Genomic DNA, 57,671 nt, shown 5'->3' on the forward strand with positions numbered 1-57,671 from the left:
ATAGGAAGACTTTTTAGTTTTATAAGAAAATCAATGCCGTTTAGTTCACCACTAAAAATTCTTTCAAGGTGTCTTCATATATTTTCTCGTACATCGGTACAATATTGTGCAAATCAAATTTCTGAGATTGTACTTTTGCGTTGGCTTTAAACTGATTTAAGGTATCGATATCTGATAATATTTTTATAGCATTTTTAGACATATCCTTAATTGCATTAACCTCACTCAAATAGCCTGAAAAACCATCTTCGTTAACCTCTGGCAATCCACCTGTATTCGTAGATATTACCGGTACGCTACTTGCCATTGCCTCAAGTGCAACTAAACCAAAACTTTCGGTTTGCGATGGTAACAAAAATAAATCGCTGAAACACAAAATACGATCGATTTCATTACTGTTTCCAACAAAAATAACACGATCACTTATCCCTAATTCTTCAACTAAATTCTCTGCAGCTTCTTTTTCCGGACCTTCACCAACCATCATTAACTTTGCAGGTAATTCTTTTTGAATATTATAGAAAATCTTAATCACATCAGGAATTCGTTTGACTTCCCTAAAGTTACTAATGTGGGTTATAATGCGTTCATCATCATCTGCCATCATGACGCGTTGACAATCCGTAAAACTATGTGTATGCTTTTCTAGATCTATAAAATTAGGCACCACATGAATCTCTCGTTTTATGTCAAACAAGCGCATGGTATCTTTCTTCAAACTTTCTGAAACAGATGTTACTGCGTTAGATTTATTGATACTAAACGTTACAGCTGGTTTATAAAATGGATGACTACCAACTAAGGTAATATCAGTACCGTGCAACGTAGTTACAATAGGTACAAAAATGCCTTCATCTTTTAACATTTGTTGGGCCATATAAGCCGCATACGCATGAGGAATGGCATAATGTACGTGTAATAATTCAATACCATGCAACTTTACCATATCTACTAATTTACTCGACAAAGCAAGCTCGTAAGGCTGATAAAGAAAAAGAGGATATTCTGGAACGTGAACCTCGTGAAAATGAACATTATTACTCAACAATTCTAAACGTACAGGTTGACTATACGTTATAAAGTGAATCTCGTGACCACGTTTTGAAAGCTCTAAGCCTAATTCTGTAGCTACAACGCCACTTCCTCCAAATGTTGGGTAACAAACTATTCCAATTTTCATGTAAACCTTTTAATTTTTAAAGTTAATGGTTTTTCTATTATTGGCTATTAACTTTAAGTACATATTAACTTGTATCTCGGTGATGCTAATTCATAACAACAACCTAAATACGATATTCAAAATAGTCTAGCATTTGCAGTAGTCCTTACAACGCCAATCGTATTTAACTTAGAAAAAATACTAATCGATTATAGCTTCGTAGATTAAACGCTGAATATCTGTTCTAATATTTTCTCTTAATAATAGATTTTTTCCAGCTTCTGGATACGTTCTATTGGCTAAAAACACATAAACTATTTCTTCTTCAGGATCAGCCCAAGCATAGGTCCCAGTAAAACCTGAATGTCCAAAACTTGTCATAGATAAACAACCACAAGTTGGACCTTCTTCTCCTAATTGTGGTTTATCAAACCCTACACCTCTCCTATTATTATTTCCACAGTAATAACAGTAATTAAACTTATCTATGGTTTCACTTTTTAGATAACGTTTACCTCCATAAAAACCCTTTTGCAAATACATCTGCATTATTTTAGCAACATCATTTGCATTACTAAAAATACCTGCATGTCCACCTATTCCATCTTGCATTGCGGCTCCCATATCATGTACATAACCGTGCACTTCTTTAAAGCGATAATAATCGTCAATTTCTGTTGGAACTATATTTTTTAAGCTGAATTTGGTTCGTGGGTTATACGTTGTATAATTCGCACCTAAAGATTTATAAAAACGATCTTCCGTAATTTCGCTTAATGGTTTATCATAAAAATCTTCGAGATAATCTTTAAGAATATAATACGGTAAATCGCTATAACGATATCTTAAGCTAGATAATAAATCACTATCACGTATTACTTTTTGAATAGAGTCTTTGTAATCATCTCGCATAAAAAGCGTATTGGTAACTTCTACCGTAAAACCTGCAGTACGTTCTTTTCTGTAATATTTTGGATCTGGCCGTTTAGTTACCGAATCTAAAGTTGCATAGTAAAACGGAATCCATGGCTTAAGTTGCGCATAGTGAGATAACATTTTTTTCAGGGTCACATTTCTCTTATTCGAGTTTTTGTATTCTGGAATTAAATCTCCTAATTTATCATCTAAGGATATTGAACCCTGTTCCTCTAACTCCATTAAAACAGGTAATGTCGCTAATATTTTTGTCAAGGATGCGACATCGTAAAGATCTTCAAATTTTACCTCGTCTTTCTTCTCATAGGTATGATATCCGAAATTCTTATTGTAAATCACTTTACCTTTTCGGGCGACTATAAGTTGAATTCCTGGTGTCATTTTACCATCAATAGCACGATGAGCAACTGAATCTATTCGGCTTAGTAATTTAGAATCCATGCCTACACGCTCTGGTAAACCGTAACTCAAACTCAATAGTGAATTATAAATTTCACCTGTACCTACCGGAAAAAATGGCCCTGTACTTACTGGTAATTTACCCTTTGCTTCTAACGCTCCAAAAAGAAGTTGAGCCGATTTTTCTTGAGCTATTTTACTATTCTGATAACTCATTACAATACCTTCAATATTTTCTACCGTTAGCAAATCATTCAACGCATATGGTCTAGCAAACACATCTAGAACAACAGTATTGGTTCTTGCGATTTCATACAACCAAGCCAATTCCTTTTGCGAAAATTCAAAACTCTTCCAAGGGTTGGCATTCGATTTATGAAAACCAACTACAACGGTATTATAATTTTGAAGTTTCGAAATTATTTCATCAAGTTTATCTGCTTTAATCTCGTGGACCTTGGTGTATTTTTTTAACTCATCTAAAAACACAGAACCATCATCATCACCTAATGATACATAAGCAATTTTCTTAGTTTCTAAATCTCTAAATGGTAACAACTCATTCGTGTTTTTTACAACTGTAATAGCATTTTCCATGAGTTCCTCATAGAGTAGATCGTCTTTTAGTCTGTTCAAATCTTTTTCTAAATCATAAATTCCAATAGGAGAATAATTATTTAAACCAACCTTATATTTGGCCATCAATATTTTCTTAACCGAATGCGCTAGTCGTTCTTCTGTTATAGTGCCATTAGTAAATGCTTCAACAAATTTAGCTATACCTTTTTCTGGATCTTCGGACATTAGCATGACGTCATTTCCGGCTAAAAATGCCATCAAATCAATCTCACCACCTTGTATTAAACTTTTACGTTTGAACCATCTACATCATTTTCAACATAATCAGCTGCACCTTTCATCGTTAAGGCATCGGTAAAAATCAATCCATTAAATCCTAAACTATCTTTTAAAATATCAGTAACGATATGTTTTGATAATGACGATGGAAAATCTCTTCGCGATTCTAAGCTTGGTACATTTAAATGTGCTACCATAACACTAGATAGTCCCTCTTTTATAAGCTTTCTATAAGGGTATAGTTCAATAGAGTCAATCCGTTTTGCACTAAAATTAATAGTAGGTAATTTTAAATGTGAATCGTCTTCGGTATCTCCATGACCAGGAAAATGTTTAGCGTTTGCTAATGTTCCAGCGCTTTGCATGCCTTTCATAAATGCTAATCCTTTTTCGGTAACATTATCTCTATCCTCACCAAAAGAACGGTTACCAATGATTGGATTTTTAGGATTGGTATTAATATCTACAGCAGGCGCAAAATTAAAATGTACACCTAATCGCTTACAGTGTTCACCAATTTGTCGTCCGGCTTGTTCTACCAACTTATTATCTGTAATTGCGCCAAGGGTCATATTCCATGGAAACGCGTATGTAGAATCCAAACGCATGCTCAAACCCCATTCTGCATCCATTCCTATTAACAATGGAATTTTAGAACCAGCTTGTAATTCATTATTTAATTTGGCTTGACGAACGGGTCCTCCGTTAGAATAAATTAGACCACCAATATGCTGACCCGTAATTAGTTTAGCAATACTATTTTCATGTGCTTTCCCTTTATCAGAAAACACCTGAACCATAAATAGTTGCCCAATTTTTTCTTCAACAGACATAGAATTGTATAAACTATCTACCCATTTCTGTTGTTGAATGGGATCTTTGGATTGCAGTGGATTTTTAGAAAGGTCTTGCCCAAAATTAAATTGGAAACAAGTACATATAAGAATAAGGGCAAAGTAGCGCATTAGCAATCTTTTATCGTTTACAGTTGAATTGATTAAATTATAACGAATATTATGCCAAATTAGCATATTTAAGAATAAGTAAAAAGACTTTATGATAGTTTTATAAACTGCTCAATCAAGATTAAATTTTAAAGTTTAAGATAACAGATCAATATGTCTATCATGATAACCTAACAAATACAACACACCATCTAATCCTATACTAGAAATAGAACTCTGTGCATTGTCCTTTACTGTCGGTTTTGCATGAAACGCAATTCCTAAACCAGCGAGATTAAGCATTTGTAGATCATTGGCACCATCACCAACAGCAATGGTTTGACTGATATCAATTCCCATTTCATCAGCTAATTGTTGAAGATATTCTGCTTTTTTATTACCATCAACTATATCACCAAGATAACCGCCTGTTAAAACACCATCTTTAATTTCAAGTTGATTTGCAAATACATAATCGATATCCAGTTTTTTCTGAAGATAATGTCCAAAATAGGTGAATCCACCAGAAAGAATAGCCGTTTTAAATCCGTAATAATGTAATGTATCTATTAAGCGTTTTGCACCTTTGGTTATTGGTAACCGTTCTGCAACTTCTTGTAAAACAGATTCGCTTAAGCCTTCTAAAAGTTTCATGCGTTGTTTAAAACTTTCATTAAAATCTATTTCACCTTGCATGGCAGATTCTGTTATTGCTTTTACTTGCTCTCCAACTCCTGCTAATTCTGCAAGCTCATCGATAACTTCGGTTTGGATTAACGTTGAATCCATATCAAAACAAACCAAACGTCTGTTACGTCTAAAAATATTATCCTCTTGAAACGCAATATCAGCATCTAACTCTCTTGAAATTTCCATAAATTTACGTGTAAAATCAGACTTATCACCTATTTTTCCTCTAATAGATAATTGGATAGACGCTCTTGGATATTCTTCTTTTTTAACCAATGATAATCGTCCTGTTAATCGCTTAATAGAATCGATGTTTAGGTTCTTTTCAGAAATAATCTTAGTAACCTCAGATATTTGTTCTGCAGCTAATTTTTCTCCTAAAATAGTAATGATGTAACGATCTTTACCTTGCTGGTTCACCCAATTTTCATAATCTTCAAGTGAAATTGGTGTGAATTTAGCTTTAATTCCAAGTTCATACGCCTTAAACAATAAATCTTTAAGAACTGCTGACGATTTTTTACCTTTTTAATTTCAAACATAATCCCCAACGATAGTGTATCATGAATATTAGCTTGTCCTATGTCTAAAATTTTAGCATCATATTCTGCTAAAACACTAGTTAAGCTTGAAGTTAAACCCGGTCTATCTTGTCCTGAAATATTTAATAAGAAAATGTCTGTAGCCACTGTAAAGGGGTTGTTTTTAAGTTGTTTGTCGCCGTAAAAATGACCAATCTATTTGAACTATGAAAGTTTTTTGCGTGAAGTGTTATTTAATAAATCGGTTATGCCAACTTTCACTTGCTGGAACTTCCCAATTTTCATTGAATTCTGCAATATTGGTGACTAGATTATTAAAAACGATAGTGTTTTTAGACACTGCTTTCTGCTGTGCCATTTTTTTAAAATCAATTAATGATTTATAGGCAATAAACTCACCTTGCTTATAAGACACATTCATTTTATCCATTAAATCAACATCATATTGTTGCTCTAATTGTTGAATAAAAGTAACAGATGAATCAATAGAGCAACCTGTTGCACTATTCAAACTTTGATCCATTGCAATCACTATAAAGCGTTTGTAAACCAGTTTATAACCTGCTTTTAGATCTTTCCCGTGAGCCGTCCAAGCTTCTATAAACGTATCTAATTGTGTTTTAAGTTGTTCTAACTCTTCATCTGAAAATGAACGATTGGATTGATAAATCCAAACTCTAGATTCTTCTGGTAAGGTATTAAAATCGACTAACATAAATTCATCATTTTTCTGATTGTAAAAATACGGTTTTACATCCAATCTCTGTCTTGAGATTCTACCTTATATAATAAGAAATCATAAATAATTAGGGCTTCTGACTTTGATATATAGGGAATCGTTACAGATTTTGAAGCCGTAGAAATAACAAGTGAAGCAATATCTCTAGGTCTTTGAAAAATTGTCTGTTTCAGCTTTACTCCCTGTATTTTATGAATCTCTAAAATATTCGTTGTGGTATCAATCACACCACTACCAATAGTTACAAAATTCTCTGAAATTTTATAATAAGCTTTTTTATAAGCAAAATAGATGTACAAGGCCGCAACAGGAATAAAAACGGCGTTAATCCACAACATTTCTATTCCGAATATTGCCAACGACAAACCATTAATAACACTACCAAAAACTAGCATTTCTAAAGTAGTAATCCGCATAAAATACGGTCTTGGTTTCGCTATTTCACCTTGATCTTCACTATAATTGGAGATGAGTTTATTTACTAAATAATTAAGCTGCTCTTTTTCTAAGGCAACAATATTGAAGTTTTTCTGCTGCTTTACATTAACCATAGCTTGTTTAACTGACAAGGAATGTAATCCAAAATACTGTTTAACTCTATTCGTTGTAATGACTAAATTTTGAATGCGGCTTGGCGTTAAACTCAATGACACTTTATTAAAAAGTCCTTTATTAATTTCTATTGTTTTTTGATGTTCAACAACTTCGAGATTAAAATTGATAATAAATGTTTTAACTATTGAAAACAAAAATGAAATCAACACGACCCCAATTACAATAATAACATTAGTGATTATTAAATTAAGTATTGTGGCTTCATCCAATTCTACTAAACCGTCAACATGCTTCTCTAAATCTAATTCTTTTAAAAAATCTTTCAATTCACTGTATAAGCCATAAGAAAAAGTAATTATCAGTAGAAAACTCTTAAAATGATTTTGAGATAAGCCTTCTAAAAACAATCGTTTTGGTGTTACCTTAAAAAACACTTCAGGTTCTTCAATAGATTCTACTTGCTCTAGTTCTCCACTTATACTAGTAGTTTTATTAAATAGTTTTTTCTTTAATAATAAAGCTGTTCGCTTATCTAAAGCGCTAATTTCAATTTCAGATTTTTTATCTCCCGCAGTTTCAATTTTTACGGAAACCACATTTATAATTTGCTGCAGAAAATTTTGTTTAATATAAACGTTCTGAATCTTTGATTTTGGAATGATGATATTATCCTTATTGATGATTCCTGTTGCTAAATGAAAATCGTCTTTGCTGAGATGAAACTTGAAATTGAAATATTTTAGAATCGCTATAATTAAAATAAGGACTAACATCGCTATCAATCCTAAATATATCATTGTTGGCGTCACACCTCCAAATGATTTTTTTCTTATAACTTGAATACCAAAAGCTATAAAAAACACAACAAATTTTTTGAAAAATTTAAGCAGATTAAATGCAAAAATGACAATTATCCCTTTAGCTGATTGCCTTATAGGTTGCGAAAAATCAGTTATTTCCATTAACCTTGGCGCTAATAAAATCGTTGATACCTTTTGCTTCTAACTGCTGAAGTCCTTTAATACTTAGATCACTTCCGGCTTCTCCTGCAGTAAATATTTTGAGTGTAGACAATCCTAAGTGTCTTGCCAACCAACTTCTAGATTCTTCAACATGCTGTATTCTAGAAATAGGCACGGTGATTATAGAATGAATAATTAAACCTTTGGCATAAATAACATCGTAACCTCGAACAGCATATTTACGCTTTTTAAATGCTAAAATAGAAATGATAAAATTTGCAATGCAAATCACTATAACTCCAATAAACACTAACCAAAAATTATCTTGAAAACCGTCTTCTTTAATGAGGTATTTTAAACCAAACACAGCACCTAAAATAAGACTATAAAAAGCGAGTCTATTAAGTGTGATAATTTTTAAATATGATTTTGAAATGGGCTTTAAGACAACGTCTTCAATATTAGGTAAGTCTTCTGTTTGTATTTGAGGATTTGTGAAGTTCATTGTATAAACATATTATTAACCTTTATTTTTAGTGATTTTATACCTAAATGCATAACTCATAACCAATCCAAAAAAGAAAGCATTAAATAGAAACTTTGGCAAAGAAAATGGTTCGTCGGTAAAATAGTCATAACCCGCCATTAATGAAGCATAAAATAAACCAATGGCAACACCTAAAATAACCCGCTTTTTTATTGGTAATTTTTCAATATTGTTTCCCACAACCTTATCGTATTATGCATTAGCAATCAACTCAGCAATATCCAAAACCTTAATTTCAGATTCTTTTTCTTTAAACTTTACACCGTCTGTCATCATGGTATTACAATACGGACAACCGGTAGCAATAATTTCTGGTTGCGTTTCTATGGCATCTTCGGTTCTAAGTACATTAATTTCCTTATTTCCGGGCTCTGCATCTTTAAACATTTGTGCTCCACCAGCGCCACAACATAAAGCTGTTCCTTTATGGCGTTTCATTTCTACCAAAGTAGCATTGGTTTTTTTAAGAACATCTCTTGGTGCATCGTAAACACCATTTCCTCTTCCTAAATAACAAGGATCGTGAAAGGTAATTCGTTTGCCTTTATACGTATTTCCTTCTACGGTTAGACGACCAGAGCTCATCAGTTCTTTTATATATTGTGTATGATGGATAACGTCATAGTTTCCACCTAAACCAGGATACTCATTTTTAATACAATTAAAAGAGTGTGGATCGCATGTTACAATACGTTTTACTTCATAAACGTTGAGCACTTCAATATTCATAACGGCTTGCATCTGAAATAAAAATTCATTGCCGGCGCGTTTTGCCACATCTCCGGTATTACTTTCTTCGGTTCCTAAAACGGCAAAATTGACATTAGCTTTGTTTAGAATCTTTACAAAAGCTTTAGTGATTTTCTTTGCTCTATCATCATAACTACCAGCAGAACCTACCCAAAATAAAATTTCTGGTTGTTTGCCTTCTGCCATCATTTCTGCCATGGTTGGCACTATTAGTTGCTCGCTCATCATTTTAGTTTGTTTTCTTATGAGTTACTATTAAACCAAATCCTAAACCTATTAGAATTCCTGTAATAAAACCGCCTGCAAATCCTCCAAAATCATAATTCCAAACTAAGTATAAAGAAATTAAGGCAAGAATAGAAATAATTATTCCTATCTGTAATCTAACTTGTGGTTTTACACTTAAAATATAACTCATTTAATTAAGTTTTAAAAGTTCCGTAATTGTGTTCCAAATAGGTTTCGACTGCACTCAACAAGACAAGTGTGCTAACTTCCAACTTCTGTCTTCCAGCTTCCGTCTCTCTTACTTTTCGTCTTTCCAATTTAAACGATCCATTTGGTTATAAGGCCAAGGTGCTCCATTATTTTCTATATTGGTCATCATATTATTTAGTTCCATTGGCGCTGCACTTTGCTCCATAACTAAATAACGACGCATTTCAATAATAATTGATAATGGATCTATACTCACAGGACAAGCTTCTACACAAGCATTACATGTGGTACAAGCCCAAAGTTCTTCGTTTGTAATATAATCTCCTAAAAGTTGTTTGCCATCATCTTTGAATTCACCGTTGTTGGCATCAATGTTTTTCCCGACTTCTTCTAATCGATCTCTAGTGTCCATCATAATCTTACGAGGCGATAATTTTTTACCTGTAAGATTGGCAGGGCATTCACTTGTACAACGGCCACATTCAGTACACGTGTAGGCATTGAGCAATTGAACTTGACTTAAATCCATAATATCACTAGCTCCAAATTTTGCTGGTACGTCGTCTTCCGAAGTTTCTGCAGGTGCTGCATAAGGATCTGCATCCGGATCCATCATTAATTTTACTTCAGCCGTAACAGCATCAAGATTATTGAATTTCCCTTTTGGCTCTACATTTCCTAAATATACATTTGGAAATGCTAAAAGAATATGTAAATGTTTTGAGAAGTATAAGTAATTCAAGAAAATTAAAATACCTACAATGTGCAACCACCAAGCTGTTTTCTCAATAACACTTAGTGTTCCTCCCGATACTCCCTCAAACCAAGGGGCAATAAATTGTGAGATAACATTACCAGATCCTGTATTTTGAAATATAGTATCAGTAGCATTCATTAGTAAGAATAAACACATTAACACAACTTCAAAATAAAGAATAATATTACCATCACTCTTAGGCCAACCCTTCATTTCTGAACTTAAGAAACGCTTAATTTTAATTACATTTCTTCGTAGCCAAAACACGGATACTGAAACCAGAACTAAAACAGATAATATCTCGAATGAACCAATTAGAAATCCATATAACCATTCTGGTAAAACTTGTTGACCAATACGATGTGTCCCAAAAACACCATCGATTATAATTTCTAAAACTTCAATATTTATAATAATAAATCCAACATAAACAATGACATGAAGAAACCCAGAGACAGGTCGTTTCACCATTTTACTCTGACCTAAAGCAATATATGCTACATTTTTCCAACGTTGAGATTTATTATCACTAGCATCTACATCTTGACCTAATTTTATATTTCGAATTATTTTTTTGATATTTCTAACAAAATAACCAATACCTAATATTAGGATAACTGCAAAAATGATATTCGGTAAATATTCCATGATTGATGGGTCTAGTTATTATTTAACTCCTCTTGCGTTGGTTCCTCGTACGGAATCTCTCTTTTGGATAAAATACGTCTGTATCTTGCTGGATGAAGCTTAATATCTAAGAGTAATAATTGCAATTCTTTTGATGCATTTTCTAAGTTATCATATAGTGCATCGTCCTTTAATAGTTTTCCTATTGAACCTTCTCCTGCGGCAAGACCTGTAGCTAATTGATTTAGCTTTAAGACCATTTCATCAAGATTCTTAACGGTATTAGAAAGATTTGCATCATTAAGATCTTTTATTAAAATGGCTAATTCTGCACTTGTTTTATCAAAGTTCTCTAAAACGGAAGCGATTTTTTCATCGTTATCGCTAATAAGTGAATTTGCTTTAAAAGCGACATTCTTAAATGATTTTAATGTAGCGTTTAGTTCAGCAATCGTTTGTTTTAAACCATCGTCGGACTCATCAATGACTAAGGCATTTAAATTGGTAAGTAAGGTATCTGAAGAACGAAGTGTTGTGCCTAAATCTTCACTAATACCTGAGAAGTTCTTTTCCAAGGACGAAATCATTCCTGGCTTGACTTCTGATTTAATAAAATCCCCTGATTTTGCTGTAACTCCATCATTTGCTTCAACAATTGATAAGGCATTTCCACCCATTAAACCATCTTGGTATAAGCGAACAATACTGTTTTTAGAAAATTTTAATTCTGGCGTTACGGTGAATGAAATTCGTGTTTTACCAGAATCGAAATCGTATTTAATCTCTTCTATCTTTCCTATTTTATTACCTTTAATTGTTACGGGAGAGGACATGCTTAATGCATTATAATCGAATTCCGTATAATAAGTGTTTGAATTATCAAAAAGGTCTTCACCTTTAAGATATGTAAATAGGTATATGCAAAAAGCGATACCAGCTAACACTAATATTGCTGTTTTTACTTCTCTTGAAACTTTCAATGGGCGTTTTCTTTAGTTTGCTAACAAAATTAGGAATAAATATATTAATAATGTTTCTAATTAGAATCAGATTTTAACGCATCTGCGACATCAATTTTTTTATCATCTTTATAAGCTACAATAAAAGCACCTGAATAACCCGCTAATTTAGCTTCGTTTTGAAGTTGTTTCACTTTATTGTAATCGGAAGTTTTTCCACTGAAGTATTTATAAATCTGACCTGTTTTTTCACGCGAAATATCAGCAAGACCTTTAAAATTATAGGATTTAGCTTCCAAATCTCTAGAGCTTGCCGCAATCTGAACTTTAAAGATTACGCCTTCAATAACTCTAGGAGTTTCTTCTACTTCTTTCATAGTTTCTGCTTCTACATGTAGAATATGACTCCCAACGTTTTGATCTAGTTCTTTTTTGTAATCAGTTATCGCTGCTTTTATGGCACTTGCCATTTTTGATTGTCCGGCTTTAGTATTAAGGTAATTACCTTCACTATTATTGGTTAAAAATCCAACTTCTACCAAAACACTTGGCATATATGTATTTCTAATAACCAGCAAGCTTGCTTGCTTTAACCCTCTACTTTTACGCTTGGCATTATTTACAAAGTTATCTTCAATTTTTCGAGCTAATACAATACTTTGCTCAATATAGACTTCTTGCTCTATACCAATAGCTATTGTAGATTCTGGGGAGCTTGGATCAAACCCTGCATAATTTTCTTCATAATTTTCTTCTTTAAAAATAACTTCGTTTTCACGTTTGGCTACTTCAAAATTACGTCCTGTATTTTTCTCACCTAAAACAAATGTTTCCGTCCCACTGGCTTGTGAACTGTGTGCATTACAATGAATGGATACAAATAAGTCTGCATCTGCCCTATTTGCAATATTGGCACGTTCGTGCAAAGCGATAAAAACGTCAGTTTTACGTGTGTAGATAACTTTGATATCTGGATTTTTTTCAAGCTCCTTACCGACTTCTAGTGTAATTTTAAGCGCAATATTTTTTTCGCTATGTCCATTACCAACGTTACCAGAATCTCCACCTCCATGTCCTGCATCTAAGACCACCACAAACTTTTCTTCTTGTGCATGTAAAGTCGTATAAGATGTTAAAGTACTTATAAATAAAAGGATCGAAAATACTATTGTAGGTTTTAGTGTCGTTTGCATATTTGATTTAACGGTTTATAATCTCGGTTTATTACATTGTGTCAATTAGTGAAACAGTATTTTTTAATTTCTAATTTTAATAAATTAATCACAAAAAAATAGCTGTACTTTTGGCGTTTCAAAAACCGAGCCATACTTTTACAAAAATACATTTAAAAGCGTTGCATACAAAAAGCTTATACATACTTTTTCTCTTGAGTTTTACAGTGTTTATCAACACTTTTAGCTTCGCTCAAGAATTACCTAAAAAGACCGGAACTATTCCGATAGAGCAACGCAAGGATTCTGCCACTGTTGTAATTGATTCAATTATTAAACCTCCAGTAAACATAAAGGAGGTTGATTCCACAAAAAAAGATTCTGTAAAACAAAAAGGATTATTAGAAGGTACCGTAAAATACAAAGCTTCGGATTATGTGTCTTTGAGTCAGAAAAAGAAAAAAATCTACTTATATAACGAAGCTGAAGTACTCTACCAAGACATGGAAATTAAGGCTGGAGTTATTGTTATTGACTACAGTAAAAACCTAGTCTACGCAGGTCGTTTAAAAGATTCTACAGGCTACTCACAACGTCCTGTTTTTAAACAAGGAGAAAATATTATTGAGCCCGATTCTATTGTTTTTAATACCGAAACTAAAAAAGCATTAGTTTTTAATTCTAGAACTGAGCAACAAGGTTTTAAGGTGTATTCCCCATTAACTAAAAAAGAAAACGATTCGGTTTATTTTATGCAAAACGGTCGCTTTACTACGGCTGAAAACGAAGAAGATCCGGAATACCAATTTGTAACTACCAAAATGAAAATGGTACCTAACAAAAAGGTTATTGTTGGACCAACCTATATGGAGATATATGGTATTCCGACACCAATTGCGTTGCCTTTTGCGTTTTTTCCTATGACAAAGAAGCAAACCTCTGGTCTTATTTTCCCAACTTTCGGAGAAGATAGTAACAAGGGGTATAATTTACAAAATGGTGGATACTATTTTGCCATTAGTGATTACTTAGATTTAGCTCTTCTTGGTGATTACTATACAAATGGTAGTTATGGTTTTCGCGTAGAAAACAATTATGCCTTACGTTATAAATATAGAGGTAATTTGAGTTTTAGATATGAAAACTTACTAAATGAAGAGCGTGGGTTTCCTGACTTTACTCAAAGTACAGTATATAATCTTAGATGGTCGCATAGCCAAGATAGTAAGGCGAATCCCAATTCTCGTTTTTCAGCCTCAGTTAACTTAGGAAGTAGCTCTTATTATCAAGAATCTATTAACCAATTGAACCAAGCTAATTTTTTAAATAACACTTTAGCATCATCTGTTTCGTATTCAAAAACATTTTCGGGTGAACCGCAAGTCAATTTAAGTTTAACGGCAACTCATAATCAAAATACGAATACTGGTGATATTAATTTAACCTTACCAACGATGCAAGCTTCTATGGGTAGAATTTATCCATTTGCACCAAAAACAGGAACTAAAAAAGGAGCTATTCATAATATTAACTTCCAGTTCACTTCTAGAGGAGAATATAATATTCAAACAAATGACTCTGTCTTTGGTAAAAGTGAAATGTTTGATGATGCCATAACCGGAATGAAACATAGCATACCAATAACCACTAACTTTAAAGTCTTCGATTATTTTAGTGTGAGTGCCAATGCTAATTTTGAAGAAACTTGGACGTTAAAAACAATTAAACGTTTTTACGATTCGGCAAATGAAGATATTGTAACTATAAATCAAAACGGTTTTGACCGATTTTTAACCTATAACGTCGGAGCAAGCGTCGGTACAACTATATATGGTATGTACGATTTAGAAAATGAAGATAAAACTGCCAAGGTAAAAGCTATAAGACATGTTATAAGACCGTCGTTGAGTTACTCAATTAATCCTGCATTTGATCAGTATTATGAAACTTACGAAGTTGTTGATGCAGATGGTACCACTTCTGATCAGGTTGAATATACACGCTTTGAAAACTCTTTATTCGGTAGTCCTGGTAATCGTTATTCTAGTAGTGTTGGTATGTCTATAGGTAATAATATTGAAGCAAAAATTCGTTCTAAGGATTCTACGAAAACGGAACCTGAGAAAATATTTTTATTAAATAACCTGAATTTTTCTACCGCCTATGATATTGCCGCAGATTCTTTAAATTGGAGTCCTGTGCGTATGAGTGGTGGAACTCAAATTTTGAACAAAAAGATGAGTATTAACTTCGGAATGACACTAAATCCATATGCTTTAGATAGCAATAATAGTGTTGTTAACACCTTTAATATAAATAATGGAGGAAGTCTTTTTAGGTTAACATCTGCCAACGTTAATATGAGCTACACCTTGTCTAACGATAGTTTCTCTGGCGGTGAATCTGAAGAAAAACGAGCATCAGCACAAGAATCTGCACGATCTGGAGGACGGACAGACGACTTATTTGGCAGGTCTGAGGATTTTGCTGATAAACGACTCTCAGATCAAGATAAAAATAAGAAGGATGAGGAGGAAAATAACGAGTTCTACAACTACAAAATGCCTTGGAGTTTAAGATTAGCATATTCTGCTAACTATACAAATACAAGACGAGAAGACAAAATATCCTCGCATTCATTAATGTTCTCTGGAGATGTAGATATATCGCCTAAATGGAGTCTTGGAGCATCTTCTGGGTACGATTTCCTTAATCAAGGATTCACCTACACACAATTACGTTTTGAACGCGACTTATTAAGTTGGCGTATGAATTTCTCGTGGATACCTTTTAGCGACCGAACCTCTTGGAATTTCTTTATTGGTATAAAATCTAACTTACTTAAAGATTTAAAATACGATAAACGAAAACAACCAGATCAGCAAGTTGGTAATTAAAAACGGCTTGCAAGCCTGAAGTTTTATCTCATAAATAGAACCTATAACACTTATAATTTTTTTTCATCTTAGTGAGTTTAATATGCCTCTAAGACTGGTGTATTGAACTTGTCGAAGTGAAATTGTATTACTAAATTTGTTACAATACTAAACATTAATAAAAATCCCACTTTGGGGAACCGTTATGAAAAAAATAATAAATACAACAAAAGCACCAGCACCAATAGGTCCATACAATCAAGCCGTTTTATCAGGAAATACGTTATACACGTCAGGGCAAATAGCTCTACATCCTGAAACCATGGAGTTAGTTATAGACGATATTAAAACCGAAACCAAACAAGTGATGGAGAACATGAAAGCGGTTTTAGAAGCTGCTGACATGACGTTTGAAAACGTTATTAAGTCTTCTATATTTATTAGTGACATGAATAACTTTAAGCAAATTAACGAGGTTTATGGTAAGTATTTTAACGAAGCTACTGCGCCCGCTAGAGAAACCGTTGAAGTAGCTAATTTACCTAAGTTTGTAAATGTGGAAATTAGTATGATAGCTATAAAATAATACTGTTGTTTCTTAATTATTAAAAGAGATTATTTTTGTTCGTATAAGTTAACTGTACTCCATATCAATTTAATATTTAAATTATTAACAATTAAACGTTTAACGATAATATTTCGTTAACTTTAATCACATAATTAGCTATTAAATTTTTATCAAAATGATTGAAATCATAACTGATAAGAAAGAATGGAGTGCGCAGCTTGCTATGGTTGAACATGCAGACTTCTACCATACGTATGATTATCACCATCTTTCTAAAAAAGAGGAAGAGTCACCTGTACTTATTAAATATACAGATGGACTAACAGCATTGGTCTTACCTCTTCTTATACGAAATATTGATAATTCCCTATATAAAGATGCTACGTCTGTTTATGGGTATGTGGGTATTTTAAAAATACATATTGAAGCAAAATTCAACAAAGCAGATTTTCATAAAGAGCTAAACGACTACTTTTTCAAAAATAATATTATAGCCGTATTTTCAAGACTCCATCCTTATTTAGAAGAGTCTGAATCAATTCTTGATGGTTTAGGTAAAATTACACCTCTTGGCAAAGTGGTTAATATCGACTTAACAGAACCCATTGACCTCCAAAGAGCAAAATATAATAGAAGGCTAAAAACGTATTTAAACAAATCGCGCAGATCTTGCTCTGTATTTGAAGGTAATATTGAAGAACATCTAGAAACCTTCATGCAGCTCTATGTAAACACCATGGAACGCATTGATGCTGATGAAAGTTACTTCTTTAATACCGATTACTATTACAAACTTTTAACGAGTAAAGACATTAATTCTAAATTAATGCTTTGTAGACATAACAAAACACAAAAAATTATTGCAGGTGCCATATTTTTAAAAACAGGTCGTATTGTACAATATCACTTATCGGGAGTTAATGAAGATTATTTTGAGCTTCAACCCATTAAATTAATTATTGATGAAATGCGCATTCAAGCAACCAATAAAGGCTACAAGTATTTTAATTTAGGTGGCGGAAAAGGAAGTAAAGAAGATTCACTTTTTAATTTCAAAAAACGGTTTTCAAAAAACTTTAAGGAATTTAAAATATGGCAGTATATTGTTGATAAAAGTGCTTATAAAACTCTAGCAGAAAACCATCTCGGAACTCAGATCGAAAGCGAAGAAATTCATCGTGGTTATTTTCCAGCATACCGATCACCATTACAAATCATTTCTTCTTTTTTATTTGTGATTGAAGCAATCTGTCTTCAAATCTAACAGGTAGTTTATATTTTTTACTATTCATATTGAACTTCTCCTTCTTCATTTAAAATAGGTTTAAACCACTTTATATAATAAAACACATGCTTTCTTATTGCATACATTAAATAGATACCTAAAGTGAGAATTGAAGTGTATATCAGTATAAATACTAAAACAAACTTATAATCATCATTTATAAGAACCGAACCCAATTCATTAAACGAACGAAAGATGGTAACAACAAACCATAGTATTCCTAATAAAAAGAAGCGACCATCAAATTTCCAAATATTTATGGTGATATAAATTGAAAGTAAAAGCGAAATGAAAGTCACAATATTAAACTGAATTAACAAATCAAAGATTACGATTAATTCAAAAAGCAAATAGAAAGCCCAAATTATAGACAGCAGTAAATGACTCTTTTTAAATTTTTTCCATAGTATATAAGACGGTCTAGTCGCTAAAAAACGTCTAAGATTTTCATCATCCATTCTATCTTTATAGTTGTTATAGATTACAGTTTTTGAATCCCCTTGACTTATTTTATTAACTATTTCTCTTTTTATATCTTTTTCTGTCATAAGTAGATTTTAGCTAGTTTTATTTAATTTTAAGCGTATTCTTCAATAATACTATAACAAATTTAACTTTTATCGTCATTTTCATTCTATAAAGAAGCCCTATTTTTACATTCAAATCCTATCATAAAATTGAAACTCAAAACATCAGAACTTAAAGATTTCTTAGACGAAAAAGTGATGCTTTACAATCATCCGAAGTTTATTGAGAGTGACCCAATTCAAATTCCACACAAATTCTCAAAAAAAGAAGATATTGAAATTGCTGCCTTTTTATCAGCAACCATTGCTTGGGGAAATAGAAAGAGCATCATTAAAAACGCAAATAAGATGGTGGAGTTGCTAGACCACTCCCCTTTTGAGTTTATTACACAACATGAAGACACCGATTTAGAGCGCTTAGAGCCTTTTGTACATCGCACTTTTAATGGTAATGATTTTATGCAGTTTGTAAAAAGCTTGAAATACATTTACGAAAAACACAACGGTTTAGAAGCTGTGTTTTCTATGCATGCTGAAAAAGATTCACTTCAAAACAGTATTCATCACTTCAAAAAAGTGTTTTTCGAAATTCCACATTTAGAGCGTACACAGAAACATGTTAGCGATCCTCTTAAAAATTCAGCAGCAAAACGTATCAACATGTTTTTACGTTGGATGGTCAGAAATGACAATAACGGAGTAGATTTTGGGATTTGGCAATCTCTGTCACCTTCACAATTAAGCTGTCCGTTAGATGTCCATTCTGGTAATGTCGCTCGAAAATTAGGCTTGTTAACACGAAAACAAAATGATGGTAAAGCCTTAGCCGAATTAGATAAAGCGTTGCGAAAATTAGATGTTAGCGATCCCGTAAAATATGATTTCGCTTTATTTGGACTCGGAGTTTTTGAAGGATTTTAGCGTTTTGTTCAAATATTACACAAAAGCTAATTATTGTTTTATGAGTACATACAGTTTTAGTATACAGTTAGTTTCTCTAATTCTTCTGCTATAAACAATTGTTAATAAAACATTGTAAGACAAACGCAATTACAAACTTCCTTTTTCAAAGAACTTGTATTTTTGGGTATCACTAAATATCCCCAAAAGATGCATATAGAACACGATATAAAATTAGGCTTTAAAGATGTTATGATTCGCCCAAAACGCTCTACTCTAAAAAGCAGATCTGAAGTCACGCTAGAACGTACTTTCACTTTTCTTAATAGTACATCAACTTGGACTGGCGTGCCTATAATGGCTGCCAATATGGATACTGTTGGTACTTTTGAAATGGCTCTAGCCTTAATGGAACAAAAATTATTTACGGCAATACATAAGCATTATTCCGCAAAACAATGGGATACGTTTTTAAATACAGCTCCAAAAGACATTGTTAATTATATAGCTATTAGTACAGGGATAGGAACGGAGGATGCTGAAAACCTAAAAACAGTCTTTAAAAGTCATCCGGAATTGAAATTTATATGCATTGATGTTGCTAATGGTTATTCAGAACATTTTGTGAACTTTTTACAACAGACACGAGAACAATATCCAGATAAAGTAATTATTGCAGGTAATGTCGTTACAGGAGAAATGGTAGAACAATTATTACTCTCTGGTGCAGACATTGTAAAAGTTGGTATTGGTCCAGGTAGTGTATGCACAACACGTGTTAAAACCGGAGTTGGTTACCCTCAATTATCCGCCATAATAGAATGTGCAGATGCGGCTCATGGCATAGGAGGACAAATCATTAGCGATGGTGGCTGCGCAACACCAGGTGATGTTGCCAAAGCCTTTGGTGCAGGAGCAGATTTTGTAATGCTTGGTGGTATGCTTGCTGGCCATACAGAAAGTGGTGGTGAACTTATAACTCGAAATGGAGAACAGTTTAAACAATTTTACGGCATGAGTTCTGCGACTGCTATGGATAAATATGTTGGTGGAGTTGCAGAATATAGAGCTAGTGAAGGCAAAACCGTAGAAGTTCCATACAAAGGTGATGTTAAAAATACTTTGCAAGATATTTTAGGAGGTATACGAAGCACTTGTACTTATGTTGGAGCGCGGCGTTTAAAAGAATTAACAAAACGCACAACGTTTATAAGAGTTGCTGAGCAAGAAAATCAGGTTTATAACGGTTAAAGTGTTTTGACTCCGCGTTGATATTTGTTAAATATGCGTTTAGGAATAGGCACGCTTAGAGCGTTCTAAATTCAGGTTTCATTTTAGTATCTTTAAGTTTTTGAAATAAATTCAATCCATATGAAAAACCATCTCATCATTCTTTTGTGTCTTAGTTTTACTTTTTGCTTTTCTCAAAATTTAAAAATCCCAACAGATACCACATATGTAACCAATCACTCTGTTACAATTAAAGGCAAGCAGATCAATTATAAAGCTGAAACAGGATTTCAACCTGTTTGGGATACCGAAGGCCAAATGATTGCGTCTCTTTATTACACCTATTACAAAAGAACTAACGACGCTAAAGACAAGAATAGACCAATTGTGTATTCATTTAATGGTGGGCCAGGTTCTGCTTCTCTATGGATGCATATTGCATATACAGGACCAAAAGTTCTTAATATTGATGATGAAGGCTACCCTACACAACCCTACGGCGTAAAAGATAACCCTAATTCTATTTTAGACGTTGCCGATATTGTATTTATAAACCCTGTGAATACAGGTTATTCTAGAAAAGTAGCCGATAAAGAAGGTAAAATGCCAGACGATAAATTATTTTTCGGAGTGAATGCAGATATTGAATATCTGGCGAGTTGGATGAATACTTTTACCACAAGACATAACAAATGGCAATCCCCTAAATATATTATAGGAGAAAGTTATGGTGGTACGCGTGTGATGGGGTTATCTTTAGAGTTACAGAATAAACAATGGATGTATTTAAATGGTGTCATCCTAGTATCTCCAGCCGATTATAAAGTTTTGAGAGTTGGCGGACCATTAGCTTCTAGCTTAAATTTACCGTATTACACAGCTGCAGCTTGGTATCATAAAATGCTCAGTCCGGCACTTCAAAATAAAGATTTATTAGACATATTACCAGAAGTTGAACATTTTGCAATTAACGATTTAATGCCTGCACTCGCAAAAGGAAGTTCTATTTCGGATGATGAAAAGCAAGCCATAGCAAAACAGATGGGTTATTATTCTGGGTTGTCTGAAAACGTAATTACACAACAAAATTTAGATGTACCAAATCGTTTTTTCTGGAAAGAATTACTTCGCGATAAAACAGGAGAAACTATAGGTCGATTAGATTCGAGATATATTGGAATAGACAAAGTCGAAACTGGGACAAGTCCGGATTATAGTGCAGAACTCACTTCTTGGCTACATTCCTTTACACCTGCAATTAATTATTATATTCAGAATGAACTAGGTTTTAAAACAGACGTTAAATATAATGTGTTTGGTAATACAGGGCGTTGGGACAATTCTAATGATAATACGAGAGATGATTTACGTCAGGCAATGGCACAAAATCCCTACTTAAAAGTATTGACACAATCTGGATACTACGATGGTGCAACCACTTATTTTTCCGCGAAGTATTCGCAATGGCAAGTGGATCCTAGTGGAAAAATGAAAGATCGTTTTTCCTTTAAAGGCTATAGAAGTGGACACATGATGTATTTGAGAAATGAAGATTTAATTAAAGCTAATGACGATTTACGTGAGTTTATTGAAAATTCGCTTGCTAAAGGAAAATCTGCAAAATATTAATGCACTTATATCTGTTATTACAACCATAAACTTAAAACCCACGTATCTATATTACAACACTTAATTTATAAAAATGAAAGCCCCCAAATTCCCTACAAATGAAGCAGAACGTATTAAGGCTGTAAAGTCTTACAGCATCATAGATACACTACCAGAAAGCGATTACGATAACCTAACAGAATTAGCTGCTACAATCTGTGACGTACCAATTGCTTTAATAACAATGCTTGATAAAGAACGAAATTTTTTTAAATCTCATTACGGAATTTCACTTAGTGAATCTCCTAGAGATCTTTCATTTTGTGGACATGCCATTTTAGAAAATGATATCTTTATTATAAATGATGCCAGAGAAGATATACGTTTTATAGACAACCCTTTGCTCGAAGAACAAAATGTTGTTTTTTATGCTGGTGTTCCATTATTAGACCCTTCAGGATATAAATTAGGCACGATCTGTATTTTTGATCACGAACCTAGAGAATTAAATAGGTCTCAAATAAAAGCTCTAAAAACTTTAGGACAACAAGTTGTTAACTTATTAGAATTAAGGAAAAAGAACAGCTATTTAAATCTAATAAAAGGAGAGTTAGAAGAACGTAACACACAACTAAAATCTTTTGCCAGCCTAGTTTCACACGATTTAAAATCTCCTTTATCAAATATTATAGCTTTAACGGATTTATTAAAAGAAGACAACCAAGGTAATTTGTCTGATGATTCTCTTCAATACATTTATTATATTGAAGATTCTACAACAGTTCTTAAAGATTATATTGATGGTATTTTGATGTATTATAGTGCCGATGAACTTTTAACATCTGCAAAAGAAGACATAAAACTAAGTGATATAGCAGACGATATTAAGCACATCCTTATTTCCAATAATGAGCAACTTTTGTTTAATGATGCTGTAATCAAAAACGTCAATAAATCAGCATTATCTCAAATTCTAATAAATCTGGTTGATAATGCCCTCAAGTATAATGACAAAGAAGACCGTATAGTAGAAATTAAATATGAACTGCTTCCTACACATCATAAATTTAGTGTTATAGATAACGGCATAGGCATTGCTTTAAATCAACAAGAACAGATTTTTGAAATTTTTAAAACTATAAAGAATGATTTTTCAAAGTCTAATACAGGTATTGGGTTGAGCACTGTAAAAAATTTAGTTGAGAAACTTAATGGTCAAATTTCTGTAGTTTCAGAAATAGGAAAAGGAAGCACCTTTAGTTTTACCATAGAATAATAATTTCGCATAAAAAAAAGCTGATAAACATATCGTCTATCAGCTTTATATCTTTTTATTGAAATATATCTACCCTTTTAACCAAGCTGCTCTTACGGCTTTTTGTGCTTCTGTTGCGTTTTCATCTTCTACAATAGATTCACCTGCTGCGTAAGCTTTAGTTAATGGTGTCTTTATCATTACGGGCTTTCCATCACGTTCTAAATCCATCGTAATCTCATCTCCTTCTTTCCATTCAAACATACCTCTAATGACATCATTTGCATTTATTAATGTCAATTCTTTTCCGTTAACTTTCTTAATAATATCACCCGCAACAATACCTTGTGCTTTCCAAAAAGAATTATTTAAAGCCATAGGTGAAAAGAAAATTACTCCTATTTCTTGGTCACCATCAAAAATAATATTCTGCCCACCAGCAAAAATATAATTCGTTTCCACTTGTGTTTCACCAATAGTTAAACCAACTAATCCTAAATAATTATTATAGTTAATTGGTAAATCACCTTCAACATGAGTTTTTAAGAATTCTCCAACACTTGGGTAGGTCATCGCTGTAATTTCAGCAATTAAATTATCATCTACAAAAGGCTTATCCTTTCCGTACTTTGCAGATAATTCTTTCATTAAAGATAGCATACTTCTGTTACCATCACTTTCATTTCGCATCAAGATATCAATACACATTCCTATTAACGCACCTTTCATATACACGTTATAATATTGCGATGCATAAGGTTCGTCTAAAACATTTTCACTCATAATAGTAAAACTCATTGCATCATCTAAATGCTGTGTAGATGTCACTATTTTAGACATCATGGTATTGTAAAACGTGGTTTCATCTCTCAACCCTTCATACACTTGAAAATGTTGCGCAAAATACTCTGTTACACCTTCGTACATCCATAAATGTTTAGAGAATGTAGGTTTGTTATAATCAAAATAATGCACATCTTCAGAATGCACAGACAATGGAGTTACAATATGAAAAAACTCATGTGCAATAACGTCTACCAATGCGTCTTTAAGACTTTCTGGACTTTCATTTTCGGCAAATACCGCTACAGTTGACGTATGGTGTTCTAAAGCACCAAATCCTTTAGGATCATTCTCACCTCCTCTAGATAAGTACAAATAGATATCGTAACGTGGTGTACTATTTACATCACCTAAATATCTTTTTTGTGCCTCCATCATTTTAAAAATAGTTTCCTTTAAACTCTCGGCTGTATGTTTTTGGCTAGGAGAATAAAGGCTTAAAACAATTTTTATATCACCAACCATAAATTCTTCAACATCCAACTTTCCATACATCATTGGATTATCTGTAATATCGAAATAACGCTGACCAAAATAACTAGTTGTCATGGATTTACCATCCTCACTAACCTTAGTCCCTTTATCTTCTAATGCCGAAGTTCTTACAAAATCTACAGGAGCAGTAACATCTACTGCATACTGAGCGTTCTTTAACGAGTCAAAATATCCAATAAAACCATGTAGGTTCAATACAAAATTATCGACTTCAATATTTGTTCCGGCTGGTGAAAATGGCTCTTCGCCGCCAATACCTCCAACGGTTTCAACATCAAAAGTATCATTAACATAATACTGAAGTTTATCTAATTTTGTCGCATCAGTGATAGTCCAGGTATTGTCATCAACTTTCGTAGTGGCAAGATCGTTTCCATTATAATCGATAGCCTTAAAATCGTCAATATATTTTCCAAAATCACTAACTGAATAATTTCCTTGCACAACTCTAGGCAATCTATAAGTAACAGTTTCAGTCGTAAAACGGCCAGGATTAATAGTTACTGGTACTCTATCATTATTAACTGCTGTTAAATCTAATGCTGTTTCAATTGGATTGCTTACTGCTAAATCATCAACTGTTGGCTTTGCAGATCCACAACCGACTAAAACGATACTTATGCCAAGAATGGCAAAATAATTCTTCATGTTATAATTATATTTTTTTTAATAGACGCACAAATCTACAATCTGTTACTATTAAAAACCTAAAGGTTTTGTTAAATTCGCAGTATGTCACAACCGCTAGTTAGTATCGTCGTTCCGTTTAAAAACACACAAGTATTTATTGATGAATGCATTGCGTCAATTTTAAGTCAAACCTACACTAATTGGGAAGCTGTTTTTATTGATGATTATTCTGATGATAATTCATACAAAATTGTTAAAAGTCATGCACAAACCGATTCTAGAATAAAACTTCATAAAAACGACGGCAATGGCATTATAGACGCATTACAAACGGCCTATAAGCAAAGTAGCGGAACTTATATCACCAGAATGGATAGTGATGATATTATGACAGCTATCCGACTTGAAACCATGGTTAACAGTCTTGAAAAACATGGCAGAAAACATTTAGCTGTCGGACAAGTAAACTATTTTAGAGCTGATGGCCTTAGTGATGGTTTTACGCGTTATGAGCACTGGCTAAATTCCTTAACTGCTGAGGGCACAAACTATTCTGATATATATAAAGAATGTGTTATTCCATCTCCATGTTGGATGTCACATCGCGATGATTTTGACGCTTGTGATGGTTTTAATTCTAATATTTATCCTGAGGATTACGAATTAGCATTCCGGTTTTATAAAGCTGGTTATAATTGTATTCCTTGCGATAAAGTGCTGCTTCATTGGAGAGATTACAGTACAAGAACCTCTAGAACGCACGAGCATTATGCCGAAAATTCTTTTCTAGATCTTAAGGTCCATTATTTTTTAGAGTTGAATTATAATGCGACTAGGCCATTAGCAATTTGGGGCGCAGGTAAAAAAGGCAAAACATTAGCCAAAATATTATTACAACAAAACATTCCGTTTTATTGGATTTGCGATAACCCAAAGAAAATAGGAAAACACATTTACGATCAAGAACTTTTTAATTTCGATTATCTAACGGAACTTAAGCAACCTCAAAGTATTGTAACAGTTGCCAATTCTGAAGCTCAAAAGGAGATTAAAAGCTATTTTGAAACCAAAAACATGCAACCGATGATCGATTATTTCTTTTTCTGTTAAAATTCTCAAAAGCGAAACGAGGTAATCAGTAAGCATTCTATATATTTGAAGCGTAAAAAAAGTGACATAACAACTAAATATCACATTGAGCGCAGTCGAAATGCGTTGAACTAAATTCTCATTAGGTTTATGACTGCGCTCAAACTGACAGAATAGTACCATTGTAAATTAGCAAACATAACTAACAACAAATGCAATTCAAAAATCCCGAATTACTTTACGCCTTATTTTTGCTGGTAGTTCCTATTCTTATACATTTATTTCAATTGCGACGTTTTCAGAAAGTTGAATTCACCAACGTTAAGTTTTTAAAATCTGTAAAACTTCAAACGCGTAAAAGTTCTCAGCTAAAAAAATGGATTACACTACTAACACGCATGCTGCTTTTAGCCTGTGTGATTATTGCATTTGCACAACCTTTTATTCCGAATACTGAAGATTTTAACGACACTCAAGAAACCGTTATTTATTTAGACAATTCTTTTAGCATGCAAGCTAATGGTAGTAATGGTACCTTATTAAATGAAACGATTCAAGATATCATCAACACCTTACCCGAAGATGAATCTATAAGTTTATTCACTAACGATGCGACGTATAGGAACACCACGGTAAAAGCATTAAAAAATGATTTAATACAATTATCACATTCACCAACGCAGCTCAACTATGATGCTATTTATTTAAAGGGAAAACAATTGTTTTCTAATCAATCTGCTGCAACACGAAATTTAGTTTTAGTATCCGATTTTCAACAAACTGAAAACCCTCTGAATTTTAAAAATGATAGTACCATTCAACTGAAATTGGTTCAGCCAAAATCTACTCTAGTCACAAACATTAGTATCGACAGTATTTATGTTACCAACGCTACTGCGGAGACATTAGATTTAAATGTAAAATTATCTAGCGCCACTGCATCAATTGAGAATGTTTCTGTGTCCTTATTTAATGATGATGTCTTACTTACTAAAAGTGCTGTAGATATTGAAAACGAAGCTGAAACAACATTTACCATAGCCTACAATAAAATAATAAACGGAAAATTGGTGATTGATGATGCAGGCTTACAATATGATAATTCTTTTTATTTCAATATAAACTCCAAACCTAAAATTAAGGTTTTAACGATTAATGAAAATGCTGATGATTCTTTCTTAAATCGGATTTACACAGAAGATGAGTTCGACTATAAAAGCTTCAAAATAAATGCGCTTAATTTTAATTTAATTCCAGAACAGAATCTCATTGTTTTAAATGAACTGAATACGATTTCAAATGCCTTAAAGTCAGCTTTAATCGCTTTTAAAAATGATGGAGGCAAACTAGTAATTATTCCTTCAAACGACATAGACTTAGAATCTTATAATCAAATATTTAGCGACTTAAACATTAATTCTTTTGGTAATCAGAATCCAAATAAAAACAAATCACGAGCATTAATTATGACCATCCCCTTTTAGCGAATGCTTTCTATTCTAAAGTCACTAACTTTCAATATCCTAAAGTCGAAAAGTCGTATAATTTTTCTTCAAATTCAAATGCCGTTTTATCTTATGAAGATGGCTCTCCATTTTTAGTAGGAAACACAAATGCATATGCGTTTTCTTCAGCATTAAACTCAGAAAACTCAAACTTCAAAAATTCACAATTAATAATTCCTGTGTTATATAATATGGGATTACAGAGTTTAAAACTGTCAAAATTATATTATACCATTGGGCAACCCAATACGATTGCTATTCAAACATCCATTGGGCAAGATGATATTTTAACTTTAGATTCAGACGACACTTCAGTTATTCCGCTTCAAAAAACATATAGCAAATCTGTCGTTTTAGAAACTGAAGATTTTCCAAATACAGCTGGAATTCTGAATGTAAAGAACAAGGAGACTATTCTTCAAAATTTAAGCTTCAATTACAATAGAGTTGAAAGCAACTTAAGTTACTACAATTTAAGTACTTTAAATAATGCTACGGTAGATAATAGCTTAGAAACGACCATTAATACTATAAAAAGTAGCACAAATGTTAATGCGCTATGGAAATGGTTTGTTATTTTTGCACTAGCATTTTTAATAATAGAAATGTTACTTCTAAAATATCTTAAATGAACGCACTCATAAAATCTGCAACCATCGTTGATTCTAAAAGTGATTTTCACAATGAAACGGTTGATATTTTAATTGAAAAAGGTCGTATTTCCAAGATCGCTAAAGGCATTACCAATCCTAAAAATTACAAAGAAATAAATCTAGACAACTTGCACGTGTCGCAAGGCTGGTTCGATAGCAGTGTATCTTTTGGTGAACCAGGTTACGAAGAACGCGAAACGATATCTAATGGTTTAAAAACAGCAGCCAATTCTGGTTTTACAGCAGTGGCATTGAATGCCAATTCTTTTCCTGTAATTGACAGCTATGCGGATATAACATTTGTAAAATCGAAAGCCCAAAATAATGCGGTAAGCCTCTACCCTATTGGTGCTTTAACGCAATTAAGTAAAGGTGAAGATTTAGCAGAATTATTTGATATGACGAATGCTGGAGCCGTTGCTTTTTATGATTATCAAAACCCTATTTCGAATCCTAATCTTATGAAAATTGCGTTACAATACGCAAGTAATTTCGATGGTTTGGTTTGCTCTTTTCCACAAGAATCTAGAATTTCTGGACTCGGAGTCGTTAACGAACATATTAACAGTACCAAATTAGGATTAAAAGGAAATCCGGCTTTAGCGGAAGAATTACAAGTGGCTAGAGATTTATTTTTATTAGAATATACCGAAGGTAAACTTCATATTCCAACCATTTCTACTGCAAAATCCGTTGAACTGATTAGAGCCGCAAAAGCTAAGAAGCTCGATGTAACATGTAGTGTTGCCATTCATAATTTAATCTTTACCGATGACGTTTTAGAGGACTTTGACACCAATTACAAAGTGCTTCCTCCATTAAGAACCCAACCCGATTGTGATGCTTTAATTGAAGGATTAAAAGATGGCACTATTGATATGGTGACTACAGATCATAATCCTATTGACATTGAACATAAGAAAATTGAATTCGATTATGCGAAATACGGAACTATCGGATTAGAATCTGCTTTTGGTGCGTTGCAAACATTATTTACAACTAAGAAAACCATAAGCCTTTTAACACAAGGAAAATCTAGATTTAGAATTTCAGATACCAGCATTAATGAAGGTGAAATTGCTGATTTAACAATGTTTAATCCTGACACTACTTACGAGTTTAGCATTAATAATATTACATCGCGCTCTAAGAATAGTGCGTTTTTGGGAACAGCACTAAAAGGTAAAACTTATGGCATCATCGCTAACGATATAATTGTTTTAAAATAATGGATCAAAACACAATAGACGAAGGTAAAACGTTAGGTTTAGTAGCTTACTTAACCTTAATTGGTACGTTGATTGCCTTTTTTATGAATAGAGAAAAACCTAATTCATTTACAGCTTTTCATATTAGACAAGGCTTAGGCTTAGGTTTATTACAGCTTTTAATAGGCAATTTAGTAGTAGGTTATAATGGAGAAATAATGATTAGCTATTCGTTCTGGATGTTTTTTTCTGTTTTATTTCTTTATGGGCTTTTTGGAGCGATTACAGGAAAATTGAACAAAATTCCTTTAATTGGAGACTTTTTTCAAAAAATTTTTAAATCAATTGGTCAATAAACATGTCAAAACTACACTATATCACTAGACCTTCTTCGCTTAAAGAAAACGCACCACTTTTAATAATGTGTCATGGTTACGGCAGTGATGAAAATGATTTATTTTCTTTTGCTTCAGAATTGCCAGAAGAATTAATGATTATCTCATTGAGAGCTCCGTACGCCATGCAACCTTATGGAAATGCGTGGTATGCCATAAATTTTGATGCCGATAAAGGCAAATGGAGTGATAATGAGCAAGCGAAACAGTCGGTAGCTTTAATAGCTGAATTTGTTGATTATGCTTGTGGAACCTATAACGTAGATCCAAAAAACGTGACCCTATTAGGGTTCAGTCAAGGTACTATCTTAAGTTATGCCGTCGCATTAACTTACCCTGAAAAAGTAAAGAATATAGTCGCTTTAAGTGGTTATATTAATGAAGATATTATACCAGATTCTATAGAAGAAAGTGCAGTTTCACATTTAAATTTCTTTTGTTCTCATGGTTCTGTAGACCAAGTGATTCCGGTGGATTGGGCTCAAAAAGCACCTTTGTTTTTAAAAGCTTTGAATATTAATTGTGTGTATACAGAATACCCTGTTGGTCATGGCGTTGCACCACAGAATTTCTTTGATTTAAAAGCGTGGTTGCTTAAGCATATCTAATTTAATTTAGGATATAAAAAATACTCAACCAATTTATATTTAAGGTCGTTATTTTCATCTATAGAATAGGTTAGAAAAATTTCGCCCCATAATGCACCATCTGTAAAATTGGCTACAATCCATTTATGATTCATTACCCTAACTTTATTAATCAATAATTTAGAATCTGTAGTGGATACATAAGGAACCATTGGGTGATCTTCCCCCTCATAATCATTCATGTTATAAAGTCCTTCTACAATAGCAGGAATGAGTTGTTCTGTATCATAGCCTAAAGCTTCAAAATAATTATAAGCATCTTCATTTCTATCGATGCTAAAATAACTCAACTCAAAGTTTTGTTCTTCTAACGTTTTTATAGTCTGTTCTTTTTCGGCAACCTTAGCCTTAACTTTTACAATATCCGCTTCGTATTTATCAATAATATTTTTTGAATTCACATATTGAAAAACGAGTAACAATAGTGAGAAAATGAATAAGTACATTAACAGTTTATTCTTCATATCTAAATGGTAATTTGTAAGTTATCGTAAGCTAAAAAAACGTTCTTTGGTAATATTTGTTGTACATCATCATGAAACCCTAATAGGTGACTGATATGTGTTAAATAAGCGCGCTTAGGTTTTACACGCGCAATAAAATCTAAGGCTTCTTCTAAATTAAAATGGGAAATATGTGGTTTTATTCGCAAAGCATTTACTACCAATACATCCAAATTCTGAAGCTTTTCAATTTCAGAATCAGCAATCGTTTTCATATCTGTTAAGTATGCAAACTTATGAAATCGGTAACCAAAAACCTGAAGTTTATAATGTAAACCATCAATAGGAACAACATTGAGATTTCCTGCTAAAAATGGTTCGTTCTTAACTTCATTTTTAGTGACACTAGGCACACCTGGATACTTATTTTCTGTAGCAAAAATATAATCAAAACGTTTTTCTAATGCTTTAAAAACACGTTGATGTGCATACAGATCTATATCTCCTTGTCTGAAAAAGAATGGTCGAATATCATCTAATCCCATCGTATGATCTGCATGTTCATGGGTAAAAATGATACCATCAATTTTAGAAACGTTCGCCCTAAGCATTTGCTGTCTAAAATCTGGACCACAATCAACCACAAAAGTAAAATCATCCCATTCTACTAATATTGAAACACGTAAGCGTTTATCTTTAGGGTTTTCACTTAAACATACAGGATGATCGCTTCCTATAATTGGAATTCCTTGTGATGTGCCTGTTCCTAAAAATGTAATTTTCAATATGCTTTAGTTTTATGAAATTACTCCGAATTGACAACCCCTTAAAAAACAGTCTTATTTCCTTTAGATATCATCATAAAGTAGAAAAATAACCCATTCAATTATTATATTTTCAATTTGGAGATCCGATGACAAAAATAAACTTATTTTTTGTTTGCAATAGTAAAACAGTACCTTTGCTAAAACGATGCATACCCAATATCTATGAAGGACATAACGTACACTGGTGACTCAGATTTCGAAAATATACCGTCGCTAAAAGACAAAGCTTTACGTATTAATCTTAATGCTGACATTTACGGTACGTTTTCTGAAATTGGAGCAGGACAAGAGACTGTACGTCATTTTTTTAGAGCTGGAGGTGCTTCTGGTACCATTGCAAAAGCGATGTCTGCTTACGATAAAGATTTTAGTGATGCTATTTACGGAATTGAAGATGATAAGCGCTATGTAACTGAAGCGAGACTTCGTAAGATGTTAAATCACGAAGTGAACTTAATGGAAGAGCGTATTACCAGAGAGAAACATCCGAACAAAATATTTTTCTCTTATGCGAATACTGTTACAACCATTGATTTTGCTAAGCAATATAAAGGCCATGGTTGGGTTGGTATAAAATATCAAGTGGGACCAAACCAAGAGTATAATGATATAATTATTCACGTTCGTTTTAAGGAAAATGACGCACGTTTACAACAAGAAACACTTGGTAAATTAGGAACTAACTTAATTTATGGTGCCTTTTACAAATACAATCAACCTCGTAAATTATTACGTTATTTATACGATCACTTAGATAAAGATCAGTTAGAAATTGATACCATCAACTTCTCTGGTCCCGTTTTTAAAAATGTAGATAACCGCCTAATGAGTCTTCAACTTGTTAAAAATGGAATGACAGATGCCGTAATGTTTGCTCCAGATGGCAATAACGTTTTACCGGCTCGTGTACTTTATAAAAAGAATATTTTAACATTAAGAGGTAGTTTTAGACCTGTAACTAAAGTCAATATGGACATGTTTGAGAAATCTTACGAAATGTTCATTAAAGAAAATAAGGTCGAAAAAGAAAAAACACAAGTTATTTTCGAAATCACATTATCTAACCTAAGAGCTGAAGGTAAAATTGACGAGCAAGATTTTATGGATCGTGCTAAACTCTTATGTTCTTTAGGGCAAACGGTATTGATTTCTAACTTCCAAGAATATTATAAATTAGTAGAATACTTCTCTCAATACTCAAGAGCTCGAATGGGATTAGCCATGGGAGTAAATAACCTCGTTGATATTTTTGATGAAAAATATTATCGCCATTTAAGTGGAGGTATTTTAGAAGCCTTTGGTAAATTATTTTACAAGGATTTACGCGTGTATTTATATCCAATGGTAAATGAGGATAATAGCTTAACTACTAGTGAAAATCTTAAAGTACATCCTCGTATGAAAGAACTTTACAAGTTCTTTAAATACAATGGTAAAGTAGTTGACATTACGGATTATGACGCCTCTAACCTATCTGTTTTCTCAAGAACAGTTCTTAAAATGATTGTGGACAATGAAAAAGGATGGGAAAAAATGTTACCAGAAGGTGTGTCAAAATTAATTAAAGAAAAGAGCTTATTTGGTTGTGAATCAGAAGAGGTTATGCATAAAAATTGAAGTTAAAAACACATAATAAAAAAAGCGACCTTTCATCTACTAAACGTAGTATAATGGTCGCTTTTTTTTGTTCAATATTGTCTTATTCTCCTAATATCTGCTCTGCATGAGCTTTCGTTTTCACCTTTGAAATAACATCTTCTATAACACCATTTTCATCTATAATAAATGTAGTGCGGTGAATACCATCATATTCTTTTCCCATAAATTTCTTTGGCCCCCAAACTCCGAAAGCTTCAATGACAGCTTTATCTTCATCTGCTAATAATGGATATTGAAATTCGTATTTATTCTTAAAATTAGATTGCCTTTTAGCACTATCTGCGCTTACTCCCAAAATCTCATAACCCTGAGTTTTAAAACGCTCGTAGTTATCATTTAGGTTACAAGCCTCTGCAGTACAACCTGGCGTACTCGCTTTAGGATAAAAAAATACAACTAATTTCTTGCCTTTATAATCGGATAATGAGACCGTATTTCCAAGTTCGTCTTTTGCTGTAAAATCTGGTGCCTTATCTCCTACTTTTAAATGTGTCATAATTACGTAAATTTGTATTAAATCTCTGATTAGGTAAAAATACAAAATGACTAAACAAGAAAAAGTAAATTTCGTTATAAATACATTGTATAAATTATATCCTGAAATTCCGGTTCCACTAGACCATAAGGATCCATATACATTGTTGATTGCCGTTTTAATGTCTGCGCAAAGTACAGATGTACGCGTTAATAAAATAACACCATTATTATTTGAGCGTGCAGACAACCCTTACGATATGATTAAGTTGAGTGTTGAAGAGATTAGAGAGATCATAAAACCTGTTGGCTTATCTCCTATGAAAAGCAAAGGTATTCACGGGTTATCACATATTTTAATTGACAAACATAATGGCGAAGTTCCAAAAACCTACGAAGATTTAGAGGAACTACCTGCTGTTGGACATAAGACTGCTGCTGTGGTGTTATCACAGGCCTTTGGTATACCTGCATTTCCTGTAGATACACATATTCATCGCTTAATGTACCGTTGGAATTTAACCAATGGTAAAAACGTGGTGCAAACTGAAAAAGATGCTAAACGTATATTTCCGGAAGAACTTTGGAACGACCTCCATCTTCAAATTATATGGTATGGCAGACAATATTCACCTGCTCGTGGTTGGGACTTAGAAAAAGATATTATTACGAAGACTATTGGTAGAAAATCGGTTTTGGATGACTATTATAAGAAGAAGAAGAAATAGTTTTCAGTATTCAGTGTTCAGTATTCAGTGTTCAGTATTCAGTGTTCAGTATTCAGTGTTTCGATTGTAGCTAGAACCTTCATAGAAATTAAATAGGTGCATTGGTACAATTTTTGATACCTTATCAAAAACCATCAATCAATGAAAAAACTAATCATTCTCCTTTTAGCATTTGTTGTTACTTCTTGTATTCCGGTGAAAGTTGCACCTAAATTTAAGAATCAAGATTACAAGGTAATGCTGGCTAAGAAGTTTCAAAAGAAAATGCCCAGAGAAACAGCTTTCATTTTCAAAGACTCAAAAGATGCCGAGGAATTCTACAATTACATCAATAAAAAATACAGATTAAATGATATTGATGTTGGCTACAACGTCCCTTTTCAACTCAATGGAGAAACCCTTTATTTATCTTATCATGAGGCTGAACGCACTGATAAAAAAGTAAATCTTCCGTTGGCTATGATTGATGCAAAACGAGAAAGTAATGGGAATTCACCCTTATTTGAAGGTAATTATTCAAGCAGAACAGGTCATTGGTATATCATTCTAACAGTTTATGACGAAAACATTAAAAACTGTTTAAGAGACAAACATCCTTTAAAAGAAAAGACCATTCAATATTTAAAAGACTTAAAGCAAGAATATCTTACCACTCAAAACTACGAAGAGTTGCTTTTAACAAAAAAATCCTAATGCTTTCACATCAGGATTTTTCTAATTTAGAAGCGCTTCAAACTTCAATTTATTATAATCTATAACACTTAAAGCTTTTGAGTAATTCAAAAGGAAACGTATTGTTTCATCTTTTGGTATTAGGTTATTATGCTTTGGGGAAGCATGAGAGTAAATTTTTGCCATTTTAACAATTTAAGAGTTTATATATAGCAAAAACGCACTTCTACACACTTTATTGTATTAATTAGTTAAAATGATATTGTTTTGATCGATTACTTTACGCATATTAATTAAGGCATAACGCATTCTTCCTAAAGCCGTATTGATGCTTACACCTGTACGCTCAGAGATTTCTTTAAAACTCATATCTTGGTACATTCGCATCAAAAGCACTTGTTTTTGATCTTCTGGTAATTCTTCAATAATACGTCTTACATCAGATTCTACTTGGTCTTTTATAAGTACTTTTTCAGCATTTAAGGTAGAATCGCTTAGTACTGAAAAAATACTAAATTCGCCTGTATTATCGAATTTTGGCATACGACTATTTTTTCTAAAATGATCAATAACCAAGTTATGAGCAATACGCATAACCCAAGGTAAAAATTTACCTTCTTCATTATATTTACCGCGTTTTAAATTCTTAATAACCTTAATAAAGGTATCCTGAAAAACATCTTCAGTAATATCTCTATCATAAACTTTAGAATAAATGAAACTGTAAATTTTTTGCTTATGCCTTTCTATTAAAATTGAAAGTGCATATTCATTACCATTAATATAGTTGCTGACCAACTCTGCGTCTTGGATAAGTTCTTTTTCCATAATAATTACTTTAGTTCTTAGCAGTTGCTTACTAAGTTTGGGGTTACTAGCTGTTTTCTAAAAGTAATATTATGCTATACGCAGATGTTTTTAAATTATGAATATGTTCCAAATATAACAACAATCATTCCAATTAAACAAAAAAAGGTGTAAAATTTAACATTTTATCGGATAAAGCACCCCTTTTACGGATGAAAATTAAATCTAATAATTGGCTCATATTCCCGATACGATTGCGCTAACGAATTGTAGCAGTTATCTTAATCTTTATTTTGTATTATAGTATCTTTGCAAACTTAGAGATCAAAATAACCTATGAATACTATTAATTTAGACGTTAGCCCAAAGGAAAATATCATAATTAAAGGAGCAAGACTTCACAATCTTAAAAATATTGATGTTGTTATTCCTCGAAATAAATTGGTTGTTATTACAGGTTTATCTGGTTCAGGAAAATCTAGTTTAGCGTTCGATACGCTTTATGCTGAAGGTCAAAGACGTTATGTAGAAAGTTTAAGTAGTTACGCACGTCAGTTTTTAGGACGATTAAACAAACCTAAAGTAGATTATATTAAAGGTATTGCTCCGGCAATTGCTATTGAGCAAAAAGTAAATTCTACGAATCCAAGATCGACGGTTGGTACCACCACTGAAATTTACGATTATCTAAAATTATTATTCGCCCGTATTGGAAAAACCTACTCTCCTATTTCGGGTGAAGAAGTCAAAAAACACACAGTTTCGGATGTCATTAATTATATTTCAAAATTTGATGAAGGTACCAAGCTTTTACTCTTAGCCCCTATTATCTTAGAAGAAGGACGAACCATTGAAAACAAACTTCAAACCTTACAACAACAAGGTTACGCGCGTATAAAAGTAAAAGACGAGGTTGTTAGAATTGATGATGCCTTAAAACAAACTATTAAATCTGATAAAAACCTATTTTTAGTTGTCGATAGAATTGTTTTCAAAAATGAAGAAGATTTCCTCAATCGATTGGCTGATGCTGTAGGAACTGCATTTTACGAAGGTGTTGGTACATGTATTATAGAATCTCTTTCCGACAAAAAACAAATGACCTTCAATAATAAGTTTGAAATTGATGGCATGTCGTTTTTAGAACCAAACGCGCATTTATTCAGCTTTAATAATCCTTACGGGGCTTGTCCAAAATGTGAAGGTTACGGTGATGTTATTGGTATTGATGACGATTTAGTCATTCCAAATACCGAGCTATCAGTTTTTGAAAACGCCATTTTTCCTTGGAGAGGTGATAGTATGAGTTGGTACAGAGATCAGTTGGTTAATAATTCGCATGAATTTGATTTTCCTATCCATAAACCCTATTTTCAATTAAGTGATGCCAATAAAGCCCTCATTTGGAAAGGTAATAAGTACTTTGAAGGTTTAGATACGTTCTTTTCTGAACTAGAATCGAAAGCATACAAAATTCAGAATCGTGTGATGTTATCGCGTTATCGCGGTAAAACAAAATGTAATGTTTGTAAAGGAAAACGCCTGCGTATTGAGGCGAGTTATGTAAAAATAGACAAGGCAACAATCACTGATTTAGTTGATCTGCCTATAGATGAATTAATTGTGTTTTTTGAAAAATTAAAGTTGAATGATAGTGATGCCAAAATCGCAAAACGTCTGTTAACGGAAATCAATACACGACTAGAATTTTTATCTAATGTCGGATTAAATTATTTAACCTTAAATCGAAAATCGAACACACTTTCTGGTGGAGAAAGTCAACGTATAAACTTAGCGACATCATTAGGAAGTAGCCTTGTGGGATCGATGTATATTTTAGATGAGCCAAGTATTGGCCTACATCCAAAAGATACGGAGCGTTTAATAGACGTTTTAAAATCGCTACGAGATTTAGGAAATACAGTTATCGTCGTTGAACACGATGAAGATATTATGAAAGCGGCGGATTCCATTATTGATATCGGACCAGAAGCTGGTACTCTTGGTGGTGAAGTGGTTGCTGTTGGTAATTTTGAAGAAATTCTATCGGCAGATACACTCACCGCGAAATACTTAAATGGAGACTTAGAAATTGAAGTCCCTAAAAAACGAAGAACTTCAAAATATAATATCGAAATTGTTGGTGCTCGTGAAAACAACTTAAAAAATGTAACTGTTAATTTTCCACTAGAAATGCTAACGGTTATTACAGGAGTTTCAGGTAGTGGAAAAAGTACATTGATTAAAAAAATATTATTTCCTGCCATACAGAAAAAGCTCACCGGATTTAGTGATAAAATTGGACAAGTTTCAGAAATAAAAGGCAATCATAGTAATATTCAACATGTAGAGTTTGTAGATCAGAATCCTATTGGGCGTTCGTCGCGTTCTAATCCTGTGACTTATATTAAAGCCTACGACGATATTAGAGCGCTATATGCGTCTCAAAAACTAAGTAATATCCGTAATTATGCTGCCAAGCATTTTAGTTTTAATGTCGATGGTGGACGTTGTGAAACCTGTAAAGGAGAAGGCGAAGTTACTATTGAAATGCAGTTTATGGCAGATGTGCACTTAACTTGTGATACCTGTGGTGGCAAACGCTTTAAAAAAGAAGTTTTAGAAGTTAAGTTTGAAGGTAAATCTATCGATGATATTTTAAATCTTACAATTGACGATGCCATCGATTTCTTTGAGACACACAAAGAAACCAAGATTAAAGGTAAGTTGCAACCACTTCAAGATGTTGGTCTAGGGTATGTCACTTTAGGACAATCCTCTTCTACCCTTTCTGGTGGTGAAGCGCAACGTATTAAGCTCGCTACATTTTTAGGAAAAGGAAGTAAAAGTGATAATGCGCTTTTCATATTTGATGAACCTACAACCGGACTTCATTTTCACGATATAAAGAAGCTATTAAAATCATTTCAAGCTTTAATTGCCAAAGGGCATTCTATTATTGTGATTGAACATAATATTGATTTAATAAAATGTGCCGATTATATTATAGACTTGGGTCCAGAAGGCGGAAAACATGGAGGACAACTAGTCGCGGCAGGAACACCTGAAGACATCGTAAAGAATAAAACTTCGGTAACAGGGAAATACCTTCAAGAAAAATTATAAATGGACTTACCTGAAGGTTTTCATAAAGAAGTTATAGAGGCTAGAGAAAATGTGATAAGCAATACTAATACTATAGAACCTAAAGTTTCAACCTCGCCTCTAAAACCTGGTGGAGCCAATTTTAAAACGAATGTTTTAATTCAAGCATCTCCTTCTAAATTAATTTACAAACCTTCCATTGGGGCGGCTATTTTCAGTTTTATCTTTTTAGCCGTTGGTTTGGGAGTTTTATTTTATGGCATATTTCCCTTATTTCAAGACAATTCATCATCAGATTCTATTAATTGGTTTCTAGTTATTTTTGGACTTATTTTTGCTGGTGCAGGAGGTTTTATGTTTTATATTTTTTATAAACCGAGAGTTTTCGACAAGCAACAAGGGCTTTATTACACCTCCTATGCATTCAAAGGTCATCAATCTAGAAGAAATCAATCTGAAGATTACTTACCATTACAATCAATAGTTGCCATTCAAATTATAGGAGAACACGTAAAAAGTGACGATGGTTCTTATAAAAGTTTTGAACTCAACTTAGTTTTAGATGATGCGTCTAGAAGAAACGTCGTAGATCATGGAAGCCTTAAATCTATCATTAACGATGCTGAGATGTTGAGCGAATTTCTAAATATTCCTATTTGGCATGCTGGTTCTATTAATAATTTATAGAACAATTTTCTTCACTAAGCATTCCAATTATCTATTAACATATAAAAACTACTTAAATTATATAGTTAATGTATTTCCTACTTATTTTGATGAGAATACGAGACTATATATTATCAATTTTCTTACAATAAAGTTTTAGTAACTGTTCTTATATTTTCTTCAGTTATAAATAGTTTCTTTTAGAAAAAACAGAAAATGAATGCATCAACTAAATAATTATATTTGCCCATAATATGATAGAATTTCTATTCTTAATTAAATTAATCGTAGCCATTGCATTTGTTATAGGCTTATCAGTTCTTGCAGAGAATGTAAGCCCAAAAGTTGCAGGAATTTTATCAGGTTACCCTTCTGGCTCTGCTATAACATTATTCTTTTTTGGATTAGAAGTTAATCCTGAATTTGCAGCAGAAAGTGCCGTTTATAATATGATTGGATTGAGTGCAACCTTATCCTTTGTTTATATTTATTACATAGCATCAAGGCACTTTAAAAAATATAATATTCTCTTGTCTTCTTTGTGTGCTATTATTGGCTACTTTATTATTGTTTCATTATTACAACGTATTGAAATTAATAAATACATCGCCATATTAATTCCGTTTGCATTTTCTTTTCTATACATCTATCTTTTCAAAAGTATTAAGAATATTAATATCCAGACCAAGGTAAAACTCAATTATAGAATTCTATTTGTGAGAGCCTTTTTTGCGGCCTTAATTATTTTGGTAATTACGAGTGTTCCAAAATTTGTAGGATCTACTTGGGCTGGACTTTTTTCTGCTTTCCCTACCACACTTTTTCCTTTAATGTTAATCATTCACTTTACCTATTCAAAAGAACATGTACATACGGTGATTAAAAATGTTCCGATTGGAATGTTTTCTTTAATAATTTATTCATTAACAATATCCATCGTTTACCCCTTATTTGGAATATATATAGGTACCCTTATATCATTTGGGGTAGCGACAATCTATCTCGTCGTTTACAAAAAAATAATAAGCATTATAGATAAGAGTAAACGCACCTATTAATTCACACGCTTAGTTACTGTGCGACTGTTTTATTATGTTCTAAAAAACACCCCAATACTAGTACGTTTGTTGTTTTTATAATTAATAGTACAAAAACGAAATAATTCCTAAGATGGTAAGTGAAAACGGCAATACTAGCGACATAAATAAAAAGCCAATTACCCCCGTTTTAATGAAGCTTAAAATCCAATGCTGCCTGTAAAATCTAGCTATTGCAAATACTAAGTAAAAGAAGGTTGAAAATGCAATAAGCCAGTCTATCCAATCTGGTATGTCTATTACCCATCTATTTATTGAAAACATGATACTAAATAAAGTGAACAAAAAGGAAAAATAGTAAAAACTAAACACCAAATGATGTGAATATCTACCTCTATTAAAAAAGAATAGTTTCAATAAAAGTGCAAAAAGCGGCAATAAGAAAAACATAGCTAATGGAATGCTATCTATAAAGGTTTGGTAAATCTGTCCAAGCCCCATGCTTTCATAAAACTTAAGCATTTGACTATAAAATTTTCGTTTTATAAAACCTGCATCATCGGACATTCCCATATATTTAAATATAGCTTCATCCGATGCTCCTGTCGCTATAATAGAATCCATTTCCCTTTCATTTAAAGAAAATGACGTTCCAAAGTTATTTTTAGGCACTTTAATTTTTGAGAGGGAATCTATAACTTTTAAATCATTGTCATCTAATCCTATGGTAAAGCTATTATCTCTAAGTGGTTTTAAATAGTCATTTATAGCAATAGAATCTTGAGGAATACTATCTTGGGTTACAACTTTTTCAGATCGACTCGCCAAGACTTCTTCCATGCCTTTATCTATATCTTCTCTGAATTCTCTTGAATAAAAGCTAGATAAAAAGAAAAATATAACAGCAATAAACAAATACATCTGCGCAGGATGCAAATATAGTAAGCGCTTTCCCTTAACAAATTCCTGAGCTAAATAACCAGGTTTAAACATTAGGGGAATAAAACTTTTAAAGAAACGCGCATCAAAAGAAAAATAATTACTAATGGTGTTATAAAATAACACGCCAATAGTGAGTTCGTCGTTTGCTTTTTGTCCACAATGCGGACAGAATTCAAAACTTTCGTCAAAAGGTTGTTCACAATTTTGGCAATTAACTTGATTAGGTTTCATAAGTGATGGTTAGTCTTGGCTTAAAAGTAATAAAATATACGACGTCACAGGTATTTATAAGAAGATGGGATATAACAATATTGGCAAGTTTAATTCACCGATTACCATAACACCTTATTAAACAGTAGATTATTTTTTTGGCACGTTGTTTGTTTTATACTAAACGAGTTTAATTTAAAACCCAATTATTATGAAACGAATTATATATTTATTTGCAGCTTTAGTAGCTATAAGCACAACTGCATTCGCAACCAGCACAACCACATCAGAAGCAGAAGCTTCAATTAATAACTATGTGAAAGGTTATGGTAATTCTTTCATATTTGATGAAGCCGGAATTGAATTTTCCGTTTTTGCGGATGGTCAGTTTGATTTCTATTTACCAAATTATGGCCCAGATGTAAATGTTGGAATTAACACCCCTGGTTTTAGTTTAAGTTTTAACTCTGGCTACGATTACAATCCGTATTTACAATATGATAGTTTTGGTGCTATTATTCAAATTGAAAACACACCTATCTATTATGATTATTATGGGCGTGTTAACCAAATAGGAAACATCTTTATTAACTATAACACTTTTGGTAGAATTAGTAACGTTGGCGGATTAAATGTGTATTACAGAAACAATGTGTTCTATAGATATGATGGCTATATCAATATATACAACAGATCTTATGTTTATAGACCATGGCATCAATTTTACGCTACACCACATGTTAATTTTAGTATTGTGCATGTAAATCCATACAGACAACATTATGTACCTGTAAGACATATTTATTACAGACCTTATACTAACAATGTAAGACATTATAATATTGGAAGACGTGATAATGGGTATGCCGTAAGAAGAACTACCACTACAACTAGAACACGTGTCAGTTATGCTCAAACACCAAGAAACAGTAGAGAACGTAGTATGAGAACACAAGCACAACGTAATAATACAACAATAGCAAGCACTCGATCTTCACGTTTAAGCGCAAACAATTCAACTGCTACTAGGACTACAAGTACACGAAGCACAGATGCAAGACCTACACGTTCTGCAACAAGAGTGTCAACAACTACAAGAACAGTAACACCTCGTACTAGCACTACAAGAACTAATACTAGAGTGTCAACACCAAATAGAACTCAAACGCAACGTTCTACTAGCGCAACACCTACTAGAAGTTCTAATACAAATGTGACTAGAAGCAATTCTTCTGTGTCTAACACTATAGAACGAAGAAATAGTTCATCAGTTAGAAAACCAACTGCAACTAATTCTCGTATATCTACTAAAGCAACATCACAAAGCTCAAGAAAAAGTAATGTGACGCAAAATAGAACAACGAAATCGGCTGTAAAAACAAGATCAAATTCAAGTAGTAGAACGAGCAACCAAAGTTCTACAAGGTCTAACTCAAGTCGATCTAGAGGATAAAAAGTTTTTTTGGTTGGTTAGAAGTTCCCGTATATAGTATGCCTCAAAGCGCTTTACGGGAATTTCTTTTATAATTAAGCATCTAAAGTTTTAGTCGCTTTTTTATTTGTAGCGAGATATCATCTGAGACGTTCATTTTATAAATCAACATAAAATAAATGAGGCTTATTAATCCAGATTTTAAAATGATATTAATAATTGGATGAAATGGAAAATCCCAAAAATAAAATGCTAACGATAAAACAATTAATGCTAATATAATCTTAGCTGAACCTATTGTAAACGGCAGCATATTAAATTTTCGTTTCACAAATATAATTTTGATTGTATTGTAAATGAATACGGCTAAAAAGGTAGCAAACGCAGAACCTTCAATACCATACACAGGGATAAAAACGATATTTAACACAATTGCCATAATAGCAAGTAATACTCCAAAAAATAATACCATTCTGTAGTAATCACTATTAAATAATATGGCATTGTTATTCCCCAAGCTGTTATCATATAGTTTTGCCAGACTTACAATTAAAACTACAAAAAGACCGCCTGTAAATTTCTCTGGAAGAATTTGATACAATTGATTGATGTTTAAAATAATGAGTAAAAAAATAAAACCGCTGACCACCAAAAGTGTTATAGAGCTCCTTTTGTATAAATCTTCTAAAGCGACTTTGTCCTTTTCATTAAGATATTTTGCTGTTAATGGTAACATAATTTGATGCATGGCACGTTGTGGAACAGCAATAACTGTTGCAATAAAAATAGCCACACTATAATAAGCAACTTGTTCAATATCTGGTAACATTAGCCCAATCATAAACTTATCAATATCTAAAATAAGCATCGCCACTGAACCTGCGATAATCATTAATGATGAATACTTTAATATTGAAAATTGATTTTCTAATTTCTGAAACTTTAACTTCGGAAATCTTATAGAATAGGCATATAGCTGCATAATTCCCATACGCAAGACATAAACGGCAACTAGTGCGTTAATAAATTGGGCAACTGACAACCAATCGAAATACACTGCAAAGAGTAAGAACATAATACAAACTCTGTGAAATATCTCTTTCATTAAGTTTCCAAAAACCGTTTGCATTTGCACTTTTGTCCAAGCAAAAAAGATTTCGAAATAAGCCATTGCCACAGCCAGAATAAAAATATGCCAGATATAATTTTCTACAATTTGGTTTTCGTTTGAAAGCCAATCTACAATTGAATCATAAGCAAAATAGCCTATAAAAACCGATGGAATTATAAACAATAATGGCAAAAATAGCATCAGCGTTAAAAAGCTATTGATACTGTTCTTCGTTCTAAAAGTGGAATAGAATTTTACAATGGCATTATGTACTCCAAATGCCATAAAAGGCATCATAATATTAGCCGCTGAAAGTAGAAAGGCAACTAAGCCATAGTATTGATCTGTTAAAAAATTAGTGTAAAGAAAAAGTGTATTAATAGCGCCAATACCAAAGCCCAAGTAAGTTGTAATAGTATTTTTAAATGATTGGCTTAATACAATTCCCATAGTCTAGCAAAATACAACTATAAAGCTTTAAATTCTATTACGAATTTCAAAAATTAACGCTTCAAAATTATTGCGCTTAGTTTTTGAGTCAGAGCTTTTCGACTATAAGGTTGCAAACCTATAGCATTCACTTCTAAGGTATTATTCTGATAAGCTTCGAAATAGCTTAAAAGTTGCACCTTTAATTCGGATTTCTGTTTGTAGTTAAAATAGGTTCCTGTATTTGTTGATTTAATTATTTGTTCTACATCTGAATCTTTTGGACCAATGGCTAATATAGGTGTTTCAGAAATGAGATATTCAAAAACCTTACCTGCTATAATGGCTTTAGTATCTTCTGAATCAATTTCAATTAATAGCAATAATTGTGATTTCATTTGAAACTCTAGCGCTTCATCATGACTCACATAACCCAAAACATTGATATGGTTTTTTAATCCATTTTCATGAATAGACTCAATAACATCATCACTTACCACACCTATTAATTGTAATTTGAATGCTTCTGAAAAAGCATCATTTTCTTTAATTAATTCCGAAAGGGTTTCCCATAAAACCACAGGGTTCCGTTCAGACAACAACGAACCAATATGAGATAGGGTGAACTTTTCATCCTTTCCCTCTACCCTGACTGAATGAGAATCGTAACCATTAGTAATAACAGAAATGGGGTGTTTGGTTTTGGTTAGAAATTCGTTTTTGGTATGATTACTTGTTACTATAATTTCATCTGCAGTATTGAGAACCTTTTGCTCTAAGTCGATGTGCTTTGCTTTTGAAGCATCTGTCAATTTTAAATCTTTATGATAGCCAATAGTTGTCCAAGGATCTCTAAAATCTGCTAACCATTTTACACCTAATCTTGCTTTTAATTGCAAGCCTATTAAATGCAAACTGTGAGGTGGCCCCGTAGTAATTACAGTTTCAATTTTATGTTTTTGAATATACTCTGATAAAAACAAAACTGAAGGCTGTACCCAATTTTTGCGTGCATCAGGTATAAAATAATTCCCTCTTACATAAAGCATTGTTTTTTCAATCAACGACTGCTTTTTGGCTTTAGGAATCACACCAGAACTAATTTTCTTCGACTTTCCTTTAGAAAACAAACTCGCTAAACCATAAGGTTCATTAATCGGTTGTTTTAAAATGGAAATAGTATCAGGAATTTCATTCACCAAACTTTCGTCCATAATGGGATAATTTGGATTTTCAGGACAATACACAATAGGTTGAATGTCAAACTCAGGCAAGTACTTCACAAATTTTAACCAACGCTGCACGCCTGGCCCTCCTGCTGGTGGCCAATAATAAGTTATGATTAGTACTTTTTTTTTCATCCTGAATTCCTACGAAGGTAGGAATCTAATTAATTAGTCTACTATAATTGAAATAAGTGAATCATTTTTAAATATCAAAAATGTATTATCTAAGAACAAGGTATCTACTTTTTTATCAACTCTTATATAAGCGTGATTTAGATTTAAGAAAGACTCTATTTCATTTTTATCATATAATCTTTTTGATGCTATTTCTCCTATTACATGAGTATCTGACTTTAAAAACATAAAATTTATTTTCTTAAAAGCTAACTCCACTTCTAACGAATTTGATTTACCAAATTGATAAATTGCGAGAACAATTGAGAACACAAATAAAATCCAAAAACTTTTTTTATAAGTTAACTTCATAACATGAAAGATTAATATCAATTATTCTTCCTACGCTTTACCTCATAAAACAATCCAACTAAAAGCAACAATCCTAAAACAACAGAACTCGCTAAAGCCACTTGACTTCCTGTTTTAACAACTTGTGGTTCAAACTTAAATTCTATGGTGTGATTTCCTTTAGGTAATTCTAATGCTCTTAACACATAATTCACTCTTAAGTGAGGTACTAATTTACCATCAATGTAAGCATTCCAACCTTGAGCGTAATAGACCTCAGAAAACACCGCTAGACCTTCATTGCTATTATTAGATTCGTATTTTAAATAATTTGGCTTGAATTCCTTTAACTGAACAGAAGCTATAGAATCAACTTGATAGTTTGTTTTTAAATTATGTTCTGCCTGAACCGTTTGTTCTAAAACAGCTATCGTCTTTGTATCTAAACTATCTAAAGCTACGATTTCTTGATTAGCATCTGTAACGACCTTAAGTTTAGAAACAAACCAAGCATTACCGTTCGCGTCTGTATTGGTATAAGGAAAAATCTGTCCTTGCTCTTCTGCAATAATGTATTTTGTATTAAGCATGTTGAGGACATTCATGTTGTTTTTATACACATAAAATTCTAACAACTCATTAACACGACCTAACTTAGCCGCATGATAACCAAATAACGAATTATGAAAATAGGCAGACCTTGCAGGTTTACGCTGTCCTTCACTAGACATATCTAAAACTCTAAAATGACCTTTATCATTTAAGATTTCTAAATCAGCATTAGTTGGTTGGTAAGGTTTATCTACTTTTAAGGCAGATACAAAATTATCATTATTAACGTATTCTCTATCTACCGTAACTAAATCAAAAAGAATTAACACAGCGAATACCACCACGACTAAATTTTCGGACAGTTTCTTTTTTAAGAACATAAAAATAGTTCCTGCTGAAAGCAATACTAAAACCAAAGCTCTCAATGTATCTGCAGTCATTAACGCTTTACGGTCTTCAATTACAGCATCAACAAAAGGTTGTCCATACGCTCCAATATATTGGTCATCTCTAAAACTTTCAAAATCAAATAGAAAAGATTTAAATACTAAAAAGATTAAAGCTAAACCTGCTGTGATTGCAACTGAATATTTTAAGGCTTTTAGTTTTTCTTCATCTTTCTGAAAGTCATTAAATAAACGAACTAAAGCCATAATTCCTAAAACAGGACTACATAATTCTAAAATAACTTGGATAGAACTTACGGCTCTAAACTTATTATACAACGGCACATAATCGATAAAGAAATCGGTTAAAAAACCTAGATTTTTTCCGTAAGATAAAAACAAGGATAACAGCGTTCCGCCAACTAGCCACCATTTTAATCTGCCTTTTACTAAAAACAAACCTAAAACAAAAAGGAAAATAATTACAGCACCTACATATGCTGGTGCTTCAACTATGGTCTGATCTCCCCAATACATTGGTGCATTTCTTGCTCCATCTAATGCATCAATTGGAGAAGCCCCTAAATTAATATAAGCTTTATAGGTTTCAGAATCTTTACCTACATCTTCAGAATTTCCTCCTCCCATAAATTTTGGAATAAAGAGATTGAAAGATTCTAAAATACCATAGCTGTATTCTGTAATATATTCCCTGCTTAATCCTGACGTTACTTCTTTAGGAGATCCATCAACATTTATAGTTAAATCACTTTTTCCACGTGTGCTTTCTTTCACATACTCTTGGGTTGCCATGATATTTGTAGCGTTTAATCCAACAGCTAAAAATGCAGCTACAGAAAGTAATCCTACAGACTTAAAGAAATGTGGTAATTGTTGTTTTTTGTAAGCATCGACGAGATAAGCCAATCCTAAAACTAAAACCAATAAAAGGAGATAATACGTCATCTGAAAATGATTCGTTACAATCTCTAATCCTAAAGCAATAGTTGTTAAGAAAAATCCGAGTATATATTTCTTCCGAAAAGTGAGAACAATACCTGCCAAAACCAAAGGCATATAGGCTATTGCATGTGCTTTAGAGTTATGACCAACACCAAGTATAATAATGAGGTATGTTGAAAATCCAAAAGCTAATGCTCCTAATGCAGCGAGTTTAAAATCAACTTTTAGCGACAACAGTAAAATGTAAAACCCTATAAAATACAGGAACAGATAATCTGCTGGCCTTGGTAAGAATCGTAAGGTTAAATCGAGTTTTTTAATATAATTGTGCGGATATTTTGCTCCTAATTGATAGGTTGGCATACCACCAAACGCACTATTGGTCCAATAGGTTTCTTCTCCTGTGGTTTTGGCAAACTCTTTTTGTTGTTCTGCCATACCAATGTAGTGCATAATATCACTTTGATTGATTTTTTTACCTTGTAAAACAGGACTAAAATAAGCTAAAGATAGTGCTACAAATCCTAATAAAATTAAGACATGTGGCAATAAACGTTTTATAGAAAATGACATGAGAATGCTTTAAGTTGAATGATTCTGAAAAGTAGTTATTTTTTTTGAAACATCATTAGAGTTTCCTCTATGTACAAAAAAATTGATTAATCAATTTCTTCGTAATCAATATATTCACCCACTTTTTGGTTAGAAGAACCATTATTGTTCGGCATTTTATCGATTACGGTTTCACCTTCCTTTTGCTTTTGTTCCTGTCTTTGTTGATTTGGATTTTGGGATCCACCAAATTGGCCTCCAAATTTTTCTTCAGCTTTCTTGGCTACAAACTTCAACAATAAAGGCGCAAAAAGACGTGCTAATATCTTAAAGCCAAAGTAAACAAGTAAAATAATTAGTATAGTTCTCAGTAATCCCATGGACTAAGCTTGTTGTATGATAAACATGTTATAATATTCAAAAATACAATTATACTCATTTATAATCCGATATTATTCCTTAAAAAAACTATAAAATATCTATATTTGACTTCAATCTACAATAGACCGAATGGTTTTAAATCCATATATAATGCGAATACTCAAATCAATACTTGTTTTAATTCTTGCCTTTAGTTTTAATTCTACCTACGCTCAATATACTGAAGTAATTAACTCTAATCGTCCTGGTGTGTCAAAAAGCGCCTTTTCTGTTGGAACTGGAGTTGTACAATTTGAAACTGGTGCCTATACCGTTAAAGAAGAGCATGCACTTGCCAATTATGAAGTTTCAGGGTTTGGTCTTGATTTTGCGTTGAGATATGGCTTATTTTTTGAAGAACTAGAATTATCTCTAGATGGCATTTATCAAAGTGATAATATTACCTATAATAATGCAACAATTCCCGTTGAAGACAAACGCTCTAATTTTAAAAATTTCACTTTAGGAGCAAAATATTTAGTTTATGATCCTTATAAAAATGCAGGAGAAGAAAAGCCTAATTTATACAGCTACCACGCTAACAATAAGTTTAGCTGGAAATCTTTAATCCCTGCAGTTTCTGTTTATGTTGGTGCTAATTTTGACGCTAAAGACAATCCTTACACTGCACCAGACATTGAAGGATTTAGTCCAAAAGTAATGCTTGCTACACAGAACAATTTTAATGGAGGTTGGGTTTTTGTAATGAACTTAATTAAAGATAGAATTGGAACAGACCAATCTGATTTTCAATATATTTTTACACTAACGCATTCCTTCACACCACAATGGGTTGTCTTTGGAGAAGCGCAAGGTATTGATAGTGATTTCTATGCTGATAATATTTTTAGATTTGGAGGTGCTTACCTTTGGACTAAAAACTTTCAGTTAGATGCTAATCTTGCCTTTAATACTAAAGACACACCAACTGTTCTAAATATTGCTTTCGGAGCTTCGTATCGCTTAGATTTCCATCAAGATAAAAAGATAGATAACGGTAATGGCAATGACGGTGATTTCAAAAAAAGAAGAAAAAGGAAAAGAAAACAAATGATTTCGATTCTTAATTTATAGCGTTCCTAACTACATGATAACAATTAAAGAAGCCATATCAAAAAAGGACTTAAAAGCATTTGTTCGGTTCCCTTTTAAAATTTACGAAGATTCTAAATATTGGGTACCTCCTATTATAAAACAAGAGTTAGAAACCTTTAACAAAGACAAAAACCCAATCTTTAAAGATGCTGAAGCTCGATTTTTCTTGGCTTATCAATCGGGAAAAGTTGTGGGTAGAATTGCTGCCATTATCAATTGGCTTGAAGTTGATAAACAAGGCATAAAGAAAATGCGTTTTGGTTGGTTTGATTTTATTGACGATTTAGAAGTCAGCAAAGCGTTATTAAACACCATTGAAGATATTGGAAGAGAACAGCAATTAAGTTATGCTGAAGGCCCTGTGGGTTTTTCTAATTTAGATAAAGTCGGTGTTATGACCGAAGGTTTTGACCAATTAGGAACAATGATTACGTGGTACAATCATCCGTACTATATTGACCATTATAAAGAGCATGGGTACGTTATTGAAAAAGAATACTCAGAAAATAAATTCCCTTTTGAAAACGTAAAACCAGAATTCTTTAAAAAGGCGCAAGAACTTATTAAACGTCGTTATAAGTTAAGAGCGCTTAAGCTTACAAAAACTGAAGAAGTAATGCCTTATGCAGATCGTATGTTTGATTTGTTTAATGAGAGTTATTCCTCTTTATCCTCTTTTGTTGAAATTACAGATATTCAGAAAGAATATTTTAAAAAGAAGTTTATCAGTTTTATTAATCCGGAATACATCAAATTTGTCGTGGATGAGCATGATAAATTAGTTGGTTTTGCGGTTGTTATGCCAAGATTTGCACAAGCTTTACAAAAAGCAAACGGGAAATTATTCCCCTTTGGATTTACACATATACTAAAAGCTAAGAAGCACAGTAAAGATGTTATTTTTTATTTAATAGGCATTCATCCAGACTATCAAAATAAAGGTGTTCATGCCGTAATCTTCAACGAGTATTACGAAACGTTTAGAGAAAAAGGAATAGAAACCTGCTACAGAACACCTGAGCTTGAAGATAATGTTGCGATAAAACAAATATGGAAACATTTTGACCCTAAAGTATATGCGCGACGCAAAACATTGCGAAAGAACTTATAGAGATTAATTGTTGGTTGTTGGTTGTTGGTTGTTGGAATAAAAAAACGATCATCACTTTTAAGCGATGACCGTTTTTTATATTATTAAATGAATTAATTATTCACCCATTGCAGCAATTAAAGCTGCTGACATTCTTTTATAAGTACCGTTTACTAAACGTTCTCTAATAGCATCGAAAGCATCTAATGTTTCTTTTACATCTACTAATGTATGTGTAGCCGTCGGAATCATTCTTAATAAAATTAACCCTTTAGGAATTACAGGATAAACGACTATAGAACAAAATATTCCGTAATTTTCTCGTAAGTCTCTTACTAAAGCCATTGCTTCAGGAATGCTTCCTTTTAGATATACCGGAGTTACACAACTTTGTGTTGTTCCAATATCAAAACCACGCTCTTTTAAACCTGATTGTAAAGCATCAACTATTGTCCAAAGATTCGCTTTAAGTTCTGGCATTGTACGCAACATATCTAAACGTTTTAATGCACCAACAACAAGTTGCATTTGTAAAGACTTAGCGAACATTTGAGAACGTAAATTATATTTTAAATAATCTATAATTTCTTTATCAGCTGCAATAAAAGCACCTGTACTTGCCATAGATTTTGCAAAAGTTGCAAAATAGACATCGATGTCATCTTGAACTCCTTGCTCTTCTCCTGCTCCAGCACCTGTAGCACCCAAAGTACCAAATCCGTGAGCATCATCAACAAAAAATCTAAAATTAAATCTTTTCTTAAGCTCAACAATTTCTTTTAAACGGCCTTGCTCTCCTCGCATTCCGAAGACACCTTCAGAAATAACGAGAATCCCTCCACCTGTTTGCTCTGCCATTTTTGTAGCACGCTCAAGATTTTTCTCTAAGCTTGCAATATCGTTGTGCTTATAAGTAAAACGTTTACCCATATGCAGACGTACACCATCAATAATACAAGCGTGCGCATCAACATCGTAAACAATAATATCATCTTTAGCTACCAAAGCATCAATGGTAGACACCATACCTTGATATCCGAAATTTAATAAGTATGCAGCCTCTTTATTAACAAAAGCAGCTAATTCGTTTTGTAATTGCTCATGTAAATCTGTGTGACCAGACATCATACGCGCTCCCATAGGGTATGCCGAACCGTACTTAACACCAGCTTCTCCATCTACTTTTCGAACTTCTGGGTGATTTGCTAAACCCAAGTAATCATTGATACTCCAAGTAATAACATCTTTCCCTTGAAACTTCATTCTATTAGAGATTTCACCTTCAAGCTTTGGAAACACAAAATATCCTTCAGCCTGAGCTGCCCATTTTCCAAGTGGTCCTTTATCTTTATAAATCTTTGCAAATAAATCCTTCATGCACGCATACTTTGATATTAACTATTAATTCTATGTTTATAAAACATAAAATCAACGGTTAATAATTGTTAATTTATCTAGTTAGTGTCTGCAAAATTAGGTAATAATATTATGAATGCATAATTTATTTAGTGAAGTATTCACAAGTTATAAACCACTTTATTCAACCTATTTTACTTAATTATTCTGCAAAAAAAAGCCTATTACAAGTTTGGCAATAGGCATATCTTTTTTTATTATAATCTATTTTATGTACTCTATAGTTGCTTGTACAGCGCTTTTAGCATCAAAAAAGCCTTGATCTTCCATCCATTTATCATTATAGACTTTACTCATATAACGCGATCCATGATCTGGAAAAATCACTACAATTTTATCCGTTGGTTTAAATTCACCTTCTTCCTGCAACTGTTTAATTGCTTGCATTGCTGCGCCACTTGTGTACCCTACAAAAAGACCTTCCGTATTTGCAATTTCTCTTGCCGTATGTGCACTTTCTTCATCTGTAACCTTGATAAACTTATCAATTAGATCAAAGTCCGTAGCAGTAGGAATCAAATTTTTACCTAAACCTTCAATTCTGTATGGATAAATTTCTTTATCATCAAATTCACGTGTTTCGTGATAGCTCTTTAAAACAGAACCATAAGCATCAACACCAATAACTTTTACATTTGGGTTTTGCTCTTTTAAATACTTTGAGATTCCAGAAATTGTTCCTCCTGTTCCACTACAAGCAATTAGGTGTGTAATTTCACCTCCCGTCTGATCCCAAATTTCTGGACCAGTAGAGCTGTAATGTGCTTCAATATTTAATTGATTAAAATATTGATTGATATAAATAGAACCTTTATTCTCTTCGTGTAAGCGTTTTGCTACTTCGTAATAAGAACGAGGATCATCTGCTTTTACATGTGCGGGACAAACGTAAACTTTTGCTCCCATAGACTTTAACATATCTATTTTATCTGCAGATGACTTAGAGCTTACTGCCAAAATACATTCGTAACCTTTAATAATACTAACCATAGCAATACTAAACCCTGTGTTACCAGAAGTCGTTTCTATAATTGTATCACCAGGAGTCAAAATACCTCGACGCTCAGCTTCTTCTATAATATGTAATGCAATTCTGTCTTTTGAAGAATGACCTGGATTAAACGCTTCTACTTTGGCATAAAACTCACCATCGAAGTCAGCAGTCATTCTATTTAATTTGATTAAGGGCGTGTTACCTATTAGTTGTAACACATTATCAAATACATTTTTGTTTTGCTTCATAAATAAAATTTTTCAGTAACTAATCAAATTATTAGACACCTAAAACCTCGCAAAAATAACATTTTTTTTGATTTAACTCGAAATTCCTTCTAAATCAAGTAAAAATGCAAACTCTTCCGCGTCTTCTTTTAAGCTTTCAAAACGTCCAGATGCTCCACCATGGCCAGCATCCATATTCGTTTTTAAATACAATTTATTAGTGTCTATTTTTAAGTCTCTAAGTTTGGCTACCCATTTTGCTGGCTCCCAATACTGCACTTGCGAATCGTGCAGTCCGGTTGTAATCAGCATATTAGGATACGCCTTCGCTTCAACATTATCGTAAGGCGAATACGATTTTATATAATCATAATAGAGTTTGTCATTCGGATTTCCCCATTCATCATATTCTCCAGTGGTTAACGGAATAGAATCATCTAACATCGTCGTAATAACATCTACAAAAGGCACCGCTGCAATGATACCGTTGTATAATTCTGGCGCTGTGTTAATAATTGCCCCCATTAATAAACCTCCTGCACTGCCTCCCATAGCATATAAATGTTGAGAAGAGGTGTAACGCTCTTTTATTAAATGCACCGAACAGGCTATAAAATCTGAAAATGTATTTTTCTTGTTTAATAACTTTCCATTTTCATACCAATCACGACCTAGATATTCTCCTCCTCTAATATGAGTAATGACATAAATAAATCCACGATCTAACAAACTTAATCTTATGGTAGAAAAATAAGGATCCATTGTAGAACCATAACTTCCATAAGCATATTGTAATAATGGATTTGTTCCATCTTTTTTAATGCCTTTACGATATACAACAGACATTGGGATTTTAGTGCCATCTTCAGCAGTTGCCCAAATACGTTCTGAGATGTAATTGTCTTTATCGAAATTCTTATCTAAAACCTCTTGCTCCTTTAATACAATTTTAGTTTTCGTACGCATATTAAACTCAATAACCGAAGACGGAGTGGTCATGGCATTATAGCCATAACGTAATATTTCGGTATCAAAATCTACATTGGTGCCTGTATATGCGGTATATGTTTCATTATCAAAAGGCAAATAGTAATCTTCACTTCCGTCCCAACGTTTTATTCGTATTTCATTTAATCCATTTCTGCGTTCGCTAACCACTAAATAGTCTTTAAAGATATCGATACCTTCTAATAAAACATCATTTCTATGTGCAACAACTTCAGTCCAATTTTCTATTTCTGTATCAGATTCTGGCGTTTTCATTAATTTGAAATTGATAGCCTTATCTTTATTGGTGAGAATATAAAAATGATTATCGTAATGTGAAATACTATATTCTAAACCTCTTATTCGTGGTTGAAAAACCTGAAACCTACCTTCAGGATTATCCGCATCTAGAATATGATATTCATTCGTTAGCGTGCTATAACACGCAATAATGATATACTTTCTAGATTTTGATTTGTAGACTGCTGCGCCAAACGTATCATCTCCTTCTTCAAAAACAAGTTCATCTTCAGAATTGTCTCCTAAGCGATGTTTATAAACTTGAAATGCTCGTAAAGTCACCTCATCCTTTTTGGTATAAAATAAAGTAGCATTATCATTTGCCCAGCTTGAAGAACCAGTGGTACTTTCTATTCTGTCGGAAGCGACGACATGTGTTTCTAAGTCTTTAACGTAGATATTATAATTACGTCGTCCTGTGTTATCAATTCCGTAAGACACTAATTTATTATCCGGACTAATACTAATACCTGCCAATTTAAAATAACTTTCACCTTCAGCCATGACGTTACAATCAAATAACAGTTCTTCAGGATTATCTAAACTGTCTTTTTTACGTGTATAGATAGGGTAATCTTTTCCTTTTTCAAATTTGGTGATATACCAATAGCCATTGTATTTATAAGGTACAGACGAATCATCTTCTTTTATTCTGGCTTTCATTTCATCAAATAAATCTGATTGAAAATCCTTTGTATGAGCCATTTCAGAATCGCAATATGCGTTTTCAGCATTCAGATAATCAATCACTTCTGGGTGCTCTCTGTCTTTCATCCAAAAATAATTATCAATTCGCACATCTCCATGATTTTCTAATTGATGTGGAATTTTCTTGGCAATAGGTGGATGTATATCCGATTTTTTTATCATTTGTTAAGGAAATTTAGTCCAAAAGGAGGCGCAATTTAGTAATTTTGCATCGTATAAATTTAAAAGACAAGAATATGTTTGGAGATATGATGGGAATGATGGGCAAATTAAAAGACGCTCAAAAGAAAGTTGAAGCAACAAAAGAACGATTACATACCGTTTTAATTGACGAAGCAAGTACTGACAATAAATTAAAAGTAACGATTACTGCCAATAGAACTATTAAATCTATTGATATTGCTGATGAATTACTTCAAGATAAAGATATGCTTGAAGATTATTTAATCCTCACACTAAATAAAGCTATTGATAAAGCAACTAATGTCCACGAAACAGAAGTTGCAGCTGTTGCTAAAGAAGGTATGCCAAATATTCCTGGAATGGATATGTTTAAATAGATTTTAGCTCACTTAAAAGTTTGTCATGCATTTGGGTTGTATAATCCAAATGTGTGACCATTCTAAGTTTATTACTTCCCATTCCTATAATATGGATATTCTTTTCTTTTAAGTTATTCAGGAATTGTGCTTCATCCACACCATCATTTAATTCGAAAATGACAATATTGGTCTCAATAGGTTCTACTTTTCTAATTATGGATAATTTAGATAACTCTGCTCCTATTTCTTTTGCTCTTTTATGATCGTCTGCCAGTCGTTCAATATTATTATCTAAAGCATACAAACCAGCAGCAGCCAAATAGCCAACCTGTCGCATATTACCTCCAAAAAGTTTTCTTAAACTCAAGGATTTTTTCATAATCTCTGCATCACCTATCAACACAGAACCAATTGGGCAGCCTAAGCCTTTGCTCAAACAAACTGAAACCGTATCGAAA

Annotated in this window: 49 protein-coding genes and 2 pseudogenes (1 of these 51 running past the window's edge); 23 read left to right on the forward strand and 28 right to left on the reverse strand. The window is 32.8% G+C overall.

Annotation, left to right across the window (positions count from 1 at the left end; all coding sequences use genetic code 11):
* Positions 1-40: 40 nt before the first annotated feature.
* The 12 genes and pseudogenes from bshA to ADIWIN_RS05970 form a co-directional block, all read right to left on the reverse strand.
* A complete protein-coding gene (bshA, locus tag ADIWIN_RS05915; protein WP_020897809.1) occupies positions 41-1,180 on the reverse strand; it encodes an N-acetyl-alpha-D-glucosaminyl L-malate synthase BshA in 1,140 nt (379 codons plus the stop codon).
* A 180-nt stretch (positions 1,181-1,360) separates the two neighbouring features.
* A pseudogene (locus ADIWIN_RS05920) lies at positions 1,361-4,317 on the reverse strand (serine hydrolase domain-containing protein).
* 135 nt (positions 4,318-4,452) lie between these two features.
* A pseudogene (gene serB / locus ADIWIN_RS05925) lies at positions 4,453-5,675 on the reverse strand (phosphoserine phosphatase SerB).
* An 82-nt stretch (positions 5,676-5,757) separates the two neighbouring features.
* Entirely contained in the window at positions 5,758-6,243 is a 486-nt protein-coding gene (locus ADIWIN_RS05930; RefSeq protein WP_040756670.1) for a hypothetical protein, read from the reverse strand.
* Between the two features lie 35 nt (positions 6,244-6,278).
* Complete coding sequence (locus ADIWIN_RS05935; RefSeq protein WP_161624667.1) at positions 6,279-7,685, reverse strand: PH domain-containing protein; 1,407 nt, start codon at positions 7,683-7,685, stop codon at positions 6,279-6,281.
* A gap of 85 nt (positions 7,686-7,770) precedes the next feature.
* Positions 7,771-8,289 carry a PH domain-containing protein gene (locus tag ADIWIN_RS05940; RefSeq protein ID WP_020897815.1) on the reverse strand — a complete coding sequence of 173 codons (519 nt, stop codon included), beginning with the start codon at positions 8,287-8,289 and terminating at the stop codon, positions 7,771-7,773.
* Positions 8,290-8,304: 15 nt separating this feature from the next.
* On the reverse strand, positions 8,305-8,511 hold the full coding sequence (locus ADIWIN_RS05945; protein ID WP_020897816.1) for a hypothetical protein: 207 nt from the start codon (positions 8,509-8,511) through the stop codon (positions 8,305-8,307).
* Between the two features lie 12 nt (positions 8,512-8,523).
* Positions 8,524-9,306 carry a (Fe-S)-binding protein gene (locus tag ADIWIN_RS05950; RefSeq protein WP_040756671.1) on the reverse strand — a complete coding sequence of 261 codons (783 nt, stop codon included), beginning with the start codon at positions 9,304-9,306 and terminating at the stop codon, positions 8,524-8,526.
* Positions 9,307-9,310: 4 nt separating this feature from the next.
* Positions 9,311-9,499 (reverse strand): hypothetical protein, encoded by a 189-nt coding sequence (locus ADIWIN_RS05955; protein ID WP_020897818.1) that lies wholly within the window; start codon positions 9,497-9,499, stop codon positions 9,311-9,313.
* A 108-nt stretch (positions 9,500-9,607) separates the two neighbouring features.
* Entirely contained in the window at positions 9,608-10,924 is a 1,317-nt protein-coding gene (locus ADIWIN_RS05960) for a 4Fe-4S dicluster domain-containing protein (RefSeq protein ID WP_020897819.1), read from the reverse strand.
* Between the two features lie 11 nt (positions 10,925-10,935).
* A complete protein-coding gene (locus tag ADIWIN_RS05965) occupies positions 10,936-11,883 on the reverse strand; it encodes an MlaD family protein (RefSeq protein ID WP_020897820.1) in 948 nt (315 codons plus the stop codon).
* Positions 11,884-11,939: 56 nt separating this feature from the next.
* On the reverse strand, positions 11,940-13,055 hold the full coding sequence (locus ADIWIN_RS05970) for an N-acetylmuramoyl-L-alanine amidase family protein (RefSeq protein WP_020897821.1): 1,116 nt from the start codon (positions 13,053-13,055) through the stop codon (positions 11,940-11,942).
* A gap of 110 nt (positions 13,056-13,165) precedes the next feature.
* Between ADIWIN_RS05970 and ADIWIN_RS05975 the strand changes: the two genes are divergently transcribed.
* The 3 genes from ADIWIN_RS05975 (at position 13,166) to ADIWIN_RS05985 (ending at position 17,742) form a co-directional block, all read left to right on the forward strand.
* A complete protein-coding gene (locus ADIWIN_RS05975) occupies positions 13,166-15,931 on the forward strand; it encodes a putative LPS assembly protein LptD (RefSeq protein ID WP_020897822.1) in 2,766 nt (921 codons plus the stop codon).
* Between the two features lie 184 nt (positions 15,932-16,115).
* Complete coding sequence (locus ADIWIN_RS05980; protein WP_020897823.1) at positions 16,116-16,496, forward strand: RidA family protein; 381 nt, start codon at positions 16,116-16,118, stop codon at positions 16,494-16,496.
* A gap of 157 nt (positions 16,497-16,653) precedes the next feature.
* The gene (locus ADIWIN_RS05985) at positions 16,654-17,742 is read left to right on the forward strand and encodes a peptidoglycan bridge formation glycyltransferase FemA/FemB family protein (protein ID WP_020897824.1); all 1,089 of its coding nucleotides are present in this window, start codon (positions 16,654-16,656) and stop codon (positions 17,740-17,742) included.
* Positions 17,743-17,762: 20 nt separating this feature from the next.
* On the opposite strand, the gene ADIWIN_RS05990 is transcribed toward ADIWIN_RS05985, so the two are convergent.
* A complete protein-coding gene (locus ADIWIN_RS05990; protein ID WP_020897825.1) occupies positions 17,763-18,311 on the reverse strand; it encodes a hypothetical protein in 549 nt (182 codons plus the stop codon).
* A 177-nt stretch (positions 18,312-18,488) separates the two neighbouring features.
* Between ADIWIN_RS05990 and ADIWIN_RS05995 the strand changes: the two genes are divergently transcribed.
* From ADIWIN_RS05995 to ADIWIN_RS06010, 4 genes are all read left to right on the forward strand, one after another.
* A complete protein-coding gene (locus ADIWIN_RS05995; RefSeq protein ID WP_051155426.1) occupies positions 18,489-19,211 on the forward strand; it encodes a TIGR02757 family protein in 723 nt (240 codons plus the stop codon).
* Positions 19,212-19,400: 189 nt separating this feature from the next.
* Positions 19,401-20,441: a GMP reductase gene (locus tag ADIWIN_RS06000; RefSeq protein ID WP_020897827.1), complete on the forward strand. Its 1,041-nt coding sequence runs from the start codon at positions 19,401-19,403 to the stop codon at positions 20,439-20,441.
* A gap of 120 nt (positions 20,442-20,561) precedes the next feature.
* The gene (locus ADIWIN_RS06005; RefSeq protein ID WP_020897828.1) at positions 20,562-22,049 is read left to right on the forward strand and encodes a S10 family peptidase; all 1,488 of its coding nucleotides are present in this window, start codon (positions 20,562-20,564) and stop codon (positions 22,047-22,049) included.
* A gap of 73 nt (positions 22,050-22,122) precedes the next feature.
* Positions 22,123-23,304 (forward strand): sensor histidine kinase, encoded by a 1,182-nt coding sequence (locus tag ADIWIN_RS06010; RefSeq protein ID WP_020897829.1) that lies wholly within the window; start codon positions 22,123-22,125, stop codon positions 23,302-23,304.
* Positions 23,305-23,373: 69 nt separating this feature from the next.
* Here the strand turns inward: ADIWIN_RS06010 and ADIWIN_RS06015 are convergent, their stop codons facing one another.
* Positions 23,374-25,269 (reverse strand): M61 family metallopeptidase, encoded by a 1,896-nt coding sequence (locus tag ADIWIN_RS06015; protein WP_020897830.1) that lies wholly within the window; start codon positions 25,267-25,269, stop codon positions 23,374-23,376.
* 84 nt (positions 25,270-25,353) lie between these two features.
* On the opposite strand from ADIWIN_RS06015, the gene ADIWIN_RS06020 reads away from it, so the two are divergent.
* The 6 genes from ADIWIN_RS06020 (at position 25,354) to ADIWIN_RS06040 (ending at position 30,709) form a co-directional block, all read left to right on the forward strand.
* Positions 25,354-26,361 carry a glycosyltransferase family 2 protein gene (locus tag ADIWIN_RS06020; RefSeq protein WP_020897831.1) on the forward strand — a complete coding sequence of 336 codons (1,008 nt, stop codon included), beginning with the start codon at positions 25,354-25,356 and terminating at the stop codon, positions 26,359-26,361.
* A gap of 191 nt (positions 26,362-26,552) precedes the next feature.
* Positions 26,553-27,824 (forward strand): BatA domain-containing protein, encoded by a 1,272-nt coding sequence (locus ADIWIN_RS06025; protein ID WP_020897832.1) that lies wholly within the window; start codon positions 26,553-26,555, stop codon positions 27,822-27,824.
* A gap of 212 nt (positions 27,825-28,036) precedes the next feature.
* Positions 28,037-28,477, forward strand: coding sequence for a hypothetical protein (locus ADIWIN_RS21230; RefSeq protein ID WP_020897833.1), 441 nt, complete (start codon positions 28,037-28,039; stop codon positions 28,475-28,477).
* The gene (locus tag ADIWIN_RS06030) at positions 28,474-29,727 is read left to right on the forward strand and encodes a dihydroorotase (RefSeq protein ID WP_020897834.1); all 1,254 of its coding nucleotides are present in this window, start codon (positions 28,474-28,476) and stop codon (positions 29,725-29,727) included. The genes ADIWIN_RS21230 and ADIWIN_RS06030 overlap by 4 nt, the downstream gene beginning before the upstream one ends.
* Complete coding sequence (locus ADIWIN_RS06035) at positions 29,727-30,062, forward strand: hypothetical protein (protein ID WP_020897835.1); 336 nt, start codon at positions 29,727-29,729, stop codon at positions 30,060-30,062. The genes ADIWIN_RS06030 and ADIWIN_RS06035 overlap by 1 nt, the downstream gene beginning before the upstream one ends.
* A gap of 2 nt (positions 30,063-30,064) precedes the next feature.
* Positions 30,065-30,709 carry an alpha/beta hydrolase gene (locus tag ADIWIN_RS06040; protein ID WP_020897836.1) on the forward strand — a complete coding sequence of 215 codons (645 nt, stop codon included), beginning with the start codon at positions 30,065-30,067 and terminating at the stop codon, positions 30,707-30,709.
* Here the strand turns inward: ADIWIN_RS06040 and ADIWIN_RS06045 are convergent.
* Positions 30,706-31,149, reverse strand: coding sequence for a DUF4315 family protein (locus ADIWIN_RS06045; RefSeq protein ID WP_235047045.1), 444 nt, complete (start codon positions 31,147-31,149; stop codon positions 30,706-30,708). The genes ADIWIN_RS06040 and ADIWIN_RS06045 overlap by 4 nt on opposite strands.
* A 65-nt stretch (positions 31,150-31,214) precedes the next feature.
* A complete protein-coding gene (locus ADIWIN_RS06050; protein ID WP_020897838.1) occupies positions 31,215-31,976 on the reverse strand; it encodes an MBL fold metallo-hydrolase in 762 nt (253 codons plus the stop codon).
* 204 nt (positions 31,977-32,180) lie between these two features.
* On the opposite strand from ADIWIN_RS06050, the gene ADIWIN_RS06055 reads away from it, so the two are divergent.
* Positions 32,181-33,635 carry a hypothetical protein gene (locus tag ADIWIN_RS06055; protein ID WP_020897839.1) on the forward strand — a complete coding sequence of 485 codons (1,455 nt, stop codon included), beginning with the start codon at positions 32,181-32,183 and terminating at the stop codon, positions 33,633-33,635.
* 82 nt (positions 33,636-33,717) lie between these two features.
* Here the strand turns inward: ADIWIN_RS06055 and bcp are convergent, their stop codons facing one another.
* On the reverse strand, positions 33,718-34,173 hold the full coding sequence (gene bcp / locus ADIWIN_RS06060; RefSeq protein WP_020897840.1) for a thioredoxin-dependent thiol peroxidase: 456 nt from the start codon (positions 34,171-34,173) through the stop codon (positions 33,718-33,720).
* Between the two features lie 46 nt (positions 34,174-34,219).
* Between bcp and ADIWIN_RS06065 the strand changes: the two genes are divergently transcribed.
* Positions 34,220-34,879 (forward strand): endonuclease III domain-containing protein, encoded by a 660-nt coding sequence (locus ADIWIN_RS06065; protein ID WP_020897841.1) that lies wholly within the window; start codon positions 34,220-34,222, stop codon positions 34,877-34,879.
* Positions 34,880-35,020: 141 nt separating this feature from the next.
* A complete protein-coding gene (locus ADIWIN_RS06070; RefSeq protein ID WP_040756647.1) occupies positions 35,021-35,572 on the forward strand; it encodes a hypothetical protein in 552 nt (183 codons plus the stop codon).
* A 222-nt stretch (positions 35,573-35,794) separates the two neighbouring features.
* Here the strand turns inward: ADIWIN_RS06070 and ADIWIN_RS06075 are convergent, their stop codons facing one another.
* Positions 35,795-36,379: an RNA polymerase sigma factor gene (locus tag ADIWIN_RS06075; protein ID WP_020897844.1), complete on the reverse strand. Its 585-nt coding sequence runs from the start codon at positions 36,377-36,379 to the stop codon at positions 35,795-35,797.
* Between the two features lie 315 nt (positions 36,380-36,694).
* Between ADIWIN_RS06075 and uvrA the strand changes: the two genes are divergently transcribed.
* The 3 genes from uvrA (at position 36,695) to ADIWIN_RS06090 (ending at position 41,187) form a co-directional block, all read left to right on the forward strand.
* A complete protein-coding gene (gene uvrA / locus ADIWIN_RS06080) occupies positions 36,695-39,484 on the forward strand; it encodes an excinuclease ABC subunit UvrA (RefSeq protein ID WP_020897845.1) in 2,790 nt (929 codons plus the stop codon).
* The gene (locus ADIWIN_RS06085; protein ID WP_020897846.1) at positions 39,485-40,150 is read left to right on the forward strand and encodes a hypothetical protein; all 666 of its coding nucleotides are present in this window, start codon (positions 39,485-39,487) and stop codon (positions 40,148-40,150) included. It abuts the gene before it with no gap.
* Positions 40,151-40,383: 233 nt separating this feature from the next.
* Positions 40,384-41,187 carry a hypothetical protein gene (locus ADIWIN_RS06090; protein WP_020897847.1) on the forward strand — a complete coding sequence of 268 codons (804 nt, stop codon included), beginning with the start codon at positions 40,384-40,386 and terminating at the stop codon, positions 41,185-41,187.
* Between the two features lie 81 nt (positions 41,188-41,268).
* Here the strand turns inward: ADIWIN_RS06090 and ADIWIN_RS06095 are convergent, their stop codons facing one another.
* Positions 41,269-42,339, reverse strand: coding sequence for a DUF3667 domain-containing protein (locus ADIWIN_RS06095; RefSeq protein ID WP_020897848.1), 1,071 nt, complete (start codon positions 42,337-42,339; stop codon positions 41,269-41,271).
* 190 nt (positions 42,340-42,529) lie between these two features.
* Between ADIWIN_RS06095 and ADIWIN_RS06100 the strand changes: the two genes are divergently transcribed.
* Positions 42,530-43,771: a hypothetical protein gene (locus tag ADIWIN_RS06100; protein ID WP_020897849.1), complete on the forward strand. Its 1,242-nt coding sequence runs from the start codon at positions 42,530-42,532 to the stop codon at positions 43,769-43,771.
* A gap of 82 nt (positions 43,772-43,853) precedes the next feature.
* On the opposite strand, the gene ADIWIN_RS06105 is transcribed toward ADIWIN_RS06100, so the two are convergent.
* From ADIWIN_RS06105 to ADIWIN_RS06125, 5 genes are all read right to left on the reverse strand, one after another.
* The gene (locus tag ADIWIN_RS06105; protein WP_040756648.1) at positions 43,854-45,311 is read right to left on the reverse strand and encodes an oligosaccharide flippase family protein; all 1,458 of its coding nucleotides are present in this window, start codon (positions 45,309-45,311) and stop codon (positions 43,854-43,856) included.
* A gap of 53 nt (positions 45,312-45,364) precedes the next feature.
* Positions 45,365-46,651: a glycosyltransferase gene (locus ADIWIN_RS06110; RefSeq protein WP_020897851.1), complete on the reverse strand. Its 1,287-nt coding sequence runs from the start codon at positions 46,649-46,651 to the stop codon at positions 45,365-45,367.
* 33 nt (positions 46,652-46,684) lie between these two features.
* Entirely contained in the window at positions 46,685-47,002 is a 318-nt protein-coding gene (locus ADIWIN_RS06115) for a hypothetical protein (protein WP_040756649.1), read from the reverse strand.
* 17 nt (positions 47,003-47,019) lie between these two features.
* Complete coding sequence (locus ADIWIN_RS06120; protein WP_020897853.1) at positions 47,020-49,455, reverse strand: YfhO family protein; 2,436 nt, start codon at positions 49,453-49,455, stop codon at positions 47,020-47,022.
* Between the two features lie 86 nt (positions 49,456-49,541).
* Positions 49,542-49,814 (reverse strand): DUF4834 family protein, encoded by a 273-nt coding sequence (locus ADIWIN_RS06125; RefSeq protein ID WP_040756650.1) that lies wholly within the window; start codon positions 49,812-49,814, stop codon positions 49,542-49,544.
* Positions 49,815-49,965: 151 nt separating this feature from the next.
* Between ADIWIN_RS06125 and ADIWIN_RS06130 the strand changes: the two genes are divergently transcribed.
* Positions 49,966-50,928 (forward strand): transporter, encoded by a 963-nt coding sequence (locus ADIWIN_RS06130; RefSeq protein WP_040756673.1) that lies wholly within the window; start codon positions 49,966-49,968, stop codon positions 50,926-50,928.
* 13 nt (positions 50,929-50,941) lie between these two features.
* Entirely contained in the window at positions 50,942-52,060 is a 1,119-nt protein-coding gene (locus ADIWIN_RS06135; protein WP_020897856.1) for a GNAT family N-acetyltransferase, read from the forward strand.
* A gap of 96 nt (positions 52,061-52,156) precedes the next feature.
* On the opposite strand, the gene capB is transcribed toward ADIWIN_RS06135, so the two are convergent.
* The 3 genes from capB to ADIWIN_RS06150 all read right to left on the reverse strand — a co-directional run bounded on the left by capB (position 52,157) and on the right by ADIWIN_RS06150 (position 56,833).
* Positions 52,157-53,416 (reverse strand): cysteate-C-fatty acyltransferase, encoded by a 1,260-nt coding sequence (capB, locus tag ADIWIN_RS06140; protein ID WP_020897857.1) that lies wholly within the window; start codon positions 53,414-53,416, stop codon positions 52,157-52,159.
* A gap of 243 nt (positions 53,417-53,659) precedes the next feature.
* Entirely contained in the window at positions 53,660-54,697 is a 1,038-nt protein-coding gene (gene capA / locus ADIWIN_RS06145) for a cysteate synthase (RefSeq protein ID WP_020897858.1), read from the reverse strand.
* Between the two features lie 72 nt (positions 54,698-54,769).
* On the reverse strand, positions 54,770-56,833 hold the full coding sequence (locus ADIWIN_RS06150; RefSeq protein WP_020897859.1) for a S9 family peptidase: 2,064 nt from the start codon (positions 56,831-56,833) through the stop codon (positions 54,770-54,772).
* 74 nt (positions 56,834-56,907) lie between these two features.
* Here ADIWIN_RS06150 and ADIWIN_RS06155 point away from each other — a divergent pair, with 74 nt between their 5' ends.
* A complete protein-coding gene (locus tag ADIWIN_RS06155) occupies positions 56,908-57,231 on the forward strand; it encodes a YbaB/EbfC family nucleoid-associated protein (RefSeq protein ID WP_020897860.1) in 324 nt (107 codons plus the stop codon).
* Here the strand turns inward: ADIWIN_RS06155 and ADIWIN_RS06160 are convergent.
* Positions 57,224-57,671 carry the final stretch of a threonine aldolase family protein gene (locus ADIWIN_RS06160; protein ID WP_020897861.1) on the reverse strand. Its footprint extends 569 nt past the window's final position, so the window shows 448 of its 1,017 coding nt (coding positions 570-1,017); the start codon falls outside the window, past its right edge — the gene reads right to left on this strand; its stop codon occupies positions 57,224-57,226. The two genes, ADIWIN_RS06155 and ADIWIN_RS06160, sit on opposite strands and share 8 nt — an antisense overlap.

It is taken from the genome of Winogradskyella psychrotolerans RS-3, from assembly GCF_000427335.1.
GTDB classification, from domain to species: Bacteria; Bacteroidota; Bacteroidia; order Flavobacteriales; family Flavobacteriaceae; genus Winogradskyella; species Winogradskyella psychrotolerans.

Excerpts from the sequence above, each read along its gene's own strand:
- bshA (WP_020897809.1), bottom strand. The coding sequence starts at position 1,180 with ATGAAAATTGGAATAGTTTGTTACCCAACATTTGGAGGAAGTGGCGTT.
- ADIWIN_RS05930 (WP_040756670.1), bottom strand. The coding sequence starts at position 6,243 with ATGTTAGTCGATTTTAATACCTTACCAGAAGAATCTAGAGTTTGGATT.
- ADIWIN_RS05940 (WP_020897815.1), bottom strand. The coding sequence starts at position 8,289 with ATGAACTTCACAAATCCTCAAATACAAACAGAAGACTTACCTAATATT.
- ADIWIN_RS05950 (WP_040756671.1), bottom strand. The coding sequence starts at position 9,306 with ATGAGCGAGCAACTAATAGTGCCAACCATGGCAGAAATGATGGCAGAA.
- ADIWIN_RS05955 (WP_020897818.1), bottom strand. The coding sequence starts at position 9,499 with ATGAGTTATATTTTAAGTGTAAAACCACAAGTTAGATTACAGATAGGA.
- ADIWIN_RS05960 (WP_020897819.1), bottom strand. The coding sequence starts at position 10,924 with ATGGAATATTTACCGAATATCATTTTTGCAGTTATCCTAATATTAGGT.
- ADIWIN_RS05970 (WP_020897821.1), bottom strand. The coding sequence starts at position 13,055 with ATGCAAACGACACTAAAACCTACAATAGTATTTTCGATCCTTTTATTT.
- ADIWIN_RS05980 (WP_020897823.1), top strand. The coding sequence starts at position 16,116 with ATGAAAAAAATAATAAATACAACAAAAGCACCAGCACCAATAGGTCCA.
- ADIWIN_RS05985 (WP_020897824.1), top strand. The coding sequence starts at position 16,654 with ATGATTGAAATCATAACTGATAAGAAAGAATGGAGTGCGCAGCTTGCT.
- ADIWIN_RS05990 (WP_020897825.1), bottom strand. The coding sequence starts at position 18,311 with ATGACAGAAAAAGATATAAAAAGAGAAATAGTTAATAAAATAAGTCAA.
- ADIWIN_RS05995 (WP_051155426.1), top strand. The coding sequence starts at position 18,489 with ATGCTTTACAATCATCCGAAGTTTATTGAGAGTGACCCAATTCAAATT.
- ADIWIN_RS06000 (WP_020897827.1), top strand. The coding sequence starts at position 19,401 with ATGCATATAGAACACGATATAAAATTAGGCTTTAAAGATGTTATGATT.
- ADIWIN_RS06005 (WP_020897828.1), top strand. The coding sequence starts at position 20,562 with ATGAAAAACCATCTCATCATTCTTTTGTGTCTTAGTTTTACTTTTTGC.
- ADIWIN_RS06010 (WP_020897829.1), top strand. The coding sequence starts at position 22,123 with ATGAAAGCCCCCAAATTCCCTACAAATGAAGCAGAACGTATTAAGGCT.
- ADIWIN_RS06015 (WP_020897830.1), bottom strand. The coding sequence starts at position 25,269 with ATGAAGAATTATTTTGCCATTCTTGGCATAAGTATCGTTTTAGTCGGT.
- ADIWIN_RS06020 (WP_020897831.1), top strand. The coding sequence starts at position 25,354 with ATGTCACAACCGCTAGTTAGTATCGTCGTTCCGTTTAAAAACACACAA.
- ADIWIN_RS06025 (WP_020897832.1), top strand. The coding sequence starts at position 26,553 with ATGCAATTCAAAAATCCCGAATTACTTTACGCCTTATTTTTGCTGGTA.
- ADIWIN_RS21230 (WP_020897833.1), top strand. The coding sequence starts at position 28,037 with ATGGGATTACAGAGTTTAAAACTGTCAAAATTATATTATACCATTGGG.
- ADIWIN_RS06030 (WP_020897834.1), top strand. The coding sequence starts at position 28,474 with ATGAACGCACTCATAAAATCTGCAACCATCGTTGATTCTAAAAGTGAT.
- ADIWIN_RS06035 (WP_020897835.1), top strand. The coding sequence starts at position 29,727 with ATGGATCAAAACACAATAGACGAAGGTAAAACGTTAGGTTTAGTAGCT.
- ADIWIN_RS06040 (WP_020897836.1), top strand. The coding sequence starts at position 30,065 with ATGTCAAAACTACACTATATCACTAGACCTTCTTCGCTTAAAGAAAAC.
- ADIWIN_RS06055 (WP_020897839.1), top strand. The coding sequence starts at position 32,181 with ATGAAGGACATAACGTACACTGGTGACTCAGATTTCGAAAATATACCG.
- bcp (WP_020897840.1), bottom strand. The coding sequence starts at position 34,173 with ATGACACATTTAAAAGTAGGAGATAAGGCACCAGATTTTACAGCAAAA.
- ADIWIN_RS06065 (WP_020897841.1), top strand. The coding sequence starts at position 34,220 with ATGACTAAACAAGAAAAAGTAAATTTCGTTATAAATACATTGTATAAA.
- ADIWIN_RS06070 (WP_040756647.1), top strand. The coding sequence starts at position 35,021 with ATGAAAAAACTAATCATTCTCCTTTTAGCATTTGTTGTTACTTCTTGT.
- ADIWIN_RS06075 (WP_020897844.1), bottom strand. The coding sequence starts at position 36,379 with ATGGAAAAAGAACTTATCCAAGACGCAGAGTTGGTCAGCAACTATATT.
- uvrA (WP_020897845.1), top strand. The coding sequence starts at position 36,695 with ATGAATACTATTAATTTAGACGTTAGCCCAAAGGAAAATATCATAATT.
- ADIWIN_RS06085 (WP_020897846.1), top strand. The coding sequence starts at position 39,485 with ATGGACTTACCTGAAGGTTTTCATAAAGAAGTTATAGAGGCTAGAGAA.
- ADIWIN_RS06090 (WP_020897847.1), top strand. The coding sequence starts at position 40,384 with ATGATAGAATTTCTATTCTTAATTAAATTAATCGTAGCCATTGCATTT.
- ADIWIN_RS06095 (WP_020897848.1), bottom strand. The coding sequence starts at position 42,339 with ATGAAACCTAATCAAGTTAATTGCCAAAATTGTGAACAACCTTTTGAC.
- ADIWIN_RS06100 (WP_020897849.1), top strand. The coding sequence starts at position 42,530 with ATGAAACGAATTATATATTTATTTGCAGCTTTAGTAGCTATAAGCACA.
- ADIWIN_RS06105 (WP_040756648.1), bottom strand. The coding sequence starts at position 45,311 with ATGGGAATTGTATTAAGCCAATCATTTAAAAATACTATTACAACTTAC.
- ADIWIN_RS06110 (WP_020897851.1), bottom strand. The coding sequence starts at position 46,651 with ATGAAAAAAAAAGTACTAATCATAACTTATTATTGGCCACCAGCAGGA.
- ADIWIN_RS06115 (WP_040756649.1), bottom strand. The coding sequence starts at position 47,002 with ATGAAGTTAACTTATAAAAAAAGTTTTTGGATTTTATTTGTGTTCTCA.
- ADIWIN_RS06120 (WP_020897853.1), bottom strand. The coding sequence starts at position 49,455 with ATGTCATTTTCTATAAAACGTTTATTGCCACATGTCTTAATTTTATTA.
- ADIWIN_RS06125 (WP_040756650.1), bottom strand. The coding sequence starts at position 49,814 with ATGGGATTACTGAGAACTATACTAATTATTTTACTTGTTTACTTTGGC.
- ADIWIN_RS06130 (WP_040756673.1), top strand. The coding sequence starts at position 49,966 with ATGCGAATACTCAAATCAATACTTGTTTTAATTCTTGCCTTTAGTTTT.
- ADIWIN_RS06135 (WP_020897856.1), top strand. The coding sequence starts at position 50,942 with ATGATAACAATTAAAGAAGCCATATCAAAAAAGGACTTAAAAGCATTT.
- capB (WP_020897857.1), bottom strand. The coding sequence starts at position 53,416 with ATGAAGGATTTATTTGCAAAGATTTATAAAGATAAAGGACCACTTGGA.
- capA (WP_020897858.1), bottom strand. The coding sequence starts at position 54,697 with ATGAAGCAAAACAAAAATGTATTTGATAATGTGTTACAACTAATAGGT.
- ADIWIN_RS06150 (WP_020897859.1), bottom strand. The coding sequence starts at position 56,833 with ATGATAAAAAAATCGGATATACATCCACCTATTGCCAAGAAAATTCCA.
- ADIWIN_RS06155 (WP_020897860.1), top strand. The coding sequence starts at position 56,908 with ATGTTTGGAGATATGATGGGAATGATGGGCAAATTAAAAGACGCTCAA.